Source organism: Streptosporangium jomthongense, assembly GCF_042650425.1.
In the GTDB taxonomy this organism is placed as follows: domain Bacteria; phylum Actinomycetota; class Actinomycetes; order Streptosporangiales; family Streptosporangiaceae; genus Streptosporangium.
Map to the genome: position 1 here is coordinate 436,805 of NZ_JBHSBC010000032.1, position 56,634 is coordinate 493,438.

At 71.7% G+C, this 56,634-nt stretch carries 52 protein-coding genes (2 of these 52 only partly in view); 19 read left to right on the plus strand and 33 right to left on the minus strand.

Annotated features, from left to right (window positions below; all coding sequences use genetic code 11):
- The 3 genes in view from ACFOYY_RS27520 to mtrA are tightly spaced (at most 27 nt apart) and all read right to left on the minus strand, a layout consistent with a single transcriptional unit that may run on beyond the window.
- Positions 1-571: the start of an LpqB family beta-propeller domain-containing protein gene (locus tag ACFOYY_RS27520; protein WP_386193337.1), read on the minus strand. It extends 1,193 nt beyond the left edge of the window; 571 of the gene's 1,764 nt are visible here — the first part of the coding sequence; its start codon is at positions 569-571; its stop codon lies off the left edge, out of view.
- Entirely contained in the window at positions 561-2,297 is a 1,737-nt protein-coding gene (gene mtrB / locus ACFOYY_RS27525) for an MtrAB system histidine kinase MtrB (protein ID WP_352009850.1), read from the minus strand. Before mtrB ends, ACFOYY_RS27520 begins: the two co-directional genes overlap by 11 nt.
- Before the next feature lie 27 nt (positions 2,298-2,324).
- Positions 2,325-3,002, minus strand: a complete 678-nt coding sequence (mtrA, locus tag ACFOYY_RS27530; protein ID WP_030907316.1) for an MtrAB system response regulator MtrA — start codon at positions 3,000-3,002, stop codon at positions 2,325-2,327.
- 360 nt (positions 3,003-3,362) lie between these two features.
- Here mtrA and ACFOYY_RS27535 point away from each other — a divergent pair, with 360 nt between their 5' ends.
- The 5 genes from ACFOYY_RS27535 (at position 3,363) to ACFOYY_RS27555 (ending at position 9,222) form a co-directional block, all read left to right on the plus strand.
- Positions 3,363-4,721, plus strand: coding sequence for a glycerophosphoryl diester phosphodiesterase membrane domain-containing protein (locus ACFOYY_RS27535; RefSeq protein WP_386193342.1), 1,359 nt, complete (start codon positions 3,363-3,365; stop codon positions 4,719-4,721).
- Positions 4,706-5,383 carry a DUF4129 domain-containing protein gene (locus tag ACFOYY_RS27540; protein WP_386193345.1) on the plus strand — a complete coding sequence of 226 codons (678 nt, stop codon included), beginning with the start codon at positions 4,706-4,708 and terminating at the stop codon, positions 5,381-5,383. Before ACFOYY_RS27535 ends, ACFOYY_RS27540 begins: the two co-directional genes overlap by 16 nt.
- Positions 5,380-6,573 carry a DUF4350 domain-containing protein gene (locus ACFOYY_RS27545; protein ID WP_386193348.1) on the plus strand — a complete coding sequence of 398 codons (1,194 nt, stop codon included), beginning with the start codon at positions 5,380-5,382 and terminating at the stop codon, positions 6,571-6,573. The genes ACFOYY_RS27540 and ACFOYY_RS27545 overlap by 4 nt, the downstream gene beginning before the upstream one ends.
- Before the next feature lie 218 nt (positions 6,574-6,791).
- Positions 6,792-7,799 carry an AAA family ATPase gene (locus tag ACFOYY_RS27550; RefSeq protein ID WP_386194077.1) on the plus strand — a complete coding sequence of 336 codons (1,008 nt, stop codon included), beginning with the start codon at positions 6,792-6,794 and terminating at the stop codon, positions 7,797-7,799.
- A 55-nt stretch (positions 7,800-7,854) separates the two neighbouring features.
- Complete coding sequence (locus tag ACFOYY_RS27555; protein ID WP_352009854.1) at positions 7,855-9,222, plus strand: DUF58 domain-containing protein; 1,368 nt, start codon at positions 7,855-7,857, stop codon at positions 9,220-9,222.
- Positions 9,223-9,238: 16 nt separating this feature from the next.
- Here the strand turns inward: ACFOYY_RS27555 and ACFOYY_RS27560 are convergent, their stop codons facing one another.
- The gene (locus ACFOYY_RS27560; protein ID WP_362772423.1) at positions 9,239-10,234 is read right to left on the minus strand and encodes a stage II sporulation protein M; all 996 of its coding nucleotides are present in this window, start codon (positions 10,232-10,234) and stop codon (positions 9,239-9,241) included.
- 105 nt (positions 10,235-10,339) lie between these two features.
- Here ACFOYY_RS27560 and ACFOYY_RS27565 point away from each other — a divergent pair, with 105 nt between their 5' ends.
- Together ACFOYY_RS27565 and ACFOYY_RS27570 are read left to right on the plus strand one after the other, a co-directional pair.
- Complete coding sequence (locus ACFOYY_RS27565; protein WP_386193352.1) at positions 10,340-11,176, plus strand: arylamine N-acetyltransferase family protein; 837 nt, start codon at positions 10,340-10,342, stop codon at positions 11,174-11,176.
- Positions 11,177-11,266: 90 nt separating this feature from the next.
- Complete coding sequence (locus ACFOYY_RS27570) at positions 11,267-11,959, plus strand: B3/B4 domain-containing protein (protein WP_352009857.1); 693 nt, start codon at positions 11,267-11,269, stop codon at positions 11,957-11,959.
- Here the strand turns inward: ACFOYY_RS27570 and ACFOYY_RS27575 are convergent.
- Complete coding sequence (locus ACFOYY_RS27575; protein ID WP_352009858.1) at positions 11,928-12,419, minus strand: winged helix-turn-helix transcriptional regulator; 492 nt, start codon at positions 12,417-12,419, stop codon at positions 11,928-11,930. The two genes, ACFOYY_RS27570 and ACFOYY_RS27575, sit on opposite strands and share 32 nt — an antisense overlap.
- Positions 12,420-12,519: 100 nt before the next feature.
- On the opposite strand from ACFOYY_RS27575, the gene ACFOYY_RS27580 reads away from it, so the two are divergent.
- Positions 12,520-13,044: a pyridoxamine 5'-phosphate oxidase family protein gene (locus tag ACFOYY_RS27580; protein ID WP_352009859.1), complete on the plus strand. Its 525-nt coding sequence runs from the start codon at positions 12,520-12,522 to the stop codon at positions 13,042-13,044.
- 48 nt (positions 13,045-13,092) lie between these two features.
- The gene (locus tag ACFOYY_RS27585) at positions 13,093-14,040 is read left to right on the plus strand and encodes an RDD family protein (RefSeq protein ID WP_386193357.1); all 948 of its coding nucleotides are present in this window, start codon (positions 13,093-13,095) and stop codon (positions 14,038-14,040) included.
- 52 nt (positions 14,041-14,092) lie between these two features.
- Here the strand turns inward: ACFOYY_RS27585 and ACFOYY_RS27590 are convergent, their stop codons facing one another.
- Complete coding sequence (locus tag ACFOYY_RS27590; protein WP_352009861.1) at positions 14,093-15,502, minus strand: LVIVD repeat-containing protein; 1,410 nt, start codon at positions 15,500-15,502, stop codon at positions 14,093-14,095.
- Positions 15,503-15,686: 184 nt separating this feature from the next.
- Between ACFOYY_RS27590 and ACFOYY_RS27595 the strand changes: the two genes are divergently transcribed.
- Positions 15,687-16,346 (plus strand): DUF305 domain-containing protein, encoded by a 660-nt coding sequence (locus tag ACFOYY_RS27595; protein ID WP_352009862.1) that lies wholly within the window; start codon positions 15,687-15,689, stop codon positions 16,344-16,346.
- 2 nt (positions 16,347-16,348) lie between these two features.
- Here ACFOYY_RS27595 and ACFOYY_RS27600 read toward each other — a convergent pair whose 3' ends face one another.
- On the minus strand, positions 16,349-17,590 hold the full coding sequence (locus tag ACFOYY_RS27600) for an adenosylhomocysteinase (protein ID WP_352009863.1): 1,242 nt from the start codon (positions 17,588-17,590) through the stop codon (positions 16,349-16,351).
- 63 nt (positions 17,591-17,653) lie between these two features.
- Positions 17,654-19,081 (minus strand): adenosylhomocysteinase, encoded by a 1,428-nt coding sequence (gene ahcY / locus ACFOYY_RS27605; protein ID WP_352009864.1) that lies wholly within the window; start codon positions 19,079-19,081, stop codon positions 17,654-17,656.
- Positions 19,082-19,282: 201 nt separating this feature from the next.
- Here ahcY and ACFOYY_RS27610 point away from each other — a divergent pair, with 201 nt between their 5' ends.
- From ACFOYY_RS27610 to ACFOYY_RS27620, 3 genes are all read left to right on the plus strand, one after another.
- Complete coding sequence (locus ACFOYY_RS27610; protein WP_352009865.1) at positions 19,283-19,618, plus strand: MerR family DNA-binding transcriptional regulator; 336 nt, start codon at positions 19,283-19,285, stop codon at positions 19,616-19,618.
- Positions 19,619-19,686: 68 nt separating this feature from the next.
- Positions 19,687-20,865, plus strand: a complete 1,179-nt coding sequence (locus tag ACFOYY_RS27615) for a sensor histidine kinase (RefSeq protein ID WP_386193363.1) — start codon at positions 19,687-19,689, stop codon at positions 20,863-20,865.
- Positions 20,862-21,638, plus strand: a complete 777-nt coding sequence (locus ACFOYY_RS27620) for a response regulator (RefSeq protein WP_386193366.1) — start codon at positions 20,862-20,864, stop codon at positions 21,636-21,638. The genes ACFOYY_RS27615 and ACFOYY_RS27620 overlap by 4 nt, the downstream gene beginning before the upstream one ends.
- A 10-nt stretch (positions 21,639-21,648) precedes the next feature.
- Here the strand turns inward: ACFOYY_RS27620 and ACFOYY_RS27625 are convergent, their stop codons facing one another.
- The 5 genes from ACFOYY_RS27625 to ACFOYY_RS27645 all read right to left on the minus strand — a co-directional run bounded on the left by ACFOYY_RS27625 (position 21,649) and on the right by ACFOYY_RS27645 (position 26,112).
- Complete coding sequence (locus ACFOYY_RS27625; RefSeq protein ID WP_386193369.1) at positions 21,649-22,608, minus strand: cation diffusion facilitator family transporter; 960 nt, start codon at positions 22,606-22,608, stop codon at positions 21,649-21,651.
- Between the two features lie 41 nt (positions 22,609-22,649).
- The gene (locus ACFOYY_RS27630; RefSeq protein WP_386193372.1) at positions 22,650-23,756 is read right to left on the minus strand and encodes a bifunctional phosphoglucose/phosphomannose isomerase; all 1,107 of its coding nucleotides are present in this window, start codon (positions 23,754-23,756) and stop codon (positions 22,650-22,652) included.
- Positions 23,753-23,926: a Trm112 family protein gene (locus ACFOYY_RS27635; RefSeq protein WP_184712993.1), complete on the minus strand. Its 174-nt coding sequence runs from the start codon at positions 23,924-23,926 to the stop codon at positions 23,753-23,755. The genes ACFOYY_RS27630 and ACFOYY_RS27635 overlap by 4 nt, the downstream gene beginning before the upstream one ends.
- A gap of 4 nt (positions 23,927-23,930) precedes the next feature.
- Positions 23,931-25,295, minus strand: coding sequence for a phosphomannomutase/phosphoglucomutase (locus ACFOYY_RS27640; protein WP_386193375.1), 1,365 nt, complete (start codon positions 25,293-25,295; stop codon positions 23,931-23,933).
- Between the two features lie 430 nt (positions 25,296-25,725).
- Entirely contained in the window at positions 25,726-26,112 is a 387-nt protein-coding gene (locus tag ACFOYY_RS27645) for a DUF3499 domain-containing protein (RefSeq protein WP_352009871.1), read from the minus strand.
- A 228-nt stretch (positions 26,113-26,340) separates the two neighbouring features.
- Between ACFOYY_RS27645 and ACFOYY_RS27650 the strand changes: the two genes are divergently transcribed.
- The gene (locus tag ACFOYY_RS27650) at positions 26,341-26,736 is read left to right on the plus strand and encodes a metallopeptidase family protein (protein ID WP_352009872.1); all 396 of its coding nucleotides are present in this window, start codon (positions 26,341-26,343) and stop codon (positions 26,734-26,736) included.
- A 585-nt stretch (positions 26,737-27,321) separates the two neighbouring features.
- Here the strand turns inward: ACFOYY_RS27650 and ACFOYY_RS27655 are convergent.
- From ACFOYY_RS27655 to ACFOYY_RS27670, 4 genes are all read right to left on the minus strand, one after another.
- The gene (locus tag ACFOYY_RS27655) at positions 27,322-28,734 is read right to left on the minus strand and encodes a DUF5719 family protein (protein ID WP_386193383.1); all 1,413 of its coding nucleotides are present in this window, start codon (positions 28,732-28,734) and stop codon (positions 27,322-27,324) included.
- On the minus strand, positions 28,731-31,592 hold the full coding sequence (locus ACFOYY_RS27660) for a glycosyltransferase family 2 protein (protein WP_386193386.1): 2,862 nt from the start codon (positions 31,590-31,592) through the stop codon (positions 28,731-28,733). The genes ACFOYY_RS27655 and ACFOYY_RS27660 overlap by 4 nt, the downstream gene beginning before the upstream one ends.
- A gap of 178 nt (positions 31,593-31,770) precedes the next feature.
- Complete coding sequence (locus tag ACFOYY_RS27665) at positions 31,771-32,031, minus strand: WhiB family transcriptional regulator (protein ID WP_012888122.1); 261 nt, start codon at positions 32,029-32,031, stop codon at positions 31,771-31,773.
- 229 nt (positions 32,032-32,260) lie between these two features.
- Positions 32,261-34,252, minus strand: coding sequence for a hypothetical protein (locus tag ACFOYY_RS27670; protein WP_386193390.1), 1,992 nt, complete (start codon positions 34,250-34,252; stop codon positions 32,261-32,263).
- A 261-nt stretch (positions 34,253-34,513) separates the two neighbouring features.
- Between ACFOYY_RS27670 and cofD the strand changes: the two genes are divergently transcribed.
- From cofD to ACFOYY_RS27685, 3 genes are all read left to right on the plus strand, one after another.
- Positions 34,514-35,479 carry a 2-phospho-L-lactate transferase gene (cofD, locus tag ACFOYY_RS27675; protein WP_352009876.1) on the plus strand — a complete coding sequence of 322 codons (966 nt, stop codon included), beginning with the start codon at positions 34,514-34,516 and terminating at the stop codon, positions 35,477-35,479.
- On the plus strand, positions 35,476-36,795 hold the full coding sequence (locus ACFOYY_RS27680; protein ID WP_386193394.1) for a coenzyme F420-0:L-glutamate ligase: 1,320 nt from the start codon (positions 35,476-35,478) through the stop codon (positions 36,793-36,795). The genes cofD and ACFOYY_RS27680 overlap by 4 nt, the downstream gene beginning before the upstream one ends.
- Positions 36,796-37,175: 380 nt before the next feature.
- Positions 37,176-38,114 (plus strand): sensor histidine kinase, encoded by a 939-nt coding sequence (locus tag ACFOYY_RS27685; RefSeq protein WP_386193397.1) that lies wholly within the window; start codon positions 37,176-37,178, stop codon positions 38,112-38,114.
- Here ACFOYY_RS27685 and ACFOYY_RS27690 read toward each other — a convergent pair.
- Complete coding sequence (locus tag ACFOYY_RS27690; RefSeq protein WP_352009879.1) at positions 38,079-38,687, minus strand: response regulator transcription factor; 609 nt, start codon at positions 38,685-38,687, stop codon at positions 38,079-38,081. The genes ACFOYY_RS27685 and ACFOYY_RS27690 overlap by 36 nt on opposite strands.
- A gap of 182 nt (positions 38,688-38,869) precedes the next feature.
- Here ACFOYY_RS27690 and ACFOYY_RS27695 point away from each other — a divergent pair, with 182 nt between their 5' ends.
- Positions 38,870-40,468, plus strand: a complete 1,599-nt coding sequence (locus tag ACFOYY_RS27695; protein WP_386193402.1) for an acyl-CoA carboxylase subunit beta — start codon at positions 38,870-38,872, stop codon at positions 40,466-40,468.
- An 8-nt stretch (positions 40,469-40,476) separates the two neighbouring features.
- On the plus strand, positions 40,477-40,719 hold the full coding sequence (locus tag ACFOYY_RS27700) for an acyl-CoA carboxylase epsilon subunit (protein WP_352009880.1): 243 nt from the start codon (positions 40,477-40,479) through the stop codon (positions 40,717-40,719).
- Positions 40,720-40,829: 110 nt separating this feature from the next.
- Here the strand turns inward: ACFOYY_RS27700 and ACFOYY_RS27705 are convergent, their stop codons facing one another.
- The 15 genes from ACFOYY_RS27705 to ACFOYY_RS27775 form a co-directional block, all read right to left on the minus strand.
- Positions 40,830-41,711, minus strand: coding sequence for a glutathione S-transferase C-terminal domain-containing protein (locus ACFOYY_RS27705; protein WP_352009881.1), 882 nt, complete (start codon positions 41,709-41,711; stop codon positions 40,830-40,832).
- Positions 41,708-43,375, minus strand: coding sequence for an ABC transporter ATP-binding protein (locus tag ACFOYY_RS27710; protein WP_352009882.1), 1,668 nt, complete (start codon positions 43,373-43,375; stop codon positions 41,708-41,710). Before ACFOYY_RS27710 ends, ACFOYY_RS27705 begins: the two co-directional genes overlap by 4 nt.
- On the minus strand, positions 43,372-44,217 hold the full coding sequence (locus tag ACFOYY_RS27715) for an ABC transporter permease (RefSeq protein ID WP_352009883.1): 846 nt from the start codon (positions 44,215-44,217) through the stop codon (positions 43,372-43,374). The genes ACFOYY_RS27710 and ACFOYY_RS27715 overlap by 4 nt, the downstream gene beginning before the upstream one ends.
- Positions 44,214-45,173: an ABC transporter permease gene (locus ACFOYY_RS27720; RefSeq protein ID WP_362772478.1), complete on the minus strand. Its 960-nt coding sequence runs from the start codon at positions 45,171-45,173 to the stop codon at positions 44,214-44,216. The genes ACFOYY_RS27715 and ACFOYY_RS27720 overlap by 4 nt, the downstream gene beginning before the upstream one ends.
- Positions 45,170-46,606 (minus strand): ABC transporter substrate-binding protein, encoded by a 1,437-nt coding sequence (locus tag ACFOYY_RS27725; RefSeq protein WP_362772481.1) that lies wholly within the window; start codon positions 46,604-46,606, stop codon positions 45,170-45,172. Before ACFOYY_RS27725 ends, ACFOYY_RS27720 begins: the two co-directional genes overlap by 4 nt.
- Positions 46,607-46,909: 303 nt before the next feature.
- Complete coding sequence (locus tag ACFOYY_RS27730) at positions 46,910-48,508, minus strand: MFS transporter (RefSeq protein ID WP_386193408.1); 1,599 nt, start codon at positions 48,506-48,508, stop codon at positions 46,910-46,912.
- 87 nt (positions 48,509-48,595) lie between these two features.
- Positions 48,596-49,453: an LLM class flavin-dependent oxidoreductase gene (locus ACFOYY_RS27735; RefSeq protein ID WP_352009887.1), complete on the minus strand. Its 858-nt coding sequence runs from the start codon at positions 49,451-49,453 to the stop codon at positions 48,596-48,598.
- A gap of 49 nt (positions 49,454-49,502) precedes the next feature.
- Complete coding sequence (locus tag ACFOYY_RS27740; protein WP_386193411.1) at positions 49,503-50,165, minus strand: DsbA family oxidoreductase; 663 nt, start codon at positions 50,163-50,165, stop codon at positions 49,503-49,505.
- A 91-nt stretch (positions 50,166-50,256) separates the two neighbouring features.
- Positions 50,257-51,291 (minus strand): quinone oxidoreductase family protein, encoded by a 1,035-nt coding sequence (locus ACFOYY_RS27745; protein ID WP_386193413.1) that lies wholly within the window; start codon positions 51,289-51,291, stop codon positions 50,257-50,259.
- Entirely contained in the window at positions 51,281-51,874 is a 594-nt protein-coding gene (locus ACFOYY_RS27750; protein WP_386193416.1) for an NADPH-dependent FMN reductase, read from the minus strand. The genes ACFOYY_RS27745 and ACFOYY_RS27750 overlap by 11 nt, the downstream gene beginning before the upstream one ends.
- An 8-nt stretch (positions 51,875-51,882) precedes the next feature.
- Positions 51,883-53,019 (minus strand): nucleotide disphospho-sugar-binding domain-containing protein, encoded by a 1,137-nt coding sequence (locus tag ACFOYY_RS27755; RefSeq protein WP_352009891.1) that lies wholly within the window; start codon positions 53,017-53,019, stop codon positions 51,883-51,885.
- Positions 53,016-54,122 carry a nucleotide disphospho-sugar-binding domain-containing protein gene (locus ACFOYY_RS27760; protein WP_386193419.1) on the minus strand — a complete coding sequence of 369 codons (1,107 nt, stop codon included), beginning with the start codon at positions 54,120-54,122 and terminating at the stop codon, positions 53,016-53,018. The genes ACFOYY_RS27755 and ACFOYY_RS27760 overlap by 4 nt, the downstream gene beginning before the upstream one ends.
- A 32-nt stretch (positions 54,123-54,154) precedes the next feature.
- Entirely contained in the window at positions 54,155-55,063 is a 909-nt protein-coding gene (locus tag ACFOYY_RS27765) for an MBL fold metallo-hydrolase (protein ID WP_352009893.1), read from the minus strand.
- Positions 55,064-55,100: 37 nt separating this feature from the next.
- Positions 55,101-56,231, minus strand: a complete 1,131-nt coding sequence (locus tag ACFOYY_RS27770) for an acyl-CoA dehydrogenase family protein (protein WP_352009894.1) — start codon at positions 56,229-56,231, stop codon at positions 55,101-55,103.
- Positions 56,232-56,237: 6 nt separating this feature from the next.
- Positions 56,238-56,634 carry the 3' portion of a hypothetical protein gene (locus ACFOYY_RS27775; protein ID WP_362910161.1) on the minus strand. The gene runs 281 nt beyond the window's last position, so 397 of the gene's 678 nt are visible here — the last part of the coding sequence; the start codon falls outside the window, past its right edge; the stop codon is at positions 56,238-56,240.

Consider the following 56,634-nt stretch of genomic DNA (forward strand, 5'->3'; position numbering starts at 1 on the left):
GGAAGTAGAGGTCGACCTTGAGGTAGGCGCGCTCGGCGTCGGCCTCCGACAGCAACAACCCCGGGGGCGCGCTGTCGATCCGCCAGCCGCCGGCCCCCTTGACCAGGACGAAGGGCTCGTTCAGCGGTCCGCCGCTCGGCCGGTAGCGGCCGTCCTGGTCGATGAGCGCCGTGACGGTCCCCTTGAGGGTCACCCGGGTGTCCTTCTCCCCCTCCCCGACCTGCACGACCGGGGGCTCGCCCTGCCGGTAGACCGTGACCCCGCTCTGCGGGTTCCAGGTCCTGGCGAAGGAGTCGGTGAGGTACTTGCGCGCCACCTCACGCCCGGGGTCGTCCACGCTCGCCATGGCGGCCTTGAACCCGTTGACGACGTCGGCCGCCGACCAGTCGGCGCTCGGCGCCACCGCGATCACCCGCGCGTACGGGTCGCCGAGCGGGTTGCCCTTGTGGCCGTTCTCCCCCACGGTCGAGTGCATCCCGACGGGGATGACCGAGCAGGAGGCCAGCCCGCAGGCCAGCGTGGCCACCAGGGCCGTCACCCCCGCGCGGGCCCTGAGAGTCCTAGTCGGCATCGCGTCCCCCGTCGGCCACCGCCGGAGAGAGCACCGGCGTCATCTGTCCCCGCCACGTGCGCCGCATCTCCACCTCCGGCGGCACCAGCGGCAGCGGTGAGCCCCGCAGCGGCGCCCCGGCGACCCTGGGCAGCGAGAGCCTGAACTGCGAGCCCTCCCCCGGTACTCCCCACGCCTGCAGCCAGCCGCCGTGCAGCATGGCGTCCTCGCGGGAGATCGCCAGGCCGAGGCCGGTGCCGCCGATGGTCCGCGCCCGGGAGGGGTCGGCCCGCCAGAACCGGTCGAAGACCATGTTCTCCTCCCCCGGTTTCAGGCCGACCCCGTGGTCCCGTACGGCCACCGCGACCGCGTCACGGTCGGCCCCGACGGAGACGACGATGTCGCGGCCCTCGCCGTGCTCGATCGCGTTGAACAGCAGGTTGCGCAGGATGCGCTCGACCCGGCGGCTGTCCATCTCGGCCATGCAGGGGTCACCGGGCAGCCGCAGGTCGAAGCGGGTCGAGTGGCGTTCGGCCAGCGCCTCGGAGTCGGCGACCGCGCGCAGCACCACGTCCCTGATGTCCACCGGCTCGATGTCCAGCTCGGCGGCGCCCGCGTCGTAGCGGCTGATCTCCAGCAGGTCGGCGAGCATCGACTCGAACCGGTTCAGCTGGTTCTGCATCAGCTCGGCCGAGCGCGCGGCCATCGGGTCGAAGTCCTCGCGGGCGTCGTAGAGCAGGTCGGCGGCCATCCGCACGGTGGTCAGCGGGGTGCGCAGCTCGTGCGAGACGTCGGAGACGAACTGCCGCTGGACGTGGGAGAGCTCCTCCAGCTGGTGGATCTTCAGCGCCAGGGTGGTGGCCATCTCGTTGAAGGAGGCGGCCAGGCGGGCCAGGTCGTCCTCCCCCCTGACCTTCAGGCGCTCGTCGAGGTGCCCGTTCGCCAGCCGTTCGGCCGCCTGGCGGGCCAGCCGTACGGGGGTGACGACCTGGCGGGTCACCAGTGAGGCGATGGCCGCGAGCAGCAGGACCAGGGCGACGCCGACCAGGATGAGCATCTGCCTGACCGAGGTGAGGTTCTTCTCCTCCTCCTCAAGCGGGATCAGGTGGTAGATCTCGTAGCCGTCGTCCAGGCCGGTGCCGTAGGTGTCGAGCCGGGTGCCGATCACCAGACCGCGCACCGGCTCGGGCCTGCCCATGTAGCGCAGGTTCCAGTACTGGGTGCTGTCCTCGTCCGCGGGCTTCCTGAGCACCTCCTCGCGCAGCTTGGGAGGGATGCTCGCCGGGTCGATGTTCGTGGTGCCGTAGAACTCGCCCGGCCGGTTCTCGTTGCGGACGATCACCGAATATCTCACCGCGGGTCCCGCCCGCGCCGCCAGCGCCGCCAGCGCCCGGCCGAGCGGGCTGTCCTCGCCCTGCTGCGCCCCCTGGCCGGGGTCGGTCGACTGCTTCGAGGCGTCGCCGTCCTGCTGGTTCAGGTAGACGAGCACCGCCTTGCGGTCGGCCTGCGCCTCGCTGCGCGCCGCACGGTCCCTGGCCCCCAGGATGGTCGCGCTGATCGACTGCATGAGGAAGACGCCGAGCACGGCGACGACCACGATGGAGATGACCATCGTGCTGGTGACCACGTGCAGTTGCAGGGAGCGCCGCCAGACCCTGCGCACGCCGCCCACCGCGCGCCGTGCCCTGCGCCGTCCCCCCCTGACGATCTGCGGGAGGGTACGGCGGCGCCTCTTCTGGGTGGGCATCTCGGGAGTCCCGGGGAGGCCGCAGGCCTAGGCCGGACCGGCCTTGTAGCCGACGCCGCGCACGGTCACCACGATCTCGGGGTGCTCGGGATCCTTCTCGATCTTGGCGCGGAGCCGCTGGACGTGCACGTTGACCAGGCGGGTGTCGGCCGCGTGACGGTAGCCCCAGACCTGTTCGAGCAGCACCTCCCTGGTGAAGACCTGGCGCGGCTTGCGGGCCAGGGCGACCAGCAGGTCGAACTCAAGCGGGGTGAGGTTGATGGTCTCCTCTTCGCGCTTGACCGAGTGACCGGCGACGTCGATGGTGATGTCGCCGATCTGCAGGATCTCCGGCGTCGGCTCGTCCGTGCGGCGCAGCCGCGCGCGGACCCTGGCGACCAGTTCCTTGGGCTTGAACGGCTTGACGATGTAGTCGTCGGCGCCGGACTCCAGGCCGAGGACGACGTCGATGGTGTCGCTCTTGGCCGTCAGCATGACGATCGGCACGCCGGACTCGGCGCGGATGCGCCGGCACACGTCGATGCCGTCGGCCCCGGGAAGCATCAGATCCAGCAGCACCAGATCCGGGCGGGTGTCACGGAACGCGTCCAGCGCCTTGTCCCCATCGGAGACGAAGGAAGGCTCGAAGCCCTCCCCGCGTAGCACGATGCCGAGCATCTCGGCGAGAGCGGCGTCGTCGTCGACGACCAGCACGCGTCCTTTCATGGCCCCTCATTCGTTTTACGCAGTTTGGGAGTTTTTGGGGTAAACGGCACGGCTGTCGAAGATTACCCTCGCCGGACCACCGGATGACACAGTCTGACCACCAGACATCCGAATGCCGAATTTTAGGCGCACACGACGTAAAGCGCGTAGTAGCACCCCCACGCGGCGTAAGCCCCCCACGTGGCCACCTCCGGCCACGGCGCCCTCGGGCACCGGATCGGCGACGGTCACGGTCCCAGTCTGAGGTAAACGACACCGTCTCGGCCATCCCTGGGACGGACCCGGCCACCCCGGGCGGTGAAACCTCGCCGTGATCTCCCGAGCAGCCCAAGCAGTGGGGCCACATGTCAGGATTGGGATATGTCAGACGGACACGGCTCCACTCCCGACACCCCACCCGGCTGGGCGTCCAACCAGCCCCCGCCGTACGGCGACGCCCAGGGAACGCCGTGGGCCGCGCCCGGATCGGGGCCCGGCGGACCGTCGCCGTCCCAGCCCCCGCCACAGTACGGGCAGCAGCACGGGCAGCAGCAGCCGCCCTCCTCCCCGCCTCCGCCGTACCAGCAGCACCCCGGGCATCACCCCGGGCAGCAGCCGTACCAGGGGCAGCCGTACCCGCCGGGACAGCCGCATCCGGGGCAGGGCTACCCCCCGCCTCCGTACGGCTACCAGCAGCCGCCCCCGGCGTTGCGGCCCGGGATCATCCCGCTGCGCCCCCTCGGCGTGGGCGACGTCATCGACGGCGCGATCAAGCTGATCCGCTCCAACCCCAAGGCCGTGCTCGGCCTGTCCGCGATCGCCGCCGCGCTCGGCGCCATCCCGGTCGCGATCGGCCAGGCCCTGACCTTCGGCAGGATCGGCGACGCCTTCAGGAACAACGACCCCACGGCGCTGGAGACCACGGGGCAGACCGACTTCCTCGCCGACTACGGCGGCTCCCTCATCTCCTACGCCGTGCAGTTCGTCGCGGTGACCCTGCTCAGCGGCGTGCTGACCCGCATCCTCGGCCGCGCCGTCTTCGGCGGGAAGATCACCACCGGTGAGGCGTGGCGGCTGACCAGGGGACGGGTGCCCACCCTGTTCGGGCTGGTCGCCATCGAGGCGGGCATCCTGCTGCTGCCGCTGGCCGCGGTCGTGGGACTGCTGTACGCGGCCGCCGTCTCCGGCATCGACCTCGGGGCGTTCGTACTGGTCATGGTGCTGGTGATGATCCTCTACATGGTCTACGCCGCCTTCATCACCACCCGGCTCGTGCTCGCGGCACCCGCCGCGGTGCTGGAGAAGACGGGCGTCATGGCCTCGCTGAGCAGGTCGTGGCGGCTGACCCAGGGCAGTTTCTGGCGGCTGTTCGGCATCCTGCTGCTCACGAGCATCCTCGCGGGCCTGGTCGGCCTGGTGATCTCCGTCCCGTTCTCCTTCGCCGCGGCCTTCGTCGGCATTCTCGTCTCGGGCGGGACGGGCGTGCAGATCCTCCTCGCGATCCTCCTCGCGATCGGCGGGACCGTCGGAGCGATGATCACCTACCCGTTCCAGGCCGGGGTGTACGGCCTGCTCTACGCCGACCGCAGGATGCGCGCAGAGGCCTTCGACCTGGTGCTGCAGACCGCGGCCATCGAGCAGCAGCGCCAGGGGTGGGTGCACGCCTCCGCCGACGACCTGTGGAGTTCCTCCGCCACCCCCGGGCAGCCGGGCCAGGGAGCCCCGTGGCCGGGCCGCTGACGGCGTCGGCGCTCACGGTCCCCGTCGACACCGATCGCGGGCGGGCGGCGGGTGAGGCGATCCGTGAGCTGCTCAAGGCCGAGTACGCCAAGGAGAACGTCGTCGACCGCGTCATGCGGGTCGTCAACCAGTTCCTCGGCGACCTGCTCGACCAGGAGGCGGCGGGCACCGTGGGCAGCGTGATCGCGTGGATCGTCCTGGGCGTGATCGTCCTGGCCGCGCTCACCGCGGTCTTCCTGGTCGCCCGCAGGACGGCCGGGCGCGGTTCCACCAGGCGGGAGGGCGTCTTCGGCGACGGCCGCCGCAGCGCGGCCGAGCACCGGCAGGCGGCCGAGCACCTGGCCGCGCGGGAGCAGTGGGCCGAGGCGATCCGCGAACGGCTCAGGGCCGTGGCCAGGGACCTGGAGGACCGCGTCGTCATCGACTCGATGCCCGGCCGTACCGCCGACGAGCTGGCCGTCGAGGCGGGGCGCGCGCTGCCCGGCCTGGCCGCCGACCTGGCCGCCGCCGCGCGGATCTTCGACGACGTGACCTACGGCGAGGTGCCGGGGACCGCCGCCGCCTACGAGGTCATGCGCGACCTCGACGAGCGCCTGCGCGCCGCCCGGCCCGTGTTCGCCCGGGAAACCTCCCCGGAAACCTCCAAGGTGGCCGTCCCGTGAGCTCCCAGACGGGCCTGGCCCCCGTGAACGCCCTCGGGCCGACGCCGACCTCGCCGACCGCGCGGAGCCTGTGGCGCGGCGGCAGGGGCGCCCTGTCGATCGCCCTCCTGGTCGTGCTGGTGGCCGTCGGCGGGGTGCTGCTCGGCGGCGGCCAGGGCGAGGGCAAGCCGCTCGACCCGGAGAGCACCTCGCTGTCCGGGGCGAGGGGCCTGGCGCAGCTGCTGCGGGCCGAGGGTGTCCGGGTCGTCAGGGTCACCTCCGTGACCGAGGCCGTCGAGGCCGCCGGGACCCCGAAGGCCCCCGGCGGCAGCATGCTGCTGCTCGGCGACACCTCCTTCCTCACCGAGGAGGAGGCCGACCAGCTGGCCTCGACGCCCGCGGACCGGCTGGTGGTCGGCGCCCAGCCGTACCTCGGCCGGCTGGCACCCGGTGTGAGCCCCGGCCCGGAGACACGGGCGCGCTCGCGCGAGCCGCGCTGCGCGCTGCCCGCCGCGGTCAGGGCGGGCAGCGTCTACCTGGGCGGGACGACCTTCACCGCCCCCTCGTGGGCGACCGGCTGCTACCCGGCGGACGGCTCCCCCTCCCTGGTCAGATACGAGGAGGCGGGCCGTACGATCACGGTCGTCGGCGACGGCCAGTTCATGAGCAACCTGCGCCTGGCCGAGGACGGCAACGCCGCGCTGGCGATGAACCTGGCCGGGACGCGGCCCACGCTGGTCTGGCTCGTCGCCCCGGAGACGCCGCCCACCGTGAGCGCCACGCCGCCGACCCTGTACGACCTCATCCCGTCCGCGGTTGTCTGGGCCGTCGTGCAGCTGGCCGTCGTGGTCCTCCTGCTCGCGCTCTGGCAGGGCCGCAGGCTCGGTCCCGTGGTGACCGAACGGCTTCCGGTCGTGGTCAGGGCGGCGGAGACCGTCGAGGGACGGGCCAGGCTCTACCGGGCGAGGCGGGCCCGTGACCGGGCCGTCTCCGCCCTCAGGACGGGCTTCGTCGACCGCGTGACCCCCAGGCTCGGACTGCCCGTGGGGGCGGGCCCCGAAGCCGTGGTCGGCGCGATCGCAGAAAGGACCGGTCAGCCCGCCGCCTATGTGGGCTCCGCCCTGTACGGCAGGGCGCCGGCGGACGAGGCCGGGCTGATAGCCGTGGCCGCATACCTTGACATGTTGGAAAGGCAGGTCAGAGAGTCGTGAGCGAGCGCAGCGAGCCGGGCGCCGGATACCCCGATCCCGGGACCGGCGGCGACCCCGCGGGCACGCCGCCGGACAACGGCGGTCAGGGCGGCACGCCGTCCCCGGGGCCCCAGACGCCCTTCCCCGGCGGCCAGGGCGGCTTCGCGGCGCCTCCCGCCCCGCCTCCCGGGCCGCCCGCCTCCTTCCCCGCCGGGCCCGCTGTGCCCCCAGGGCCCCCGATGCCCCCTGTGCCCCCTGTGCCCCCAGGGGCCCCTGTGCCTCCCGTCGCGGGGACCGACAGGGCGCGTGAGGCGCGTGAGGCCCTCAGCGCGCTGCGCGCCGAGGTCGCCAAGGCCGTGGTCGGGCAGGACGCGGTGGTGACCGGGCTGGTCATCGCCCTGCTCTGCCGGGGGCACGTGCTGCTCGAAGGCGTGCCGGGCGTCGCCAAGACCCTGCTCGTCAAGACGCTGTCCGCCGCGCTCTCCCTGGACTTCAAGCGGGTGCAGTTCACCCCGGACCTGATGCCCGGCGACGTCACCGGCTCCCTGATCTACGACGCGAAGACCTCGGAGTTCGAGTTCAGGCAGGGCCCGGTCTTCACCAACCTGCTGCTCGCCGACGAGATCAACCGCACGCCTCCGAAGACGCAGGCGGCCCTCCTGGAGGCGATGGAGGAGCGCCAGGTCAGCGTCGAGGGCAGGGCGCGCGCGCTGCCCGAGCCGTTCATCGTGGCCGCGACCCAGAACCCGGTCGAGTACGAGGGCACCTACCAGCTCCCCGAGGCGCAGCTCGACCGGTTCCTGCTCAAGCTGACCGTGCCGCTGCCCGCCCGCGACCAGGAGATCGCGGTGCTGGAACGGCACGCGCTCGGCTTCGACCCGCGCGACCTGTCCCACATCAGGGCGGTCGCCACCGTCGAGGACCTGGACGCGGGACGCGCGGCCGTCAGCCAGGTGCACGCCGGGCCCGAGGTGCTCGGCTACGTCGTGGACATCGCCAGGGCCACCCGCCAGTCGCCGTCCCTGCAACTCGGCGTCTCACCGCGTGGCGGCACCGCGCTGCTCGCCGGCGCCCGCGCCTGGGCGTGGCTCTCCGGCCGTTCCTACGTGACCCCTGACGACGTCAAGGCCCTGGCCAGGCCCGCGCTGCGGCACAGGATCCAGCTGCGTCCCGAGGCCGAGCTTGAGGGCGCGACCGCGGACGGCCTGATCGACGCCATCCTCGCCTCCGTCCCCGTCCCCCGCTGAGCGTGGCACCGATCGTGACGAGGACGCGCGAAGGAGAGGGCGAGGCGGTGCGGACATGGCACTGACGGGACGGGCCGCGCTGCTGGCCCTGCTGGGGACGCTGGTCGTGCTGTTCGCGCCCAGGCCCGGTCTGGCGGTCGCCGCCGTCGCGCTGCTGCTGGTCGCGCTGGTCGCGATCGACCTGGCGCTGGCCGCGGGCGTGCGACCGCTGCGCCTGAGCCGCGCGGGAGACCGCCTGGTACGGCTCGGCGAGACCGCGGCGGTCGAGCTGATCGTGGAGAACCCCGGCCCTCGCAGGGCTAAGGGACTGCTCAGGGACGCCTGGCCCCCGTCGGCGGGGGCGGCTCCGCGCCGTTTCGTCCTCGACGTCCCTCCCGGGGAGCGCCGCCGCCTGGTCACGACGCTCACCCCGTCCCGAAGAGGGGACCGGGAGGCGGTCACCGTCACCGTGCGGACGCTGGGCCCGCTGGGCATCGCGGGCCGCCAGGGCTCCCACAGCGTGCCGTGGTCGGTCCGGGTGCTGCCGCCGTTCCTCAGCCGCAAGCACCTGCCCGCCAAGCTGTCCAGGCTCAGGGAGCTTGAGGGCAGGCACCCCTCGATGATCAGGGGGCAGGGCACCGAGTTCGACTCGCTGCGCGAGTACGTGGTCGGTGACGACGTCCGTTCGATCGACTGGCGGGCGACCGCCCGCCGCCACGACGTGGTGGTCCGCACCTGGCGTCCCGAACGCGACCGCCGGGTGCTGATCGTCCTGGACACCGGGCGAACCTCGGCGGGACGGGTCGGCACCGCCCCGATCCCGCTCGCGGGTGAGCTTCCCCGCAACCGGGACATCCCTGGTGGAACCGGGGTGGCGCCCGGCTGGCCCCGCCTCGACTGGTCGATGGACGCGGCCCTGCTGCTGGCCGCGCTGGCCTCGCGGGCGGGCGACAGGGTCGACTTCATGGCCCACGACCGCGCGGTGCGGGCCTGGGTCTCCGGCGCGGGCCGTGGCGACCTGCTGTCCACCCTGGTCAACACCATGGCCCCGATCGAGGCCGAGCTGATCGAGGCCGACTCGGCGGACATGGTCTCGGCCGTGCTGTCCAGGGCGAAGCGGCGCTGCCTGGTCGTGGTGCTCACCGACCTGAACCCGGCCTCGCTTGAGGAGGGGCTGCTGCCCGTGCTCCCCCAGCTCTCCTCCCGGCACCTGGTACTGCTGGCCGCCGTCTCCGACCCTCAGGTCGCGGCGATGGAGGCCGGGCGCGGCACCGCCGAACTGGTCTACAACGCCGCGGCGGCCGAACGGCACAGCGCCGAGCGGCGCAGGATCACCGCCCGGCTCAGACGACACGGCGTCGAGGTGGTCGACGCCGCCCCCGAGCAGATCGCCCCCGCCCTCGCCGACGCCTACCTCGCCCTGAAGGCCGCGGGCCGCCTGTGACCCGGCCCCCGGGCTCCTATCCGGCGCTCGGGGCCAGGTCGGGCGCCCGCTCCAGGTCTCCGGTCTCCCCCGCGGCCACGGCACGGCGGCCGAAGAAGATCACGTAGGCCAGGAAGGCCGCCTCCGCGACGACCCCGATGCCGACGCGCGCCCAGGTCGGCAGGCCCGAGGGGGTGACCAGGCCCTCGATGAGCCCGGAGACCAGCAGGACGACGACCAGCCCGAGCGCCACGCTCACCACGGCTCTGCCCTGCTCGGCGAGGACCTCGCCCCGCCCGCGCGGCCCCGGGTTGACGACCGTCCAGCCCAGGCGCATGCCGACGGCGGCGGCCAGGAAGACGGCGGTCAGTTCGAGCAGGCCGTGCGGCGTGATGAGCCCGAAGAAGACGTCCAGCCTGTCGTGGGAGGCCATCAGACCTGCGGAGACGGCCACGTTGGCCGCGTTCTGCCACAGGATGTACGGGATCGGCAGGCCGAGCAGGATGGCCATCACGATGACCTGCATCGAGACCCAGGCGTTGTTGACCCAGACCTGGCCCGCGAACGAGGCCCCGGGGTGCTCCGAGTAGTAGTCGGCGAAGTCGTGCTCGACGAGCTGACGGATCTCCTCCGGCGTGCCGACCGCGGCCTGGACCGCGGGGTCGCGCGCGACCCAGACGGCCATGACCACCGAGACCAGCAGGAACGCCCCGGTCGTCGCGATCCACCACCAGCGGGCGCGGTAGGCGACCACGGGGAAGGAGACCGTGAAGAAGCGGACGAACTCCCGCCAGGCGGGAGTGTGCGCGCCGGTCACCGCGGAACGGGCCCTGGCCACCAGCGCGGAGAGCCGCCCGACCAGGAACGGGTCCGCCCGGCCTGAGCGCACGATGGACAGGTGCGTCGCGACCCTCTGGTAGAGCTCGACGAGTTCGTCGATCTCGGCGCCGTTCAGCGACCTGCGGCGCCGTACCAGCTCCTCAAGGCGGTCCCAGACGGGGCGGTGCGCGTTGACGAAGGCGTCGATGTCCACCAGGAAAGCCTAATGCCGCGCCCGGGGGCCCTTCTTGACCTCAAGGGGGATTGAGGTCCTAGGTTCGGAGGCCTGTGGAGTGGTCGAGCCGGACGGGGACGGGACATGAACCAGGCGGGGCGTGGCTGGGACGGCGAGACGCTGGATCTGGCGGCCTATCTGGCGCGGATCTCCTTCGAGGGAGACCTCGCGCCGACCGCGCGGACGCTGCGCGCCCTGCAGCGGGCGCACGCGGCCGCGATCCCCTTCGAGAACCTGGAGGTCGTGCTGGGCCGCCCGGTCCTCCTCGACCTCGAAGCCCTTCAGGACAAGATGGTGCGCGGGGCACGCGGCGGCTACTGCTACGAGCACACCCGGTTGTTCGCCGCGGCGCTCGAACGGCTGGGGTTCGGCGTGACCGGGCTCGCCGCACGGGTGCGGATGGGCTCCGACAGGCTGCGGGCCGCGACGCACGCGCTCCTGCTGGTCGAGGTGCCCGGGTCCCCGGAAAGCGGGTGGATCTGCGACGTCGGCTTCGGCGAGGGACCGACCGAGCCGATCGAGCTGGTCGAGGGCGCCGAGTCGGAGCAGGGCGGCCGGCGCTTCCGGCTGGAACGGGCAGGGCGGGAGTGGGTGCTGAACTCCCTGCGCAGCCCCGCGGACGGCTGGCTCGACCTGCACTCCTTCACTCTCGACCCGCGCTACCCCGTCGACTATGTCGTGATAAATCACTACATCTCAACTCATCCGAACTCGCCGTTCGTCAACCGTCTCGTGGTCAGGCGACCCGGCCCCGGGGTCCTGTACGGCCTGCTGGGGACCACGCTGACCGCCCACCACCCCGACGGCTCCGCCGAGGAGCGGCATCTCGAACCCGGCGAGGTGCCGAAGGTCCTTGAGGAGACCTTCGGCGTCCGGCTCGGCCCCGCCGACGCCGCCGCCCTCACCGCCCGCCTCTCCTGACCCGTCCCGGCCCGTTCCCGCGAGCCGTACCGGTGATCGACACCGGTTACGGTGTCCTCCTAGACACATGAACCCACGGGGAGCGGCCTCATGTACTTCCAGCACGCGGACGACATCTGGGCGGAGCACCCCGGCCTCGCCGCCGGAGTGGTCCTGGCCACCGGGATCACCCCGGAGGCGTCCGTCGAGGAGCGGATCACGGAGTTCGCCGCCGTCGCCGGGCGGCGGCTCGCGGCGGGCTCCGAGGCCGAGTTCCCCGAGATCCAGGCCTGGCGGCGGACCTTCTCCAAGATGGGCCTCAAGCCGACCCAGTACCGCTGCGCCTCCGAGGCGCTGCTGCGGCGCTTCAAGAAGGAGGGGGACCTTCCCCGGATCCACCCGCTGATCGACCTGTGCAACGCGGTCTCGATCGCGTTCGCGATCCCGATCGCCGTGTTCGACCTGGCCAACGTCTCCGGGGGCCTTGAGGTCAGGCACGCGACCGGCGAGGAGACCTACCTGACCTTCTCCGGGGAGACCGAGAACCCGGAGCCGCGCGAGGTGGTCTTCGCCGACGCCGAGGGCCGGGCGCACGCCCGCCGGTGGACGAACCGGCAGAGCGGGCTGTCCGCCGTACGACCGGGCACCGCCTCGGTCCTGATCGTCGCCGAGGCGCTGCACGACTCGGCGGCCGGGGACGTCGAGGAGCTCACGGCCACGGTCGCCGGGCAGCTCGGCGAGGTCTGGCCGGTCGCGCCCAAGGCCGTGACACTCAGCCGGTCGGCTCCGCGTCTGGAGTTCTGAGCGGCTCCCCGCCCGCTCCCGGGCCGGGCAGTACGTCCACGTCGGTGGCGCGCATCGGCTGCCCGCACGAGGAGCAGCACAGCTCGACGTGGCCGATCTCGCCGCAGGCGTGGTGGCGGTAGAGCACCGGCGGCCCCGCCTCGCCCGAGGTCCAGCGGTCACCCCAGCGCACCATCACCAGCAGCAGGTCGCACAGCTCCCTGCCCTTGGCGGTGAGCAGATACTCGTCGCGGGGTGGCCGCTCCGAGTACGCCCGTCGTTCGAGCACGCCGTTCTCGGTCAGCCATCTGAGCCGTTCGGCGAGCACCTTGCGGGAGATGCCCAGGTCCTGCTGGATCTGCTCGAAGCGGTTCATTCCAACGTAGACGTCCCGCAGGATCAACGGTGACCACGGCTCGCCCACGACGTCCAGCGTGCGGGCGATGGAACAGGCCATGTCACCGAACCGAGTGCGTTGCATCGGCCCAGTCTAGGTGAGTGGGTTCCCTCAGGGAATGGTCTCTGCTACGGTCGCCCTATGAGTTCCCTCAGGGAACTGACGAGGAGAGGACTGATCCGCGATGTCGAAGAACCCGGTGGCCGAGCTCCTGTTCAGCGAGGCCGACGCCACCCCCATCAGCACCGACCCGGCGACGGTGAAGTCCTGGGACCTGGCACGGACGTGCGTCGAGTCGGCGCACCGGGCGTGGCTGTCGACCGGACGGCCGGACGGCGGCCCGCACGCCGTGCCGCTGATGCCGGTCTGGGTCGACGGCGCGCCCTGCTTCACCAGCCGCCCCCACTCCCGCAAGAGCAGGAACCTCGCCGGCGACCCCCGCTGCGTCCTCACCGCCGCCGACGAGACACTCGACCTCGTCATCGAGGGCGAGGCCGTACGGATCACGGACGAGGACGGCATCAGGCGGGTCCTCGACGCGTTCGGGGCCAAGTACGGCTGGGGGCTGTCGGTGCGCGACGGTTCCGCCTTCGCCGACGACCTGCCCGGCTCCCCCGAGTACGGTGTCTACCGGATCATTCCGACCCGCGCCTTCGGCTACGGCGCCGACGGCTCGACGGCGACACGCTGGCGGTTCGAGGGAGAGTGACCAACTGCGTAGGGGAGTGGGATGGTCCGTCATAGGTAGGGTGCTGATGTGACCGATGTCGTAACCGGCGAGGCCGTCGTCGTCGAAGTCAGGATCGCCCAGCTACCGAGCCGGGCCCTGGCACTGCTGATCGACATGACGGTCCAGTTCGTGACGCTGTTCGGCGTTTCCCAGCTGATCGGCATCCTGGCCTGGAACGCCGACGAGGCACTGGTCGTGATGCTCTACATCGCCTTCACCGTGTCCGTGCTCGTCGGCTACCCCGTGGTCTTCGAGACCCTCAGCAGGGGCCGCAGCCTGGGCAAACTCGCCCTCGGGCTCAGGGTCGTCAGCGACGACGGCGGCCCGGAGCGGTTCCGGCAGGCACTGTTCCGCGGCCTGTCCGGAATGGTGGAGTTCTGGATGCTCGGCGGCGCCCCGGCGCTGATCGGCTCGCTGATCTCCGAGAAGGGCAAACGGCTCGGTGACGTCTTCGCGGGCACCGTCGTGATCGCCGAGCGCTCCCCCAGGCAGTACGGCCCGCCCCTGGAGATGCCCCCGCCGCTGGCCGCCTGGGCCGCGACGCTCGAACTGTCCCGGCTGCCCGAGGGGGTCGCCGCGACCGCCAGGCAGTACCTCATGCGCTGGCACGACCTCTCGCCCGCCGTGCAGCACGAGATGGGGGTGCGCATCGCCACCGAGATGTCGGCCTTCGTCTCACCGCCCCCGCCGTCCGGGGTGCCGCCGTTCGCCTACCTGACCGCCGTACTGGCCGAGCGCCGCAGGCGTGACCAGGTGCGGCTGGCGCAGCGGATCGGCGCTCCCCCGCCCGACCCCCGGTTCCAGGCCCCGTCCCAGGCTCCGTACCAGCCGTATCCGCAGCCGCCCGCCCCGCCGCCCGCGCCGTACGGCCCGCCCTTCGCTCCCCCCACGCAGGCCCCTCAGCCCCCTCGGCCCCCGCAGGTCCCGCAGGCGCCTCCCACGACCACCCCCGGCGGCTTCGTCCCGCCCGCCTGAACACCGACGTGCCCCGGCCATGGCGGACCGGGGCACCGGAGAAGGGGAACGGTCACTCCGCCCCGACGCCGAACCAGCCCCTGTAGGAGGTCTGGGTCTGCACGTTCAACCGGTCGAAGCGGACCCACCTCGCCGGGTCGGTGCGCCTGTCGCTGATGTTGAGGACGTCGAGCCCGAAGTTGAAGTCACTGCCGTAGACGTAGCCGTTGTAGTAGTAGGCCGACCAGATGCCGCCGGAGCCACCGCTGGGGTCGGGACCGCGCTCGAAGAAGCCGATCTCCTTCGGGTGGGCCGAGTCGGTGAAGTCGATGACGGAGACGCCGCCCTGGTACCACGCCTGGACCAGGATGTCGCGGCCCCTGACCGGGATCAGTGAGCCGTTGTGCGCGACGCAGTTCTCGGTCTCCCCCTGGTAGCGGGAGATCTTGAAGTAGCTCTTGAAGACCAGCCTGCCGCGCCTGATGTCGAAGATGGCGTCGGCTCCCCGGTTGGGTCCCGTCTCCTCGTTGCAGGTGGCCGCGCCGCCGCCGCCGAGTTCGTCGGTGAAGATGACCTTGGTGCCCTCGTTGTTGAACGTCGCCGAGTGCCAGAAGGCGAAGTTCGGGTCGGTCACCCGAGCCGTGACGACCGGGTTCTCCCGGTCGGAGATGTCCAGCAGCACGCCGTCACCCATGCAGGCCCCGGCCGCGATGTCCTTCTCCGCGTAGACGGTGATGTCGTGGCAGCCGGTGGTCGGCAGCAGCAGACCGGGCTGGGTCTCGTTGCCGCCGTCGGGGAAGACGACCGGCGTGGTGACGACCGCGGCGTCCACCGGCCTGTGCAGCGGCACCTTGATGACCGAGATCTTGTCATGCGGCGGCTGGCAGTCGGGGAAGGCCGCGTTGGGGCTGTAGGAGGAGACGTACAGGTAGACGTTCCTCCAGCGGTCCCTGCCCTTGCCCGGCACCTGGGTCAGGGTGTGGGAGCCGCAGTTCGTCTCGACCGACTTGATGTACTTCGGATGCGCCTTGTCGCTGATGTCGAAGATCCGGACGCCCTCCCACGACTCCTTGACCGACGCGCTCTGCGCGGTGCTGCTGCAGGAGTCGTTGTTGCGGGAGGAGTCGACCGCGGTGAACAGCAGGTTGTCGTGGACGGTGACGTCCATCTGGGAACCGGGGCATACGACACTGCTGACCACCTTGACGTGTTTCGGGTCGCGAATGTCGTAGATAGCGAAACCGCCGTAATTTCCGACGAACGCATAGTCACCCTGGAATGCGATGTCGGTGTTGATGGTCTTCTCCAGCCCGGCGGGCTTGGGAACATTCGTCACATGCGCCACATTCGCACTGGTGACCACCTGGCCGGGGGCCGGGAGATCGGAGGCCTGGGCCGGTACGGTGGCCAGGACCAGCGCCGCCGCGGCCGCGGCCGCGATCAGGAATCGGCCACCAAGGCCCTTCCTGAGAGGGGATAACACCGGTGATCCTCCTTGCCGCTTATGCCATAAAGCACAGATAAATAACTGAATTGTTTATCCGAACGGCAGACACCACAAGACCTGACCACGTCAGTAAATTTTCCCGTTCTGCGGCCTTTACTCCTTTCCCTCCCCGGGTTATCGTCCTTGCCCGGGGGAGTCGGGAGATCACGAAGGAGGCCGGGTGCGCGTCAGACTGGTGCTCGCCGTTCTCACGGCCCTGTCGGCCCTGTCGGCCACCGCCTGCTCGACCGGCGGGCGACCGGCGGCGCTGTCCGCCCCGCTGTCGGCCGCGCCGCCGACCGCGCCCGTCATCGCGCCCGGCAGGCCGGGCGAGGCCGCCAGGACGCTCGGGGCGGACGAGGCGGCGACGGCGGTGCCCACCCCGACGGCGAACGCGGCCGACGTGCGGTACGCGCAGGACATGATCGTCCACCACCGGCAGGCCCTGGAGATGGCGACCCTGGCCCTCACCCACGCGGGCGACCCGACGGTCCGCGCCCTGGCCTCCCGGATCAAAGACTCACAGGGGCCGGAGATCCAGGTCATGTCCCGGTGGCTGACCGAGCAGGGCATGCGGCTACCGGACCACCACACGAACCACGGCGTCATGCCCGGTATGGCCACCCCCGAGCAGCTCGGCACCCTGGCCGCCGCCTCGGGCCCGGAGTTCGACCGCCTCTTCCTGCGGCTGATGACGGCCCACCACCGGGGCGCGATCACGATGTCGGCGGAGGTCCTGACCAACGGCTCGCACCTGAGGATCGAGGAGATGGCCAACGAGATCGCCACGGTCCAGGCCGGGGAGATCCGCAGGATGGCCCGCCTCCTGGCCTCCCCCTGAGGTCAGGAGCCCAGGCGCCAGGAGCGCAGGTACTCCTCCTGCTGCGTGGTCAGGTGGTCGACCTCGATGCCCGCGGCGGCGAGCTTGAGCCTGGCCACCTCCACGTCGACCTCCTCGGGAACGTCGTAGACGCCGGGTTCGAGCCGGGCCCGCTCACGGGCCAGCCAGGCCACGGCGAGGGCCTGGGCGGAGAAGGACATGTCCATGACGGCGGCCGGGTGCCCCTCGGCGGCCGTGAGGTTCACCAGACGACCCTCGGCCAGCAGCAACAGCCTGCGCCCGTCGGCCAGGACGTACTCGTCGGTGTTCGGCCGCACCCCGGGCCGCACCTCGCGGGCCAGTTCCTCAAGGGCCCTGACGTCGATCTCGACGTCGAAGTGGCCGGCGTTGGCCAGGATCGCGCCGTCCTTCATCGCCGCCAGGTGCTCACCCCTGATGACGTCGCGGTTGCCGGTCACGGTGACGAACACGTCGCCGACCACCGCCGCGGCGGCCATGGTCCGCACGTCGTAACCCTGCAGCGAGGCGTCGAGCGCCTTGACCGGGTCGATCTCGGTGACGACGACCCGGGCGCCCAGGCCCCTGGCCCGCTCGGCCACCCCCCGGCCACAGAAGCCGAACCCGGCGACGACCACGACCTTGCCCGCCAGCAGCGTGTTGGTCGCGCGCATGATGCCGTCCAGGGTCGACTGGCCGGTGCCGTACCGGTTGTCGAACATCCGTTTGGTCCGGGTGTCGTTGACCGCGACGACGGGGAAGCGCAACGCCCGCTCCGCCGCCATCTGCCGGAGCCTGATGACCCCGGTCGTGGTCTCCTCGCAGCCGCCGGAGACCGTTTCGAGGAGTTCGGTCCGCTCGGTGTGCAGGATGTTGACCAGGTCACAGCCGTCGTCGAGAACCAGGTCGGGGACGATGTCCAGGGCCTGGTGGATGTGCCGGTAGTAGGTCTGCCGGTCGACCCCCGCCAGCGCGTGCACGCGCACGCCGTACGCGCCGAGGGCCTGGGCCACGTCGTCCTGGGTGGACAGCGGGTTGGAGGCGGCCAGCGCGATCTCGGCCCCGCCCGCCCGAAGGGCACCCATGAGGACGGCGGTCTCCGCCGTCACGTGCAGGCAGGCGGCGATCCGCAGCCCGTCGAACGGCTCGTCGGCCGCGAACCGTTCCCCGATCGCGGTGAGCACCGGCATCGCCCGCGCCGCCCACCCGATCCGCCGCTCCCCGGCGGCCGTCAGCGCGCTGTCCACGGTCCTCCCCAGATGGCCCGAAGGCCCCCGCGTGCCACGCGGGGGCCGGGTCTGACGGTTCGATCAGTAACGGTAGTGGTCGGCCTTGTAGGGGCCCTCGACGTCCACGCCGATGTACTCCGCCTGCTCCTTGGTGAGCTTGGTGAGCTTCACGCCGAGGGCGTCGAGGTGGAGGCGGGCGACCTTCTCGTCCAGGTGCTTGGGCAGCACGTAGACGCCGACCGGGTACTGCTCGGTCTTGGTGAACAGCTCGATCTGGGCGATCACCTGGTTGGTGAACGAGTTGGACATGACGAACGAGGGGTGGCCGGTGGCGCAGCCCAGGTTCATCAGACGGCCCTCGGCGAGCACGATGATCTGACGGCCGTCGGGGAAGGCCCAGGTGTGGACCTGCGGCTTGACCTCGGTCTTGACGATGCCCGGGATCTTGGCCAGGCCGGCCATGTCGATCTCGTTGTCGAAGTGCCCGATGTTGGACACGATCGCGTTGTGCTTCATCCGCGACATGTGGTCGGCGGTGATGATGTCGAAGTTGCCGGTCGTGGTGACGAAGATGTCGGCGATGCCGACGACGTCGTCGAGCGTGGTGACCTGGAAGCCGTCCATGGCCGCCTGGAGCGCGCAGATCGGGTCGATCTCGGTGACGATGACCCGGGCGCCCTGGCCCCTGAGGGCGTCGGCGCAGCCCTTGCCGACGTCGCCGTAACCGGCCACGACCGCGACCTTGCCGCCGATCAGCACGTCGGTGGCGCGGTTGAGGCCGTCGATGACCGAGTGGCGGCAGCCGTACTTGTTGTCGAACTTCGACTTGGTCACCGAGTCGTTGACGTTGATCGCCGGGAAGAGCAGCGAGCCCGCCTTGAACATCTCGTACAGGCGGTGGACACCGGTGGTGGTCTCCTCGGTGACGCCCTTGATGCGCGAGGCGATCTCGGTCCAGCGCTTGTCCGGCCCGACCGTACGGCGCAGCAGCTCCAGGATGACCTGCCACTCCTCGGAGTCGCCCTCGGAGGCGCCGGGGACGGCACCGGCCTTCTCGTACTCGACACCCTTGTGGACGAGCAGCGTCGCGTCGCCACCGTCGTCGAGGATCATGTTGGGGCCGTCACCGCCGGGCCAGACGAGCGCCTGCTCGGTGCACCACCAGTACTCCTCCAGGGTCTCGCCCTTCCAGGCGAAGACCGGAACGCCCTTGGGGTCCTCGACGGTGCCCTCGGGGCCGACGACCACGGCGGCGGCGGCGTGGTCCTGGGTGGAGAAGATGTTGCAGCTCACCCAGCGAACCTCGGCGCCGAGCGCGACCAGCGTCTCGATCAGTACGGCGGTCTGGATGGTCATGTGCAGCGAGCCCATGATCTTCGCGCCGGCCAGCGGCTGGGAGTCCGCGTACTCCTTGCGGACGGCCATCAGACCCGGCATCTCGTGCTCGGCGAGCTGGATCTCCCGACGCCCGAAAGCGGCCAGGGAAAGGTCGGCGACCTTGAAGTCCATGAATTAACCCCTCTGGTTGATGGTCTGGCGCCGCATGCCCCCGCCGGGCTCGCCGCGTGCGCGGCCCCGCTTCGCTTCCGGGCACGGCTCTCACTCCACCGGAAAGCAGACGAAGTGAGTGTAGGCGCCCGATACGGCTCCGCGCACCTTGTGAGGCGGTAACCTTACACAAGAATGTGAGGTTTCCAGGAAAGGCGCGATATGCGGATCACCGAGGCCGCGAAACGGCTGGGAATGTCCCCCAGAATGCTCCGCTACCGCGAGGCCCTGGGACTGCTCCCGCCCGTCAGGACCCAGGGGGCGCACCGCCGCTTCGGCCAGGAGGAACTGGCCGCCGTGGCGCAGGGCGTCGAGCTGGAGAAGCGCTTCGACGTCTCCCCCGCCGAGCTGGCGTTCGCGCTGCGGGTGCTGAGTGAGCCCGCCGTCGCGCAGGCCGTACGGGATCTCGGGCTGCGGATCGGCCGCCTCCAGGCCCCGCGCAGGGCGCTGGACTTCGAGAAGGAGAAGGCCCTGCGCCTGCTCCAGGGGCGCTCCTGACCGCCGGAGGGGAACGTCGCTCCCAGGAGTGACGACGCCGGACGGCCTCCGTCGCGACAATTCTCCCCATGAACGTCGCAACCGTATTGACCGAGGCCGAACGGAGGGTCGACGCCCTGAACCTCCGGCGGGTCATCGCCTCCCCCCTCACCGACGTCGCCGTCGGCGTCCTGCTCATGTTCCTCGCCCTGGCCCAGCTCGGCGGCCGGTCCTCCCTGACCATGCTGGCCGCCGTGCTCGCCACGCTGCCGCACGTCGTACGGCGCAGGCATCCCTGGGCGGTCGTCACTCTGGTCTCCTTCGGCGCGCTCTGCCTGCTCTACACCGGCGTACTGCCCGACTACCCCCCGTTCGGCGTAGTGCTGTCCGGCGCGCTCACCCTCTACACGATCGCGCGGATCGTCGGCCCGCTCGTCGTCGGGCTGGTCATCGGCGCCCTGACGATCCTGCTCCTGGCGGCCGTGTTCCTGCGGAACGGGAGGGAGCTGCTGTCCATCGCCACGCTCGACAGACAGGCGGTCTCCCCGCTCGTCGTCCTGTTCCTCGGAACCGTCCTGCTGCTCTTCCTCGCCCATGTACGGCGCAGCGCCAGCACGATCACGGAGATGCGCGCAGGCAACCTGGAGACGCTCAGGGAGCAGGCCGCGATGGCCGAGCGGGCCAGGATCGCCAGGGAGATGCACGACATCGTGGCCCACTCCGTCTCGAAGATCGCCGTGCAGGCCGAGACCGCCCCCTACACGCTCGACGGCCTCGACGAGCGGACCCTCCAGGAGTTCGCCGAGATCGCGACCTCCGCCCGGACCACCCTCACCGAGATGCGCCGCCTGCTCGGCGTGCTGCGCGCCGACGTCGTCACCGCCCCGGAGACCGCGCCACAACCGGGGCTGGCGCGGCTTCCCGAACTGGTCGGACGACACGAGGGCGAGGTCGACCTCGACGTGATCGGGGAGGAGGTCCCCCTGCCGCAGGCCGTGGACGTCTCCGCCTACCGGATCATCCAGGAGGCGCTGACCAACGTCCGCGTCCACGCGCCCGGCGCCCGGGTCTCGATCGAGCTGGCCTACCGCCCTGCCCTGCTGGCGCTGCGGATCACCGACAACGGCCCCGGCCCCTCCGGCGACACCGAGAACGGGCACGGCCTGGTCGGCATGCGCGAACGCGCCCTCGCCCTCGGCGGCTGGTTCAAGGCGGGCCCCGGCCCCTCCGGTGGCTTCCTCATCCAGGTGGGTCTCCCCCTCGAATGACCACCCCCGAACCTCCCGCCCCTGACGCCGAGGCTGTCACCGGCCCTCCGGCCGAAGCCCTCCCCGGTCCTCAAGCCGAGGCTCTCCCCGGGACGGCCTCCGGGGCTCCTCCCGGGACGGCCGTGGACGGCCGGATCCGGGTGCTGATCGCCGACGACCAGCCGGTCGTGCTGCGGGGCTTCGCCGCGGTGCTCAGGGCCCAGCCCGACATCACCGTCGTGGGAACCGCCCCCGACGGCGCCCAGGCCGTACGGCTGGCACGGCGGACCCGTCCCGACGTCGCGCTGCTGGACATCCGGATGCCGGAGATGAACGGCATCGAGGCGGCCCGCCGAATCCTGGAGACCGAGGCGACCAGGATCATCATGATCACCACGTTCGACCTCGACGACTACGTGTACGACGCGCTCACCGCGGGGGCGAGCGGGTTCCTGCTCAAGGACGTCAGGGCCGGAGATCTGGCGGAGGCCGTGCGGACGGTGGCCCGTGGGGACGCGCTGCTGGCCCCCAGGATCACCAGGCGACTGATCGCCGAGTTCTCCCGGCAGCGAAGGCCCGCCGCGGACGGCGGGCCGCTGACCCCACGTGAGGTCGAGGTGCTGCGGCTGATCGCCCAGGGGCTGTCGAACGCCGAGATCGCCTCCCGCCTCGTGGTCACCGAGCACACCGTCAAGACCCACGTGGCCAGGCTGCTGGCCAAGCTGAACCTGCGTGACCGCACGCAGGCCGTCATTCACGCCTACGAGACGGGACTGGTGATCCCCGGCGCGTGAACCTCCCGGGTCACACCCGGCCGTTGGCCGCGTGCGGCCCGGGGGTGATCCCGCCCGTCTTGGCCCGGTCGAGGTCGGGCTCCAGGTAGATGACGCGGGCGATCGGCACGGCGGAGCGGATGCGCTGCTCCGCCTCGTCGATGCCCCTGGCCACCTCGGCGGCCGTGTCGTCGTGGTCGACCGCGATCTTCGCGGCGACCAGAAGCTCCTCGGGGCCGAGGTGGAGGGTGCGCATGTGGATGACCCTGACCACCTCGGGGGCGCTCTCCAGGGCGGCGATGATCTGACCCTCGACCTCGGGGCCGGCGCTCTCGCCGATCAGCAGCGACTTGGTCTCGATGGCCAGCACGATCGCGATGACGGCCAGCAGCACGCCGATCGCCATCGTGCCGACGCCGTCCCAGACGCCGTCGCCGGTGATGACGGCGAGCGTCACACCGACCAGCGCCAGGATGAGGCCGACCAGGGCGCCCAGGTCCTCCAGGACGATGACCGGCAGCTCGGGCGACTTGGACCTGCGGATGAACTGGGTCCACGTCTGCTTGCCGCGCAGCGGGTTGGACTCCTTGATCGCGGTGCGGAAGGAGAAGCTCTCCGCGATGATCGCGAAGATCAGCACCGCGAAGGCCACGACCGGCGTCTCCACCGGCTTCGGTTCATGGATCTTGTGCCAGCCCTCGTAGAGGGAGAAGAGCGCGCCGATCGTGAACAGCACCACCGCGACCACGAAGGCGTAGAAGTAGCGTTCCCTGCCGTAGCCGAAGGGGTGCTCCGGGGTGCGCTTGCGCTCGGCCCGCTTCCCGCCGACCAGCAGCAACACCTGGTTCCCCGAGTCGGCGAGGGAGTGAATCGACTCGGCGAGCATGGACGACGAAGTCGTGACCAGGAAGGCGACGAACTTGGCCGCCGCGATCGCAAGGTTCGCGCTCAACGCCGCGATGATCGCCTTTGTACCGCCGCCCGCACTCACGACAGCCTCCGCTTACATAGTCCGAAAAAGACGAGAGGATACTATTGGGAAATTCTCGCCTTTAGTTCCGTGATGGCCGACACGGGGGTCGGATCGATCCCGTACCCCAGGGCGAGATAGGTACTCGCGTAGTCGCCCAGTCCGATCAGCGTCGCGAGCCGCTCAAGCGGATGAGCGCCCTCCGCGACGAGCTGGGTGGCCGGAACGCCCCTGTCCTCGGCCATCCGCACCGAGACCTCACGCCGCCGCGCCTCCTGCGGATGCTCCTCCGTGTCGCGCAGCATGAACAGCCGCAGCGACCGGCCCGCGTCGTCGGCGAAGATGTCCCGCTGCGCCAGCGGACCGTCGAAGGCCACCACCTGGTTGTGGTTGGCCTCCGGGATCTGTCCCCAGACGGCCGGGTACTTGCCGTTCTCGTTGAGCTGGCTGGCCCACCGGTAGGCGGCCACGGCCGAGAGCCGGGAGGAACCCCAGATCATCGGCACCGTCTCCGCCAGCTCCATGGCCAGCGTCTTGCCCGGGTTGATGAAGGACTCACTCACCGGACGGCAGCGGTGGGCGATCTCCTCAAGACGCTTGGCGACCTCCTCGATCACCCCGTCGTCCATCTGGAGCACGCCGAGTTCGGCGGCGACCACGAGCAACGGCACCGACAGCGCCCAGACCGCCGCCCGGGGCTGCCCGCCGGTGGTCACCGGCACGAACGGCGCGCCCGACTGCCTGGCGACCGCGTGCAGCGGAGAGTTCGCCGCGGCCAGCACCAGCAGGCGGCACCCCCTGCGGACGGCCTCCGTGGCCACCGCGAGTGTCTCCTCGGTCTTGCCCGAACACGACACGGCGACCACCAGGTCCGTCGCGCCGACCCAGCCGGGCAACTGGTAGGAACGCACCGTCACGATCGGCAACGGAGCCCCGTTGCCGCACACCGCGTCGAGGATGTCACCGGCGATGCCGGAACCGCCCATGCCCGCGACCACGATCGCCCTCGGCCTGCCCTCCCCGATCACCCGGGTGAGGTCGGCCTCACGGACACCCCGATGTGAGATGCGCACCTGCGCCGCCGAGGCGGCGACGGCGCGCAACATGCCTGAGGGGTCACCCTCGGTCAGCCATCCCTGGTCGTCGAGCCGATCCGACTCCCAGCTCACGACTTTCGAGCCTCGTCGACCAGCAGGACCGGAATGTCATCACGAACCGGATAGACCAGCCCGCACGAGGCCGAAGTGCACGACAGCTCGTCCACCTCCGGCTCCGCACGCAACGGAGACTTGCAGTTGGGGCAGGCCAGGATCTCCAGCAACCACTCGTCGATCTTCACGTGCTCAGCTCCTCACGACGGCGAGGACCTCGTCCCTGATCGCCGCCATCTGAATCTCGTCGGCCGCCTCGGCGTTCAGCCTGAGCAGCGGCTCGGTGTTGGACGGACGAAGATTGAACCACCATCCGGGGCCGGAGACGGTCAGACCGTCCAGGTCGTCGAAGGTGACGCCGTCCCTGCCCTCGAAGACCTGCCTGACCCGCGCCGTCGCGGCCCGCTGGTCGGCGACCGTACTGTTGATCTCCCCGGAGGCGGCGTAGCGGGCGTAACCCGCGAGGATCTCCGACAGCGGCCTGTCCTGCTCACCCAGCGCGGCCAGCACGTGCAGCGCGGCCAGCATGCCGGTGTCGGCGAACCAGAAGTCCTTGAAGTAGTAGTGCGCGGAGTGCTCACCGCCGAAGACCGCGCCGCTCCTGGCCATCTCGGCCTTGATGAAGGAGTGCCCGACCCGGGTCCTGACCGGGACCCCGCCGTGCTCGGCGACGATCTCGGGAACGCCCCGCGAGGTGATCAGGTTGTGGATGATCGTGGCGCCGGGCTGCTTGGCCAGCTCACGGGCGGCGACCAGCGCGGTGATCGTGGAGGGCGAGACCGACTCGCCGCGCTCGTCCACGACCCAGCAGCGGTCGGCGTCGCCGTCGAAGGCGAGGCCGATGTCCGCGCCCACGTCGAGCACGGCCTTCTGCAGGTCACGCAGGTTCTCCGGCTCGATCGGATTGGCCTCGTGGTTGGGGAAGTCGCCGTCGAGCTCGAAGTAGAGCGCGGTCAGCTCGACGGGAAGCCCCTCGAAGACCACCGGCACCGTGTGCCCCGCCATCCCGTTGCCCGCGTCGACCACGACCTTCAACGGCCGGACACCGGACAGGTCGACCAGCGTGCGCAGGTGGTCCGCGTAGCCCTGCAGCAGGTCACGCCGGGAGACCGTACCGCCACCCTCGCCGCCCTCGCCGCCCTCGCCGCCCGAGGCGAGCAGTTCGGCCGCCCGGTCGCGGATCTCGGTGAGCCCGGTCTCCCCACCGATCGGCACCGCGCCCGCACGGCACATCTTCATGCCGTTGTAACGGGCCGGATTGTGGCTGGCGGTGAACATCACCCCGGCCATGCCCAGACTGCCGCTGGCGTAGTAGAGCATGTCGGTCGAGCCGAGACCGGTGTCCACCACGTCGGCCCCACGTGAGACGGCCCCGCCGGCGAAGGCCGCGGCCAGCGGAGCCGATGAGGCACGCATGTCGTGCGTGACCACGACGGACCCGGCACCGGTGACCTCAACGAAGGCCGCGCCGACCGCCCACGCGGTCTCCTCGTCTAACTCGTCCGGCACGACGCCGCGCACGTCGTACGCCTTGAAGATCCTGGCGAGGTCGCCCACTCCAGCTCCGCCCCTTTGACTCGTCTCTGCCGTCCCCAAGCCTAGGGGGTCGGTGTCCCTTTGCGCCGCCTGCTGTGTCTCCTTGCTCCGCCTGACGGCGTCGCGGGCTTGGGCGCCCTGGGTCGGTGCTTTCCCTCGTCGCTCATCCGCTGCGCTCCTTCGCTCCTCAGTCCAAGCACCGACGCGCCCAAGCCGGACACTCCTCACACACGGGACCGGTAAAGCAAAGATCAAACTCCTCACACTTGGCGCCGGTAAGGCACATGCGAAACTCTTCACTCGCCGCGCCGAAGGAGGCCGTTCTGGGTGGACTCTCCACTGCGGGCACCGTTGTCGGGGGCGCAAGGTGGGCGTCTCCGTGATGAGGTTCTTCTGAGCTGTGTCCCGGGTTCCGGAACCCTCGCCGCTCCGGGGGGTGGGGACGTACGGCTCAGCGGTCGCGCTGGGGCTGCGCGGGGTGGGGCTGTGGCTGGGCTGAGCGCAACACTCTCAGGTGTCCACGACGCCCGACCTCGACTCCCTGGCCCACGGGCTCGGTGCCCTTCGTCGCGGGCCTGGCCGCCTCCCGGACGGCGTTGGCGAGCGCTTCGAGGTCGTCGGTGCTCGGCGGCGCTCCGTCGCTCGGCAGCCGGACGACCTCCCAGCCCCGTGGGGCGGTGAGCCGCTCCGCATGCTCGGCGCACAGGTCGTAACAGTGCGGCTCGGCGTACGTCGCCAAGGGCCCGAGAACGGCGGTCGAGTCGGCGTAGACGTACGTGAGCGTGAATACGGCAGGCTGACTGCACGCGGTGCGGGAACAGCGGCGGACGGGGCTCACGGTGGGACCGTATCCGGTAAGCGTCCAGGGCGCCACTATCTGAGCGCTCTTAACGAGCGTGTCGCCACAATTCGGACACGTGTCCCGGCTTCCACCCGCCTGTACGGCTTGCACACCCTCCCGTCAACCCCTTTCCACCTTCCCACCAGGCATGTCTAAGCTTGGCCCGTGAGCCCGGCACCAGGTAGACCTCGCCCTCCTCGCAAACGCGACCGACACGGTCGTGGCATGCGGGGCCCGCTGGCACCCTCCCATGTGCCGATCGCCAAGTCGCGCAGCGAGCGCTTCGACGATCTCGTCCTGGACGCCGTGGACCGTCTCAAGCCACGCTGGGGCACCCAGCTCGCGTCCGTCGAGTTCGCGATCGAGGAGGTGCCGCCGCTGTCGGAGCTGGGCGACGGCCCGGGCCTGCTGTCCGGCGAGCCGATCCCGTTCGGCCGCTCGGAACCCGCCGTCGGCAAGCGCCCCGCCGTCGTGATCGTCTACCGGCGCCCCCTTGAGGCCAGGGCCCGCGACCGCGACCAGCTGGGAGCCCTGGTCCACGACACCGTGGTCGAACAGATCGCCGGTCTCCTGGGTCTGTCCCCCGAATCCGTAGACCCCGGCTACGAGGAAGACGACTAGCCCAATCGGGCTGCCTTACCTCACCGCCAGATCTCCCTTACCTCACCACTCCCCTCCACCACCCCCGCCCCACGCCACCCCAGATTCCCCCGAGTACGACCCCCCAGGGAACTCACCCCGGCGCCAAGAGCGGACTCCCCCAAAGAACCCGACCACTCCCGGCACCGCACACGAGGCTTTTGCCCTTGTGCCTTACCGCCCCCAAGTGTGAGGGTTTCGGCCCCCTGCCTTACCAGCTCCCGGTGTGAAGCTTTTGCCCTCGTGCCTTACCGGCGCCGTGTGTGAGGAGTGTCCGGCTTGGGCGCGTCGGTGCTTGGACTGAGGAGCGAAGGAGCGAAGCGGATGAGTGACGAGGGAAAGCACCGACTCGAAGCGCCCAAGCCCGCGACGCCGAAGGCGGAGCAAAAAGACACGGTTCGGGCGCGCCGACGCTTGGACTGAGGAGTGAGGGAGCGAAGCGGACGAACGACGAGGGAAAGCGTTGGCTCGAAGCGCCCGAACCCGCGACGCCGAAGGCGGAGCAAAAAGACACAACCCGCGACGCCGCCAGGCGGCGCAAAGAAACACAACAGGCGGAGCAAAGCGTCACAACACCACCCCCATCGATTCCGTCGTAGGTGGCACCAGAGCCCACACTCGGGCCGCGGCGAGGGGTTGGACGGTCAGGGCCAGGCCCTTCTTGATTCGTTCGTCCATCACCCGCCCGCCGTACACGGGCCCCGATCCTTCCACCGGTAGCACCAGCACTCCGAAGGGGCCGTCGACCTTGGGGAGGCTCACCTGTTTGGTGCGGGCGGCGGGGATGTCCACCTCGAACGGTTCCGGTGCCTTTCCCTTGCGTGGCAGGACCCGCACGCTCACCTTGCCTGCCGTCTCCGGCGCGCTCAGCACGAGCCTTGCACCCTTGTCCCCGCCGGTGTGGTTGTCGGCGACCACGCTGCCCAGGTCGATGGGGGCGGCTCCGGCGGTGAAGGCCACATCGGGTTTCTTGCCGGTCCCGGTGACCGTCACCCCGGCGAGGATGGGGGTCTCCGAGGTCAGCACGAGGGCGGCCGACCGGTCGTCCACGGCGTTCGACAGGTCCAGGGTCGCGACCGACTCGGCGGGCACTTCGAGCACCTCCTTGCCCTTGAGGGCGTAGGTCCCGTCCGAGGTGATCGCCTTGATCTCGACCAGGGTGTCGGTCTCGGCGGTCGAGGCGACCAGCAGCTGGCGGGTGCCGCCTCCGCCGGGGACGGCGGGGACCACGACGCGGGTCGCGGGAGGGGCCGAGGCGGGCAGCCAGTCCACGCCCTTTCCGCCGTGCATGATCGCCCGGGCCGCCGCGGTGACCCGGCCGGAGACGGTGCGTACCCCGACCGCCATGACGAGCGGTGAGGGCGCGACGTCCTTGAGGTCGATCGCCCTGGTCTCGCCCGGCTTCATGGTGATCACGTCGCCCGAGTCGGAGACCACCGGCCCCTCCCCCGCGTAGACCGTGAGCTCGACGGTCGCCTGGGCGAGTCCCGGGTTGGCGAGGTAGAGCGTGACGTCGGCCGCCGCGGGCCCGGGGCCGACCAGCCAGGTGTCGGCGGCGGGCTCGACGCACCGCACTCCGGCCAGCCCGCGGTGCCTGCCCGAGGTCTCCCTGCGGGTCTGGGAGGCCTCAAGGCCCGCCGCCATGTTCGCCTTGGCGGTCACGACGAGCGGGGCCGACTTGGCGGGGATCTTCTCGTGCCAGAGGGTGCCGGGGGTCCGCAGGGCCGTGACCGTGTTGTCCCCGGTGACGAGTGTGGCGGTTCCCGCGTCCTGGCCGCCCGGCGGGGTGACGACGGCGGCGTCGGTGTCACCGGGGTCGGGGCAGACGACCGTCACCGAGGCGACGGGGACCCGCCTGAGGCCCTTGGCCGGTTCGGCCTCGGGAGCGGGCCTGGTCGCGGAGGCGACGCCGTACAGGGCCAGCAGGGCGACCAGGACGAGCGCGAGGAGGCTGAACCGGTTCTCGATCAGGGACTTCATCGGCTGGACGGCTCCCTGCCTGGCTCGGGGACCTCGGTGCGAATCTGACTGTCGGCGCCGCGCGAGGCCGGGGCGGCCAGGACGGAGACGACCAGCAGCAGTACGGCCTGCGCCCACAGCCAGCGGCCGTGCCAGGGGTCGTCCTGCGGGGTGGGGGGCACGGTGACCGGCTGGGTCAGCTGCCACACGCCTATGGCACGCGACAGGCTCATCCTGGCCAGGGCGGGCTGGGAGTCGAGGGCGTGGCTGATCGTCTCGGTCACCGGCGGGACGACCACGACGAACCGTACGCCGTAGGAGGCGAGCACGTCGGCGTCGTCACCGCCCCTGCCCGAGGCCAGTCCTCCCGCGGCGACGGCGACCCGTTCCCTGGGGCCGGGCGGGGTGGGGATGTCGGCCTCGCCGACCAGCGGGGTACGGCCCCGCAGCACGGTGAAGGCCAGGGCGCCGTCCTTCTCGCGCAGCAGCAGGGTCCGTTCGCCGCCGCCGGAGTTGAGGGCGGCCAGCGCGGGCATCACGTCGCCGACGTCACCGCCGAGGGGGCCGCCCGCCCCCCTGGTGATCCACATTCCGGCCGCGAGGACCGGGGTCGAGAACGCGACGGCGACGACGGCGACCGCCACGGCTCTGCGCGGCCCGCCCGCCTTCCTGAGGTCGGCGATGCGGTTGGCGGTGAGCGCGGCGACGACGAGCATGCCGATCGCGGCGAGGGCGAGCGGCACGCCGGGCCAGGCGGGGGCCCGGGTGTCGGCGTTCAGCGAGGTGACCGGGGTTCTGCTGACCAGGATCGCGACCAGCGTGCCGAAGAGCGCGACGCCCCAGCCGACGGCGACGACCGTCCGGTCGCGGCGCATCAGCAGCGCGGCCAGGCAGGCGGCGATGAGGCCGCCCGTCACCCACAGCGGCGGCATCCCCGGGCCGCCGGGGCTGAGCAGCAGCAGCGAGGAGGCGGGCAGCGCGGCGTCGACCAGCTCGGGCCGGTGCAGGCCCGCTTCGAGCAGCAGCAGGCCGGGGGTGGAGACCACCTGGACCAGCCAGGGCAGCAGCAGCGCCACCGGGACGCCGAAGGCGATGACGACCGAGCCGGTCAGTCCCCTGCGGGGGAAGGCCAGCGCGGCCAGCGCGCCCAGGACCAGCGTGAGCGGGTAGATCAGCGGGGCGAAGGCCGTACCGACGGCCAGCAGCAGGCCGAGTCCCCAGGCGGCGCGGCGCGCCCGGCGCGGGTCGGCGGTCAGCATCCTGGTGGCCAGCGCCGCGTAGCAGGGCAGCAGCGTGAAGACCACGGCGGTGCCGAGTCTCCCGGCCGCGATCGCCCCGGTGGCGACGGGCAGCAGCGCGTAGGAGGCGCCGAGCCAGACGCGGGTCCAGCGGCCCGGGATCATCGCCCTGGTCGCGGTGTAGGCCGAGAGCCCGGCCAGCGGCACGCAGCCGAGCAGCAGCACGGTCACGGCGAGCCAGGGTTTGCCGAACAGCACCGTGGACAGCCCGGCGAGCACCGCCACGTACGGCGGCGCCCACCCGTCACCGCCGAGTCCCGCCTGACGGTAGCCCTCGGTGTAGAGGTCCCACAGGTCGGAGGCGCCGCCGATCACGGGGACGAGCGCGCCGCCGCCCAGCCGGGAGCCGCCGAGCAGGCCGCGTTCCGCGACCAGCGTGACGACGGCCAGGACCAGGAACAGCGCCATGCCCGGGCTGCCGAACAGGCGCCGGGTCGCCCCGACGTCGTCGGTGAGCAGCTCTTCCCCGTCCTCCTGGACGGGGGTCGCGGCGTGGTGGCGTCCCGCCGACTCGACGAGGCCGTTGCCCGCCAGGTAGCCCTGGAACCGGTCGGCCAGCCGACGGTAGCCCGCGCCCGGCGGGGTGAGCAGCCTGGCCGCCGCGGCGCCGCCGCGTCTCCTGCCCGCGGCGCGGACGCGTCTGGCCCTGACGAGCCTGCCCGGGTGCCTGAGGATCGAGCCGAGCGCGAGCGCCTCGTCCAGCGCGTCGGCGGGCTGTTTGGCCAGCAGGAACAGCAGTGTGCTGACCATCGAGCCGAAGAGGTTGCGCAGCAGCGCCCACGGCAGCGACCGCGCGGGCAGGTTCGCCATGACCACGAACATGGCGTTGCGGCGGTCGAGGCGGCGGGGGTGGTCGCCGCTGACGGTGATGCGGCGGCGGCGCCTGCCGGCCGCCTCCGCGTGCCAGGCGACGGCCTGGGTGACGTTGCGGACCCGGTATCCGGCGCTCCTGATCCGCCAGCACAGGTCGAGGTCGTCACGGAACAACGGCAGGAAGGGGTCGAGGCCGCCGACCTCCTCCCAGACGTCCCTGCGGACCAGCATCCCGGCCGTGGAGACCGAGAGCACGTCCCTGGCGCCGCTGTACTGGCCCTGGTCGAACTCGCGGGGTTCGATGCCGGTGTCCCTGCGTCCTCGCAGGTCCACGGTGACGCCGACCTCAAGCAGGAGCCGCCGGTCGAGCCAGTCGCGGAGCTTGGGGCCGAGTACGGCCGCGCCCGGGTCGTCGTCGGCGGCCTTCAGCAGGGCTTCGAGGGCGCCGTCGTCCGGCGCGCAGTCGTCGTGCAGCAGCCACAGCCACTCGTTTCCCTCAGAGGGCCCGAGCCGGTCGAGGACCTCGGCCACGGCCTGGCCGAAGCTCGTCGAGCGCGGCAGCGTGAGCACGGCGTTGCGGCCGAGGGTACCGGTCAGCAGCGCGGCGCTGCCGTCCTTGCTGCCGTTGTCGACCCCGACCGCCCGGTCGATGGGGCGGGTCTGCCGCAGCAGCGCGGCGAGGGTCTCCCCAAGCCAGCGTGCGCCGTCGTGGGCCACGACGATCGCGGTGACGGTGTGGTTGGGGCGGGGGGAGTCGGTGCTGGACATGCGTCCCGTGTTCAGGAAGGGCTGATGATCGGCGCGACCACGATACGGCACCCTCTGTTGAGGTATGCCTGATGCACCAAAAAAGGAGCATGTGGCCGGTCGGCCACATGCTCCGTCGATATATGATCAAGCACTCTCCGTGAACCCGTGGCCCCCGGTGAGCGCGTCAATCGTCCGCTCAGACCGCCTCGCGCTTGATCCTGCGGCGCTCCCTCTCGGAGAGCCCTCCCCAGATCCCGAACCGCTCGTCGTGCTCCAGAGCGTACTCAAGGCATTCGGCACGCACCTCGCACGAGCGGCAGACCTTTTTGGCCTCCCGAGTGGATCCCCCCTTCTCGGGGAAGAACGCCTCGGGGTCGGTTTGCGCGCACAGCGCGCGTTCCTGCCAACCAAGCTGCTCTTCAGCGATGCTGTCCTGTGCGATGACCAGGTCGGCCACTGCACACCTCCCTGCCGCCTGCCCGCAAATGGAGCCCCCCTATGAACGCCTCCCCTCTTACCCACCAGCGGGAAGGCGTAACAACACGTGTGTAATTACACGCGCGTGGCCTGTGTGACGTCAAGCGGCATGCCGGTATCCGGGGAAAGACCTGCTCTCCCCGGTAGTGGATCGTCCTACTGCCAAATACGGCGTTCACCCCGGTCTCCCGTGACGATCGCCTGGCTCTTCAGTGCTCTCGGCGGTCGGAACCGTACCAGGACATGTTCTGCTCCTGACCGGGACCCACCCTTTCTCTGTCCGGACTTTCCTCTCCCGTTACCTGGGTCGAGCGCTCCGGTTTGTAAATCGCGGTGGGGTCGATGGGGGGCTGCGAGTCCCACGAGCGCCCCGAGGGGCTCGGGCCGTTGAGCGGGTCGCCCTGGTATGCGGCGGGGTCGAACCTCAGCGTCGTCTCGGCCGGGGCCTCCCACTGGCCGCCGCCCTGCTGGTACGGCTGCGCCTGCGGGTACCCGAGGCTGTCGTAGTTTCCGCCCTGCTGGGGGGTCTGGGGGTTCGAGGTGTACTCGGGGACGCGCAGCTGCGGTTCCGGCGTGCCCGCCTGCGACTGCTGGTAGTTCTCCGCCTGCTGGTAGGCCTGCGCCATCTGCTGCGAGCGGGGGTCGACCGGGTCGGGCGCCGGGTAGTGCAGGTTCGGCTCGGTCTGGCGGACGTACTCGGAGCCGGAGTAGCCGGTGAACGGCTGGCCGTAGTTGTCCGGCGGCTGCGGGAAGGAGTGCTGCCCCTGCGCGTCGAACGTCAGCCGCGGCTCGCTGTCGGAGCCGTACGGCGAGGCCGCCTGCGGTTCGGGGCGGCCGCCGTAGGAGTCGGCTCCGTGGAACTGCCCGGCCTGTTGGCCGTACCCGGTGGCCTGGGGCTCGGCGGGCGGCGGGTAGGCGGACGGCTGGGGGTCGGCGTAGGCGTCGGTGTAGGACGGGGCCTGCGGCTGTGACGGTGGCTGCTGCTGTGGCTGCGGCTCCGTCCTCGGCCCGTAACCGGACTGGTCGTAGGCGGGCGGGTCGTAGGACGGCGCCGGAGGCTGGACGTCCGCCGGGACGTACGGCCCCGGGTTGTAGGACTCACCGTAGGAATCGTTGTAGGACTCCGCGGCGCCGTAGGAGGGGGCCGGGGAGGCGTGGGAGCCGGTCTGCGGGGTCAGCAGGTCCTGGCCGTACCTCTCGCCGTATCCCTCGGCGCCGTACGCCTCGGCGGCGGCGGCCGGGCCGGGGGGAAGGGCGGGCTGGCTGTGCGCGGGCCTGCTCGCGGGAGCGGGCGGAGCCTGCTGCGCGAACCCGTGGCTCCCCTGGTCCTGGACCGGGAAGCCGTGACCGCCCTGGTCCTGAGCCGCGAAACCATGGCCACCCTGATCCTGGGCCGGGAAGCCGTGACCGCCCTGATCCTGGACGGGGAAGCCGTGACCGCCCTGATCCTGGACCGGGAAGCCGTGCTGGGCCGCCTCCTGGGGGCGGGCCGCCTGCTCGTACTGCGGCGGGACCTGCTCGTGCGGCGGCCGGCCGTGCGCGGGGGGCTGTTCCTGGACGTTGACTCCCTGCGGCGCGCCCTGCTGGTCGTACGGCGGGAAGCCGTGCTGCTCCTGGGGCGGGAAGCCGTGCTGCGGGACCTGCTCCTGGGGGTGGGCCCCCGGGAAGGGCGCACCGGGCTGTGCGCCGGGCTGCGGAACGGAGTGCGCGCCGGGCTGCGGGGTGGGGAAGGTCTGGCCGTGGGAGAAGGCGGGTTCCTTCCGCGCGGGCCCGGCGGCGGCCATCCTGGGCAGGAGATAGGCCAGTGCGAGGCCGGTCAGCCCAAGGGTGGGGAGGCTGACGAGGAGGAACTCGACCTTCTCCATGAGGCCGGTCTCACCGGCGAACAGGCCGCCGAAGAGGCCGACCGTGCCGAACAGGGCGGCCAGGCCGAGCGTGCCGACCGCGATCTGTGTCATGAGCTTCAGCCGCGCGATCGCCGGGCCCGCGTTTGCCGCCAGCAGCACGGCGCCGACGAGCAGCGCGGTGGTCACCGGGGAGGTGAGTCCGCCCACCTGGCCGGCCGCGCGAAACGCGAAGGACCCTCCGAGCGATGTACCGAACAGCAGCCGCTCGACATCGACGAGAACGCCCGTGGACGCTACGGCGATCATGAGCCACGCGGCCGGCTCCCTGAGCCTGCCCGCTTCCGCATTGATCACGATTACTCCCAAAGGGTTCTCAGGTAAACCCGGGGCAAGTTTTGCACATGGCCGACTTAGGTGTCTGGAGTCCCAGCAAGCCCACTTATCCCATAAGTACTACATAGCATCCCATTCGGACATATTTCGGGCAGCCCTGAAGATCACGCTGCCAGCGAAGACGCCGTGCATAACGATCAAGACAAGTCGTCCCGCCCCCTTGACGAACGCTCCCATACCCCATCAGGGCGGTACCGGTACGGCAGTGGAACACTGGACCGCATGCGCATTGTGTCCCTCGCAGGTGGGATCGGCGGTGCCCGTTTCCTGCGCGGCCTCCGTTCCGCCGTCCCCGATTCAGAGATCACCGTCATCGGCAACACCGGTGACGACATCACCCTGTACGGCTTGCAGGTCTGCCCCGACCTGGACACCGTCATGTACACCCTGGGCGGCGGCATCGACGAGGAGCAGGGCTGGGGCAGGCAGAAGGAGAGCCACGTCGTCAAGGAGGAGCTGGCCGCCTACGGCGTCGAACCGCAGTGGTTCGGCCTGGGGGACCGCGACTTCGCCACGCACATCGTGCGCACCCAGATGCTCTCCGCCGGATACCCCCTGTCGGCCGTCACCGAGGCGCTGTGCGCCCGCTGGCAGCCCGGCGTGCGGCTGATCCCGATGACCGACGACAGGGCCGAGACCCACGTGGTCATCTCCGACGAGCGGGGCCGCAGGGCCGTCCACTTCCAGGAGTGGTGGGTACGGCTGCGCGCCTCGGTCCCCGCCGAGCGGATCATCCTCGTCGGCGCGGAGGAGGCCCGTCCCGCCCCCGGCGTGCTCCAGGCCGTCGCCGAGGCCGACGTGGTGATCCTGCCCCCGTCCAACCCCGTGGTGAGCATCGGCACGATCCTGCAGATCAAGGGCATCCGCGAGGCCCTTGAGGCCAAGACGGTCGTCGGCGTCTCCCCCATCGTCGGCGGCGCCCCCGTACGCGGCATGGCCGACGCCTGCCTGACCGCGATCGGCGTGGAGACCACCGCCCAGGCGGTCCTCGACCTGTACGGCTCGCCGCTGATCGACGGCTGGCTGGTCGCCGAGGAGGACGCCGGGGTCGCCCTCGACGGCGTGCGCGTCGAGGCCCGTCCCCTGATCATGCACGACGTCGAGGCCGCCGCCGACATCGCGCGGGCCGCCCTCGACCTTGCCGTCTCCCTGGCCGGGACCGGCGGCTCGGACGGGGAGGCCCGATGAGCAGGGTCCGCCGTACCAGGGACGGCTCCCAGGACGCCAGGCTGGAGATCTTCGCCGTCCCCGGCATCCCCGAGGTGAGGGAGGGCGACGACGTCGGCGAGCTGATCGCGGACGCCGTGCCCGACCTGCGTGACGGCGACATCCTCGTCGTCACCTCCAAGATCTCCAGCAAGGCCGAGGGGCGGGTCAGGCGAGGCATCACCCGGGCCGAGGCCATCACCGCCGAGACCACCCGGGTCGTGGCCCGCTGGGGCGAGACGGTGATCGCGCAGACCACGCACGGGTTCGTCATGGCCGCGGCCGGGGTCGACGCCTCCAACACCGAGACGGGCACCGTCGTGCTGCTGCCCGTCGACCCCGACGCCTCCGCCACCGCGGTGCGGGAGAGCATACGGCGCAGGCTCGGCGTCTCGGTCGGCGTCATCGTCTCCGACACCTTCGGCCGCCCGTGGCGCAACGGCCAGACGGACGTGGCGATCGGCGTGGCGGGGGTGACCCCCATCCTCGACTACCGGGGCATGTCCGACGACCACGGCAACGCTCTTGAGGTCACCCTGACCGCGGTCGCCGACGAGCTGGCCGCCGCGGGTGACCTGGTCAAGGGCAAGCTCGCCCAGACCCCGGTGGCGGTGATCAGGGGGATGGCCGAGTACACCACCCAGGAGGACGGCCCCGGCGTCCGCGAACTGGTCCGCCCGTCCGAGGAGGACATGTTCCGGTACGGCTCGCGGGACGTGCTCTTCGCCCGCAGGACCGTGCGTTCCTTCTCCGCCGAGCCCGTCGACGGCGCCAAGGTCCGCAGGGCCGTGGAGGCCGCGATCGCCGCCCCCGCCCCGCACCACACCACGCCGTGGCGGTTCGTCCTGCTTGAGTCGCCCGAGGTCAGGGCCAAGCTCCTGGACGCCATGCGGGAGGCGTGGATCACCGACCTCCGGGGGGACGGGTTCTCCGAGGAGGCGATCACCAGACGGGTCGCGCGCGGGGAGGTGCTGCGCGGCGCGCCGTACCTGGTGGTGCCCTGCCTGGTGACGGACGGCTCGCACACCTACCGCGACGAGCGGCGTAACGCGGCCGAGCGGGAGATGTTCGTGGTCGCGGCGGGTGCCGGGGTGCAGAACCTCCTGGTCCAGCTCGCGGTCGAGGGGCTCGGCTCGGCCTGGGTCTCCTCGACGATGTTCTGCCGCGACGTGGTCCGCGAGGTGCTCGGTCTGCCCGGCGACTGGGACCCGATGGGCGCCGTCGCCGTCGGCCGCCCCGCGGCCCCGCCCAGGGACCGCGCCCCGAGAAAGGCCGACGACTTCATCGTCGTCCGCTGAACCTTTCACCGTCCCCCGGTTTCCAGCCCCCTCCTGGGCACCCCCCGCCGGGGAACCCTCCGCGGACGACCGGGCCCGGCTCGCAGGCGGGCACGACGGCCCGCCCCGGTCGCGCGGGACCGGCCCGGTCTCCCCGTACGGCGGCGCCCTCGCGGGGTGGAGTTCACCCCCGGCGCCCGGCCCCACTCCTCCACGACGTCACTCCTGCGAGCGCGTCCCCGCCGCCCGGCGGCCCCGTGGCGGCGCGGAGCAGCCCCGGGCACGGCCCTCGTACAGTTGCTATGGACCGCTGATCTACGTATCCGTTGCAGTCGACGCCCCAGCATGTGCTTTGGAGTGTGACGATGGAAGAAATCGCAAGGTCAGATGCTCCGCGTCGGATGCCCGCACGGCTGCGTTCGCTCGCGACGGTCCTGATCGCCGCCCAGTGCGGTTTCTGGGGTGGCCGTGTCCTCGATGCGAGTTTCGGCGAGGACCTGCTGCTCGGCGGGGTCGTCGCGCTGGCCGTCGCCGGTGCGACCGGGATCGGTTTCCTCACCCTGAGGCGGCTGGGAGACGCCCTGGTCAGGTGGCGGGGGCACCGGACGGCCCTTGAGGCGGCCAGGGCGGAGCTGTTGTGCGCCGCCGCCATCGCGCAGGAGCGCGAGCGGATCGCCCGCGACCTGCACGACCTGCTCAGCCATGGGATCTCCACGATCGCCCTCAAGGGCGAGCTGGCCCGGCGGATCACCCCCGCGGAGTCCCCCCGGGTCAGGGAGGAGCTCTCGGAGATCATCGAGATCTCACGCAAGGCTCTGGCCGACGTCCGCGAGCTCTCGCACAACCACAGCAGGATGTCGTTGCGGGACGAACTGGACTCGGTGCTCTCGACGCTGTCCGGCCTGGGCATCAGGGTCGAGGCGGACATCTCCCCCGAGCCTCTCGACCCGGACACCGGGACCGTCCTGGCGATCGTGTTGCGCGAGGGCGTCACCAACCTCCTCAAACACGGCACCGGCCGGTGGTGCGAGGTCTCCGTCCGGTCCACGGGCGAGGCGGTCACGATGGTCCTGGCGAACGACTGTGCGCCGGGCAGCCCCTGGCGCCCGGCGAAGGACGGCAACGGGCTGGCCAACCTCGCGTCCCGGGTCGCCACGGTCAACGGCCGTTTCTCCGCGGCCCGTTCCGGCGGCCGGTTCGTCCTTGAGGTCGCGATCCCCAGGGACACCTTCTCCCCCGGCTCCCCGGGGTCCCCGAACTCCCTGGGCTCCTCCGGTGCCTCCGGCGTCCCGGCCGAGCGGGCGTCAGGAGAGCCACCCCGATTCCTGTGCGAGACGTAGCGCGTCGATGAGGTTGCGCGCGCGCAGTTTGCCGACGATGGCGGTGAGGTAGTTGCGCACGGTCCCCGGCGACAGCGACAGGCGGGCGGCGATCTCCCGCGCTCCCGCCCCCGACCCGGCCATCCTGAGCACCTCGGCCTCGCGCAGCGTGAGGGGGTTGGCCCCGTCGTTCCACGCGGCGAGCGCCAGCTTGGGGTCGAAGACGTGCTGCCCGTCGGCCACGGCCCGTACGGCGTGGGCGAGTTCCTCAGGCGGGGCGTCCTTCAGGACGTATCCGGAGACCTTCGCCTCGATGGCGCGGTGCAGCGTCCCCGGTCTTCCCAGGCCGGTGAGGATGAGGGTGCGGCATCCGGGCAGGGTCTCGCGCAGCCTGTTGGCGGCGCTGATGCCGTCGAGTCCCGGCAGGCCCACGTCGATCAGGGCCACGTCGGGCCGGTGCCGTACGGCCTCGGAGACGATCCGGTCGCCGTCGCCGACCTCGGCGACCACCTTGAGATCGTCTTCGAGTTCGAGCAGGGCCACCAGTGCGCCCCGGATCATGTTGACGTCCTCGGCTATCAGGACTCGGATCACTACGCCCCCTTGGCTGGTGTGCCGCTTTTCTGCGAAAAATCCACCTGTAGCGCTTTAAAAGCCGTCATATCCCACCAAATAGGTCGGGTGCGAGGCTGGTTCAAGTGTTCCTCGATCGGCTCCGGCCATGCTGGGACCCGGTCGAACGCACGCCGGAGGCCGAGCCGCCGAGGGGGATGTCGATGAGCACCGTCACGCACGAACCGCCCGAGCCCGTGACCACGGGCCCCGCCTCTCCGATGCGCGAGCGCGTCGCCGCGCTGACGTGGATGCGGGCCCGTGCCAGGGTGGGGCCCGGCGAGCAGGCCTCCCGGGCGCAGCACGCCAAGGGCAAGCTGACCGTCAGGGAACGGCTCAGGCTGCTGTTCGACGAGGGGACCTTCACCGAGATCGAGGCCTTCCGCAGACACCGCGCGACGGGCTTCGGCCTTGAGGACCGCAGGCCGTACACCGACGGCGTGGTGTGCGGGTGGGGGCGGGTGCACGGGCGCAAGGTCTTCGCCTACGCGCACGACTTCCGGATCTTCGGCGGCGCCCTCGGCGAGGCCCACGCCGAGAAGATCCACAAGGTGATGGACCTCGCGGAGACGACGGGCGCCCCGATCGTCGGGCTGTGCGACGGCGCGGGCGCGCGCATCCAGGAGGGGGTGACGGCGCTGGCGGGCTACGGCGGGATATTCCAGCGCAACGTCCGCGCCTCCGGGGTGATCCCGCAGATCAGCGTGGTGGTCGGCCCCTGCGCCGGGGGCGCGGCCTACTCCCCCGCGCTCACCGACTTCGTCTTCATGGTGCGCGGGGTGGCGCAGATGTTCATCACCGGCCCCGACGTGGTCCAGACGGTGACCGGAGAGAGCGTCACCCACGAGGAGCTCGGCGGCGCCGACGTGCACGCGCGCTCCGGCGTCGGCTCCTTCGTCTACGACGACGAGGAGACCTGCCTGGCGGACGTCAGGTACCTGCTGTCGCTGCTGCCGTCCAACAACCGGGAGTCCGCGCCCGTCCTCGCGCCCGCCGACCCGCCGGACCGGCGGGTGGAACGGCTGCTCGACCTGGTCCCGGTCGAGACCGGCCGCGCCTACGACATGCGGGCGGTGATCGAGGAGATCGTGGACGACGGCGAGATGCTGGAGCTGCACGAGCAGTGGGCGCCGAACGTCGTGTGCGCGCTGGTCAGGCTGGACGGGCAGGTCACCGGCATCGTCGCCAACCAGCCCGCCAGCCTCGCCGGGGTGCTCGACATCGACGCCTCGGAGAAGGCCGCCAGATTCGTCCAGTTCTGCGACGCCTTCAACATCCCGCTGGTGACGATGGTCGACACCCCGGGTTTCCTGCCCGGGACGGACCAGGAGCACGGCGGCGTCATCAGGCACGGCGCCAAGCTGCTCTACGCCTACTGCAACGCCACGGTCCCCCGCGTCCAGCTCGTCCTGCGCAAGGCGTACGGCGGCGCCTACATCGTGATGGACTCGCGCTCCATCGGGGCCGACCTGTCGCTGGCGTGGCCGACCAACGAGATCGCGGTGATGGGCGCCGAGGGCGCCGCGAACGTCATCTTCAGGCGGGAGATCGCCGCGGCCGAGGACCCGAAGGCGGTCTTCGACCTGCGGACCGAGCAGTACCGCCAGGAGCTGATGCACCCCTACCACGCGGCGGAACGCGGCCTCGTCGACGACGTCATCGACCCGGCCGACACCCGCTCCGCGCTGATCGGCGCCCTGGCGATGCTGCGCGGCAAGCACCGGGTGTTGCCCTCGCGCAAGCACGGAAACCAGCCACAGTGACAGCGACGATGACAGCGACGCCGATCCTGGTCGTCCGGGGCGAGGCGGGAGCCGAGGAGCTCGCCGCTCTCGCCGTCGTGCTGCTCGCGCTGGGCAGGCGGGGCACACCCGGCGCCACACCACCCGGCGAGGGCGCCTCACGGCCCGTCCCATGGTCGGAGGGGCTGGACGGCTACCGTCCGCCCGGCTCCTGGGCCTCCGGTGAGCACCCCTCCTGGGCGGGGCTTCCCCGGGAGTCCCGCCACCCGTAGGACCGAACCGTGGACGGCCCCGCCGAAGACACGCGGCGTGAACGGCCCGGCCGCGCCGTTCACAGGACCGGATCGCGGGCGGGCCCCGCCGAAGACGCGCGGCGTGCCGTTCACAGGACCGAGTCGCGGCCGTGTGGCAGCTCCCAGTCCGCCTCGACCGGTTCGACCTCGATCCGCGCCGGACCCGGCCTGCGGATCGAGGAGCGGTCCCTGCGGAAGGTCCCGAAGTCCGTGGTGTCGCGGAAGGCGGGCCGCTGGTACAGGTCGCGGGCGTAGGCCCACAGGTTCGGGAAGTCGCTCAGGCTCCGTTCGCTGATCTTCCCGAGCGGGTTGTCGAGGAGGTCGAAGCGGGCCAGGGTCGGCCACAGCCAGACGTCGGACTCGGTGATCGTGTCCCCGAACAGGAACCGGCGGGTGGCCAGGCGCCTCTCCATCCGGTCGAGGACGGCGACGACACGCCCGCGCGCCGCCTCGTACCCCTTCTGGGTGGTGGTCATCGCCACCTCCCAGGCGCCGCCGTTGAGGTCGGCGTGCAGGTAGGCGTTGAGCCTGTCGATCTCCGCGCGTAGCTCGGGCGGGTAGAGCCGGACCTCCGGGTCGCCCCACTCCTCGAACTGGGTGCCGAGGTCGACGGTGATGGCGGCGTAGTCGTTGCTGACGAGGCCGCCGGTCACCCGGTCCCACAGCGCGGGCACCGAGACCGGGCCGTCGTAGCCGGGCACGGTCGCCTCGTAGGCCTGCCTGAGGCGGCCGAAGCCGTTCACCGGGTCGGGGCCGCGCCGAGGGCCGAAGGTCCACCCCTCGGCGCCGAGGTCGTCCTCGACGTAGGACAGCGTGACGACCTCCCGCAGACCCTTGAGGTCGCGCACGATGGCCGTCCGCTGCGCCCAGGGACACGACCAGGCCAGATAGAGGTGGTAGCGGCCGGGCTCCGCGGGGTAACCGCTTGAGCCGTCGGCGGTGACACGTCCCTTCAGCGCGGAACCGTTCACTGGATTGCCTCCGTCGTTGGTCGGGGCCGGGCGGCCGGGACGAGGTGGGCCGTACCCGCCTGTTCGGACGGCCGGTCGAGTCTGGGGATCGCGGCCAGCAGTTCGCGGGTGTAGTCGGCCCGGGGCGCGGTGAAGATCTGGCCGACGTCGCCGGTCTCGACGACGCGGCCCTCCTTGAGCACCACGACCCGGTCGCTGACGTGGTGGACGACGCCCAGGTGGTGGGAGACGAACAGGTAGGCCATCCCCAGCTCCGCCTGCAGGTCGGCCAGCAGGTCGAGCACCTGCGCCTGCACCGAGACGTCCAGGGCGGAGACCGGCTCGTCGCAGACCAGCACCCGGGGCCGCGGGGCCAGGGCGCGGGCGATGGCGACCCGCTGCCGCTGGCCTCCCGACAGCTGCCGGGGGCGGCGTTCCAGCACGCCGCCGTCGAGCCCGACCTGGTCGAGCAGCAGCAGGGCCTGGTCGCGGCGTTCCGCGCGGGGCACCCCGCCGACCATGAGCGCCTCGTCGAGGATGCGCCTGACGTTGAAGCGGGGGTCGAAGGAGCTGAGCGGGTCCTGGTAGACCACCTGGACGTGACGGCGGGCCTCGCGGCGCTGCCGTGCCGTCATCTCCCCCCAGGTCCTGCCCTCGACCAGTGCCTGCCCGCCGTCGGATTCGAGGAGGCCGAGCACCAGTCTGGCGACGGTCGTCTTGCCCGACCCCGACTCGCCGACCAGTCCGAGCGTCTCACCCGCGCGCAGCTCGAAGGAGACCTCGTCGACGGCGCGCCGCCCACGGAAGTCCTTGACCAGGCCGCGCGCCTCGATCACCACCTCCCCCGGGGCACGGCGCGGCTCGGGCCGTACGTGCCCGGACGTCGCCGACAGGCGGGTGCCCCTGCTGTGCTCTCCCGGGATGGCGGCCAGCAGCGCCCGGGTGTAGGGGTGGGACGGGGCGGTGAGGACCCGGCCGGTCGGCCCCTCCTCGACCACCGTCCCGTCCTTCATGACCAGCACCCGGTCGGCCAGCCGCGCGACGACCGCCAGGTCGTGGCTGATCAGCAGCAGCGCGGTGCCCGCCCGCCGCCGTTCGTCGAGCAGCCGCAGGATCTGCGCCTGCACGGTCACGTCGAGCGCGGTCGTCGGCTCATCGGCGATGAGCAGCTCGGGGTCGCAGGCGATGGCCGAGGCGATCAGCGCCCGCTGGCGCAGGCCGCCGGACAGCTCGTGCGGGTACTGCCCGGCCCGCAGTTCGGGCTCGGGCACCCCGACCTCGCGCAGCAGCTCGATGACGCGCCCGTCGATCTCGGCGCGCGGCACCGCGCGGTGCAGCCTGAGCGTCTCGGCGATCTCCCTGCCGACCGGCCGCAGCGGGTCGAGGGAGACCAGCGCGTCCTGCAGGACGTAGCCGATCCCGGTGCCGCGCACCTGACGCCACTGCCGTTCGCCGAACGCCAGGGCGTCCTGCCCGCCGACGCGCAGCCGGGCGGCGCCGACGGTGGCGCCCTCTCCGGTGAGCCCGATGAGGCTGCGGGCGGTGACGCTCTTGCCCGAGCCGGACTCCCCGACGATCGCCACGCACTCGCCGGGGCTCACCGCCAGGGACACTCCCCGTACGGCCTCGATCGCCCCGAAGGACACGGTCAGGTCCTCGACCTCGACCAGCGGGTCACCGTTCATCGGTCCCTCCCCTCAAGGCGCCGCTGCAGGGCGCGTCCGACGACCGTGATCGACAGCACGGTGAGCGTGACGGCCGCGCCGGGGAAGACCGCGACCCACCACGCGACCGAGAAGTAGTCCCGCCCGCCGGCCAGCATCGCCCCCCACTCGGGGGCAGGCGGCCTGGCGCCCAGCCCGAGGAAGCTGAGCGAGGAGGCCGCGACCAGCGCGGTGCCGACCTCGATGGTGGCCAGTACCAGCAGCGGGGCGAAGGCGTTGGGCAGGATGTGACGCAGGACGATCCGGCTGCGGGTGAGGCCGAGCGAGGTCGCGGCCTCCACGTGGCCCGAGCGGCGGATCACCATCGTCTGCACCCTGACCAGCCGGGCGTAGCTGGGCATCGTGTACAGCGCGATGGCGTAGATCGAGTTGAGGGTGCCGGGGCCGGTGATCGTCAGGACGAGCAGGGCCAGCAGCAGGGTGGGCAGCGACAGCGTCACGTCCGTCAGCCGCATGATGATCTCGTCGGCGACCCGCCCGCCGAGCGCGGCCAGCAGCCCGAGCAGGGTGCCCGCGCCCACCGCGAGCACCGTGGCGCCGACCCCGGCCAGCAGTGACTGGCGGGCGCCGTACACGATGCGGGTGAAGACGTCCCTGCCGATGGCGTCGGTGCCGAACGGGTGACCCTCCCCCGGAGGTTGCAGCGCCATCAGCGCGTCCGACTCGTGGGGGGCGCCGTCGGTGAGCAGGCCGGGCGCCACGGCGGCCAGGACGATCAGGGAGAGCGCGATGCCCGCGGCCCAGACGCCCGGCCGGACGCCGGGTCGTTCACGGGTCGCGGCCCGCAGGGTGACGGCCGTCATGTGGCCTCCCTCAGCCTGGGGTCGATGACCAGGTAGAGCAGGTCGATCAGGGCGTTGACGACGACGTAGACGGTCGCGGTGAGCAGCGTGACGCCCATCACGACCGGCAGGTCCTTGCCGGTGACGGCGCCGAGCATGAGCGTGCCGAGTCCCTGTCTGGAGAAGACCTGCTCGATCACGACCATGGCGCCGAGCAGCAGCCCGAACAGCCATCCGGCCAGGGTGACGACCGGCAGCAGGGCGTGTCTGAGGGCGTGCCTGAGCCGTACGGCGGCGTCGGACATGCCGCGGGCGCGGGCGGTCAGCACGAACGGCTCGTCCAGCGCCCGTTCCAGTCCCTCCCGCATGACCTGGGCCAGCAGGGCCGTCACGGGCAGGGCCATGGAGATCGCGGGCAGGACCAGCCCCGCGAGGCCGTCACCGCCCGCCGCGGGGAACCAGCCGAGCTGGAAGGAGAAGACCGTCAGCAGCAGGATGCCCACCCAGAAGATCGGCACGGAGGTGCCGACGAGTTCGGCGCCGGAGGAGACCCCGCGGATCCAGCGGGAGCGCTTGGCGGTCAGCAGCGCCAGCACCGTCGCCAGCACCAGCGCCAGCCCCATCCCGGCGGCGGTGAGCTGGAGCGAGGCGCCCAGCTGCGACCAGATGGCCGTGCCGACCGACTCGTTGAGCTGGTAGGAGTGGCCGAGGTCGCCCCTGACGACCATGCCGAGGTAGGAGAGGTACTGCGTCAGAACGGGCCTGTCGAGCCCGTAGTCGGCGATGATCTGCGCCTTGACCTGCGGGGAGACGATCGAGGTCCCCACCAGTGCGTCGGCCACGCTGCCCGGGGTGAGCTGGAGGGCCGCGAAGGAGACCGTGGCCGCCCCCCAGATCACCAGGAGTGAGGTGGCCAGCCTGACCAGCACCGCGCGCAGGCGGCGCCGGTGGCGGAGGCCGGGGACGGTCCCGCTCATCGCGCGGCGACCCAGGCGTCGTAGAAGCTCGGGTAGGCCTGCGCCTCCCAGGTGACGCCGTGCACCCTCCTGGCGGCGCCGAGCACGTAGTTGAAGGTGTAGACGGGGAAGACCGCGGCGTCCTCGACGACCTTGCGCTGCACCTTGGCGTACAGCTCGGCGCGCTTGGCCGGGTCGACGGTGTCGAGGGTCTGGTCGAGCCAGGCGTCGACGTCCTTGTTCGAGTAGCGGGAGGCGTTGGCCCCCGAGCCGCCCTGGTCGTTGGGGATGTTGGCGGAGGCGAACAGGTCGCGCAGGGCGTCGGCGTCCACCCGCTGCCAGCTGTAGTCGGACAGGTCGTAGTCGCCCCGCAGGGCGATGGGCGCGTAGTTGCTCGGGGTGACGTCGAGGAACTGGACGTCGATGCCCGCCTTCCTGGCCTCGGCCTGCACCTGCTCGGACAGTACGGCGCGCTGCTCGCGGGCGATCATCTTGACGAACATCCACCGGACGGTCAGCCGTTCGCCGTTCTTCGTCCGGTAGCCCTGGGCGTCGCGGGCGGTCCACCCGGCCTCGTCGAGCAGCTTCGCCGCCGCCTGCGGGTCGTATCCACCGAGTTGTTCGGTGCCGGGGTCGTAGCCGAAGGTGCTGGGCGCGATGGGGCTCGCGGCGGGCTGGAAGACGCCGAAGTAGAGCTTGCCGATGATCGTCTTGAGGTCGATCGCCGCGCGGAAGGCCTGCCGTACGCGGACGTCGGAGAAGACGCCCTTGGCGGTGTTCGGGTAGTAGTTGTAGTTGCCGCCGGGGGCCTGACGGGTCTCAAGCCAGAGTCTGGAGTCGGCCTTGACCTGGCTGACGTTGACCGGGGGGACGCTTCCGATGGCGTCGACCTGGCCGCTGGTCAGCGCGCCGACCCGGACGGAGTCCTCCCGCAGGACCTTGAACTCCAGTTTGTCGAGGTAGGCGGGGCCGGTGTGCGCGGTGCCCCGCGGCGGCCAGGCGTACTTCGGGTTGCGGTGGTAGGTGATGCCCTGACGCGGGGTGAAGGCGTCGATCACGAACGGCCCCGAGCCCACGACCTTCCTGGCCAGGGCGTCGGCGCCGAGCTTCAGCGAGGCGGGCGACTGGATGCCGAGGTAGGGGGTGGACAGGGCCGACAGCAGCGGGGAGTGCGGCCGGGAGAGGTCGACGCGCACCGTGTGCGGGCCGATCACCTCGGTCCCCTTGTAGGGGGTGATGAGCCCGGCGGCGAGTTCGGACTTGGTCTTCGGGTCGACGACGTGGTCGAGGTTGGCCTTCACCGCCGCGGCGTCGAACGGCGTGCCGTCGCTGAAGGTGACGTCCTTGCGGAGCTCGAAGGTGTAGCTCTTCCCGTCCGGCGAGACCTGCCATGACGTCGCCAGCCAGGGGTGCACCCCGCCCTTGGGGTCCAGGGAGACCAGGGAGTCGAGCACGGGCCGAGTGAAAACGGCGGTTATGTCGGAGGGGCTCGCGTGCGGGTCGAGATTACTCGGTTCGGTATTGACCGCGTAGCGAAGAATTCCCCCGCTGACCGGTTTGGTGGATTTCGTGTCGCTTTCAGCGGCGGCGCCGCATGAGGAGAGGGCAAGGGCGGTGATGAGCAGCAACGCGGGAGGCGCGAATCTGCCGGTCAAGTACACTCCGTCAGCACCTTTACGGGTAGTGCGTGCCAGGAACCGGCCCGGGGCCGGCCGTCCATATTACATATCTTCCTGGTAGGAAATGTAGCCTTCTTTTCATGACATGTCAGGCGCTTCGGCGCGATGTTCTACTAATTCGGGCTTCTCCGATTTATCCGACTGCTCTGACCCATGGGCGTCCGCGGGCCGTACACCGCGCAGCAGCAGGACCACCGCGACCGCGAGCCCGAAGACGGTGACCATGCCGATGCCCGCCGCGAGCCGCAGCCCGTGGGTGAACGCCTGCCCCGCGGCCAGGCGCAGGCTCTCGCCCAGCTCACCGGGCAGCCGCGCCGCGGCGGAGAAGGCCGCCCCCACCGTGTCGTGGGCCGCGGCGACGGCCTGCGGGGGCAGGCCCCGGGGCAGGTTCCCGGCCACCTCTCCCCGGTAGACGGCCATCCCGGCGCTGCCGATGGCCGCGATGCCCAGGGCGAGACCCAGGTCGGAGCCGGTCTCCGAGATCGCCGAGGCCGCCCCCGCCTGCCGTACGGGGACCGAGCCGAGCACCAGGTCGCTGCCCAGCGCGAGCGTCGGCCCGAACCCCAGCGAGGTCATCACGGTGGCCGCGACCACGATCCCGACCCCGGCGTCCGCGCTGACCTGTGTCAGCACCCCCATGCCCAGGGCCGAGAGGGCCAGCCCGAACGCCATGAGGTAGGCCCTGGGGATCCGGCGGGCGAGCACCGGGGCGAGCATGGTGCCGGTGATGCTCGCCACCGCGCTGGGCACGACCACCAGGCCCGCCCGCAGCGGCGACAGCCCGAGCACCGTCTGCAGGTACTGGCTGATGAAGAACTGCATGCCGGCGGAGGCCGCGATGGCCAGGGCGGTCGTGCCCAGCGAGGCGGTGAAGGCCCGGTTGGCGAACAGCCTGGTGTCCAGCAGCGGGTCCCGCAGCACCCGCTGCCGCCGGACGAAGACCACGCCGACGGCCACCCCGGCGACCGTGACGGCCACGGCGGGCAGGCTCACCCCGGCCGCGGCGATCCGCTTGAGCCCGTAGACCACGGCCAGCACGGTCGCCAGCAGCAGCCCGGCGCTGAGGAAGTCCAGCGGTCCCGGCTCCGGGTCGCGCTGCTCGGGCAGCAGGATCGGGCCGAGCACGACCAGCAGCACGGCCACCGGTACGGCCAGCAGGAACACCGACCCCCACCAGAACCGTTCCAGCAGCGCCCCGCCGACGACCGGGCCGAGCACGGCGCCCGCGGTGAAGCTGGAGATCCAGACACTGACCGCGACCGCGCGCTGACGCGGGTCCTCGAAGATGGTGCGGATCAGCGACATCGTCGAGGGCATCAGGGTCGCCGCGGTGACGCCCATCAGCGCCCGCGCCAGGATCAGCAGCTCGGCGTTCGGGGCGAGGGCGGCGAACGCGCTGGCCAGGCCGAACGCGCCCGCCCCCCAGATGAGCAGCCTGCGGCGGCCGATGCGGTCGCCCACGTTGCCCATCGTGATCAGGAATCCGGAGATCACGAACCCGTAGACGTCGATGATCCACAGCAGCTGCGTGCTGTCGGGCCGCAGGTCGGCGCTCAGTTTGGGCACGGCCAGGTTCAGCACGGTCATGCTGATCGCGATCACGACCGTCGGCAGTGCCAGCACCGCCAGGCCGAGCCAGTCGCGCGTGGTTGCGCGCGCCGGTGCAGCGGCGACCATCGGTTGATCCCTTCGTCGAGTTCGTCCGGAAGGCCGCCGCGCCGCGACGGTCCGCGTGGGATGGGGGCTGTCCTCACGCCCCCGGGTTCACAGCCCGATCGTGTCGGCCAGCAGGTCGACCTGGGCGGGGTCGGGGTCGTTGCCCGCGAAGATCAGCTCGTCGACGCCGATCTCGGCGAACCCGGCGACCGCCGTCGTGATCTGCTCGGGCGTGGTGAGCGCCGCCGAGGCGCCGTAGGAGGCGTACTCCTCGCCGGCGAAGGCGTAGTAGGGCTCGATGGCGGCCGAGACCGCCCGGCGGGCGTCCGGCCCCAGGGCGAACATCACGGTCGCGACCACCCTCGGGGCGCCCGGCCTGCCCGCGTCCGCCCAGGCCTTGGCCAGGCCGGGGGTGAACTCCCGCACCCCCTCGACCGTCGCGTCGCCGGCGATCCACCCGGTGCCCCGGGTGGCGATGCGCCGCAGGGCCGCCTCCGAGTGCCCGCCGAACAGCAGCGGGATCCCGCCGTCCGTCGCGGCGCGGGGGCCGACCGGGTCCTCTCCCCGGGAGACCCCGGCCAGCCGGTCGAGCAGCCGGTCGAACTGCCGTCCCCGGGTGGCGTAGTCGACGCCGCCCTCGGTGAAGTCGTCGTCCCGCAGCCCGGGGGCGAGGCCGAGCTGGAGCCTGCCGGGACCGGCGAGCTGGTCGAGGGTGGTCACGGCCTTGGCGAACAGCGCGTGGTTGGCCCGCAGCGGCGCCAGCAGCACGCTGGTGAGCAGCCGGATGCGGGAGGTGGCCCCGGCCGCGGCGGCCAGCGTGATCAGGGGTTCGGGCGTCGTCCAGACCAGGCGGTCGCTGACGGAGAGCGTGGAGAAGCCGCGTTCCTCCGCCCGGCGCGCCCAGTCGACCAGGGCCCGGCCCTGTGTCCAGGGGGCGTGCCCGGGAAGCCCGATACCGATGTCCATGCGGGTGTGATTCCTCTCGTGCTGTCGTGTCGGTGAGGTGTCGAACCCGTCAGTCGCCCGCGACGGGCGCCGGGCGCAGCGCGTCCTGGAGCAGGCGGGTCAGGTCGGCGGGAGGCTGGATGCCGCTGACGGGCGGCCTGCCGTCGATGATGAGCATCGGCACGCCGTTGACGCCCCGCTCCTTCGCCCTGCGCTCGTCGGCGCGGACGTCCTTGGCGTAGGCGTCGCCGTCGAGCAGCGCGCGGACCTGCCCGGCGTCGAGACCGGCCTCGACACCGACGCGCTCCAGGACCTCGGGGTCGCTGACGTTGCCGCCCTCGCAGAGGTAGGCGCGCAGCAACCGCTCCATCACCTGGTCGGCCAGGCCGTGGTCGGCGGCCAGGTGACGCAGCCGGTGGGCGTCGAAGGTGTTGACGGGCCTGGCGAGGGTGAGGTCGATGTCCACGCCCTCCGCCCGGCCGAGGGTGTGGATCAGCTCGACCCTGGCGCTGCCCTGCTCGCCCCACCAGTCGCCCATCGCCTCGGCCGCCGTCCTGCCGGGAGTACGGCCCTCCTCCGGCGACAGCTCGTAGCTGCGCCAGACGATCTCAAGCCGCTCCCTGCCCTCCGTCCCGGCCAGGGCCGTCTCAAGACGCCTTTTGCCGATGTAGCTCCACGGGCACAACACGTCGGCGTAGACCTCGACGGTCCTGGTCTGGTTATCGGTAGACATGGGGAATCCTCCCGTCCCGCGGCCAGTGCGCGGCGAACTCGGAAAACGGGTTTCGACGCCTTCGATGCTGCAACCTCAAGCACGCTAGAGGTCAAGCCGGGAAGTGATTGTCGGCGTTTCGGCCAACCCTTAGGACGACCCTCCCGATATGGCGACGGCCCTCGATGATCTCGTGTGCCCTGGCCACCTGCCGGAGAGGGAGGACGGCGTGGACGACGTCCTTGACGCTGCCGTCCCTGAGATGGTCCACCAGCAATTTGTGGTCCGTCCGATAACGATCGGGACGGGCGGCCCGCCAGGCGGAAAGGGCAAATCCCGTCACATATTTAATCCCTATCAACTCCATGGGCGATATGTGAGGAATATCCAATCCACCGTGCGATGACCCGTAGAACACCAGTCGTCCGAACGGCGCCAGCAGACCGATCCCCTGCCGGAGCACCTGCCCCCCGACGCTGTCTAGGACGACGTCCACCCCGGCGCCGCCCGTCGCCTCCCGCACCCGCTCCGCCCAGTCGTCCTCGCCGTAGTCCACGACCAGGTCGGCGCCCAGATCCCGGACGAAGTCGCGCTTGGCCGCCGACCCCGCCGTCGCGATCACCTGCCCCGCCCCCGCCAGTACGGCCAGCTGCACGGCCAGGTGACCGATGCCGCCGGAGGCCGCGTGGACCAGCACCCGCTCCCCCGGCCGCAGGTCGGCCACGCCGAGCGTGCCCATCGCGATCGGCCCCGAGCCGGGCAGTACGGTCGCCCGCACGGCGTCCAGGTCCTCCGGCACCGGCACGAGCGAGGCGGCGTCGAGCACCGCGTACTCGGCGTAGGCGCCGTGCAGCGTGTAGGCGCCCACCCGGTCGCCGGGTCGTACGTCCTCGACGCCGGGGCCGGTCTCGACGACCACGCCGACGACGTCGCCGCCGAGCACGATGGGGAACGTCGGCCGCCACATCGGGGCGGGGAAGAGGTCACGCCGCATCTGGGTCTGCGCGAACCCCACGCTGACGGCCTCGACCTCGACCAGCACCTGCCCGGGTCCCGGCCTCGGCACCGGGACCTCCTCGGGACGCAGCACCTCGGGCGGGCCGTACTCGTGGACGCGGACGGCGAGCATCGTCCCCTCAGTCGGCATGGGGCCGCCGTCCGCGTCCCTCACGCAGGGTGCTCGCCAGCCATTCGAGCTCCCGCAGGACCTCCTTGGCCGTCGAGGCGTAGCCCTCGGGGTCCTTGGGCCTGCCGTCCTCGCCGAAGACCTCCCTGGGGAACTGGAAGGTGAGCACCTCGCGCACCGTGACCGCCTCAAGGGCGGCCAGGATCTGCCGGGTGTGCTCGGCCGCCCGTATGCCCCCCGAACGCCCGCCGTAGGAGACCAGCGCGACCGGCTTGGCCCGCCACTCGGCGTCGCTCCAGTCCAGCGCGTTCTTCAGCGAGGCGGGCAGGCTGTGGTTGTACTCGGGGGTGACCACGACGAAGGCGTCGGCGGCGGCGAGCCGTCCGGAGAGCCGGGCCGCGACGGCCGCGACCTCGGGGGCCGGGTCGCTCCCGAAGGCGGGCAGCACGACCGGCAACGGCAGCTCCGCCAGATCGACGACGTCCGTGGTGAACCGCCCGTACTGGGCGACCTGCTCGGCGAACCAGCTCGCCACGGTCGGCCCGAAACGGCCCTCACGCACGCTTCCCACGACCAGGGCCAGGTGCAGGGGTGTCTGTGTCATCGGGACTCCTATCGGGAGGTGTGGACCAGCCGCTCGACGGCGGCCAGCGCCTGGGAGGGGCCGGGAAGCAGGGACATCTCGTGGGCGACGTCGCGGGCGCGCTGCCGGTAGGAGGGGGTGCCCAGCACCTCCCGGCAGGCCTCGGCCACGTTCTCCGGGGAGTCGTCCTCGGGAGGCAGCATCCTGGCGGCGCCGTAGTCGGTGAGCCTTCTGGTGAAGCCGAGCGCGTAGGGCAGGTAGGGGATGAGCAGCTGGGGCACTCCGTAGTGCATGTTCCCCAGGACCGTGGTGCCTCCGGCGTGGCTGACCACCAGGTCGCAGGTCGGGGCCACCACGTCCAGCGGCAGCCAGCCGGCCCTGACGTTGTCCGGCAGGGGCCGCAGCGCCTCCGCCACGTCGGCGGGTGCCGCGACCAGCAGCTCCACGTCCAGCGCGCCCACCTTGGCGACCAGGCCGCTGAGGATCTCGAAGTCGCGGTCCGGGGTGACCCGGCTGCCCGCGGAGACCAGCACCCGGGGCCTGTCCCCCTTGGTGTACATCCAGGACTCGACGCGACCCTTGGTGGAGTAGGGGATGTATCTCATGATCTGGGCGGGCGGCGCGTCCGCCTCCCTGAGGCTGGGCGGGCAGATGTCGACGAACAGGTCGGAACGCGGCATCTCGTGGAAGCCGAGCCGCTTCAGCCAGGGCCCCAGCTCCGCGGCGGCGGCCAGGTCGATCGTGCGGGGCTCGCCCATGTCGACCGCCTGCTTGACGTACGGCACGCCCGCGTGGCGGGCGACCAGCGGCGCGGCGAAGACCAGCGTGCCCCCGACCACCACGTCGGGGCGCCAGCGGTCGGCGAAGTCGAGCAGCCCCTCAAGGCACCAGCCGGCGTAGCGCCCGAAGCAGCGCCCGTTGAAGATGTAGCGCTCGTGCAGGTCGGTCGGGATCGGACGGCGCTCGCCGTCGTCGTACAGCAGGGTGTCCAGCATTTTGCGCGAGGTGACCGCGACGGCCGTCAGCCCGGCCGAGGTGATGGTCGGCACCACGTTCTCCGGGGCCGCCATCACCACCTCGTGCCCGGCGTTACGCGCCGCCTGGGCCAGCGGGATGATCGAGAAGATCACCCCGGACGTCCCCCCGGCCACGAACAGGACTCTCACGCCACGACCTCCTCGGTCAGCAGGGGAACGAGGTCGGCGGGCAGCGGCATCTCGTGGATCTCGGCGCGCAGCCGGTGCGCCGCCTGCCCGTAGGCGGGATCGGCCAGCACCTCCCGGCAGGCCGCGACGACCTCCTCCGTCTCCACCGGAGCCCCCGGGACCGCCGAGTCCCCGACCTGTCTGGCCGCCCCGAGACGCGCCAGCCTGCCGGCGTGCTCGTCGAGGCCGGGGTCACCGGGCAGCAGGACCTGCGCCGCCGCCCGTGCCAGGCAGGTCAGGACGACGTCCGGGCGCCCCCGGTGGACCACGACGTCCCCGGGCCGTACGGCGACGCCGAGCGGGACCCGGCCTGCGCGCACGCCGGGCGGCACCGGCCCCTCCTCCTGGCCGGTCACCACGATCTCGGCCTCCAGCTCCCGCAGCCCCTCCAGCAGGTCCGGCCGCGTCTCACCGTGGTCGTGCACCAGGACACGCGGCCTGTCCTGTCCCGGGTGGACCCACGGCGGCAGGGCGCTCTGCGTCTCGTAGGGGATGTGCCGCAGCGGCAGGGCGGGGGCCGCGTCGGGGGCACGCAGGCTGGGCGGCGCCACGCTGACCGAGCGCCAGGGCGCGGGAAGCTCGTACAGGCCGAGTTTCTCCAGCTCCGGTCCCAGCTCGGCGACGGCCGCCAGCATGTGGACGACCGGCTCCGCCAGATCGGTCGCGAACCGGACGTACGGCATACCGCCGTCGTGCGCGGCCAGCGGCGCCGCGTAGGCCGTGGCGACCCCGACCACCCGGTCGGGACGCCAGTCCCGCACCAGGGCCAGCAGCCCGTCCAGGCCGTCGGCGGCGAAGCGGCCGAACACCCGGCCCACGGCCAGGTCGTGTTCGTGTCCCGGCTCGGGAAGCTCGACGGTCCGCCCCCTGCGGTCCACGAGGAAGTCGGACAGCGTCCTCGACGAGATCGCGACCCCGGGCAGGCCCGCGGCGGCGACGACGGGAAGGACGTCCTCGTGACCCGCGACGAAGACCTCGTGCCCGCCGAGCCGTACGGCCTGGGCCAGCGGGACGAGTGGATAGCAGGCCCCGGCCGTGTGGCCCGCCACGAAGAGAACTCTCATGCGCACGTCCCCGGTTTCTGTCGAGGGTTTGGTCAGGCGTGACAGGCGGGCAGGCCGCCGTTGAACTCGACGATCTCCCCGAACACGGCGGGCACGTCCAGCGGCAGGCCCGGCTCACCGCCCGGTTCGCCGAGTTCGAGCAGTGCCCGGTGCAGGTTGCCCACGAGCCGCTCGGGGTCGAGCAGCCCGCCGTACTCGCCGAGGGAGCACTCGCGGGCCGTGCCGAGGGCGTCGAGCCCGCGCCGTGCCCCGTCGGCCGCGACCCGCAGCAGCCAGCGCAGGTAGGCCTCGGTCTCGTCGAAGGCGTGCGGCCCGGCGACGGGGCCGTGGCCGCCGACGACGACCTCGGGGCGCAGCTCCCGCAGCAGGTCCAGGGTGGCCAGCGTCCCGCTGACCGTCCCCATCATCACGAACGGCGTACAGCCCGGCATGACGATGTCCCCGGCGAACAGGACGCGTTCCTCCGGCAGCCAGACCACGGTGTCGTGCCGGGTGTGCGCGGGACCCGCCGAGATGAGTTCGATCCGCCTGCCGCCCGCGTGCACCGTCAGCCGGTCGGTGTAGGTGACGCCGGGCGGCACGACCCCGACGTCCCCCCACTCCACGTCGGGCCACAGCCCGGTCAGCGCGAGCCCGGTCTCGGCGATCTCCTCGCGCGTGCCCGCGTGGCTCACCACGGTCGCCTCGGGGCCGAAGACCGCGTTGCCGAAGACGTGGTCGCCGTGGAAATGGGTGTTGACCACGAGCCTGCGCTCTCCCCCGGCGACCCCGTCGACGGCGTCCCGCAGCGCCAGGGCCCGGCGTTCGGTGGCCGCGGTGTCCACGACCACGGCCCCGTCGGGCGTGGTGATCACTCCGGCGTTGTTGAGGCACCAGCCCCCGTCCGGCTGGAGGTAGGCGTGGACGCCCTCGGCCACCTCGACCAGCTCAGGCGCGACCATGAGACGTTCCCCTTTCTGTGGTCGTTCCTGTGGCCGGTCACCCCGCCGACGGCAGGGCGGACCGGCTCACGAACGCGCCCGCCACGGCGGGCAACTGCAGCCCGGCGTGACCCGCGCCGGTGGTCACGTCGCGCCAGTGCCGTTGCAGCGGCTCGCTCTCCGACTGGCCCCTGCTCCCCGAACTGCGCAGCAGCCGGTCGGCGGCGGTCGCGAGCAGGTCGGCCGCCAGCGCGCAGTCACGCCCGTTGCGCGCGGTGAGCAGGGCGTCGACGGGCGCCTGGTCGGCGACCTCGGCGACCCGCCGCAGCAGCAGGGCCGCCGCGTCCACCTCGCCGTCCGCGCGGGCCAGGGTCAGCTCGTAGGAGCCCCTGCCGACCCCACCGGAGATCGCCCCGGCGGGCGCGAGCAGCTTGTCGCGCACCAGCTCCGACCAGCGCCGCAGCGCGCCGCGCGCGGCGCCGAGCAGCGGGGCGGTCAGGGTGAGCCCGTTGCCCGCCTTCATCGGCACCCGGTGGCAGACGGCCCGCGCGTCGGGGGCCTCACCGGCGAGCAGGTCGTCGAGCGCGACCGAGCGGGCCTCGGGGACCTCGGTCTCGTCGAGGATCAGGGTGTTGCTCCCGGTCGCCCGCATGCCGCTGTTGAACCAGGTGTCGGCGACGCCGTACGCGGCGCGGGGGACCGCGAAGAACCTGGCCCCCCGCTCCGTTCTCGCGCACAGCAGCGCCCAGTCCGAGTGGGCGATCCCGCTGACGTACGGCCACTGGCCGCGTACCCGCCAGCCGCCGGAGACCCGCTCGGCCGTACCGGCCTGGACGAGGCCCCCCACGATCACGGCGTGGGGGCCCTCGGCCCAGACCTCCCGCCGCCCCTCCTCGGGGAGGTAGGCGGCCAGTCTGCCGGTGCCCGCCGTCAGGGACGCGAACCAGGCGGCGGACGCACAGCCCTCCCCCACCTGTGTCACGGCGGACAGCAACTCGGCGAAGCCTCCCGCCGCGCCGCCGTACCCGGCGGGCACGAAGTGCCTGACGAAGCCCGCGTGGACGATCGCCTCGACCACGTCGGGGGTGAGCTGTCTGTTCGCCTCGGCCTCCGCGGCACGCTTGGCGGCCACGGCGGCGGTCTCCCTGACGGCGTCAGGGGACAGGGAGGCGGGGGTGGCTTCCGGCATGTCGGATCACCCGATGGTGGTCGTGGTGAAGGTCACGGGGCTCGCCGGGTCCACGTAGTTCTCGAACGGGTCCCACTGACCGCTGACGGTCTGCTCGCGGTACCAGTAGAAGGCCGGGTCGGCGAAGCTGGAACCGCCGGGCGAGGTCGTGACCGTGCCCGTGGCACCCGCCCGGACCTTGACCACCAGGTCGGGCACGTCGAACTCGACCCCGCCCTGGAAGGTGCCGTTGCTGCGCAGGACCAGGTCGGAGCCGTTCCGCTCGACCCAGAAGTGGGCGCCGCCGAGGTTGCTGCCCCCTTCGAGGCGGTAGCGCAGGATGGTGGCGTCGCCGGAGACCCGGTAGGCGATCCGCAGGTCGGTCAGCGTCTTGTTGTGCGCGGGCACCGCGAAGATCGGCGCC

Coding starts and splice junctions, on each gene's coding strand:
- mtrB (WP_352009850.1), bottom strand. CDS start 2,297: ATGCCCACCCAGAAGAGGCGCCGCCGTACCCTCCCGCAGATCGTCAGG.
- mtrA (WP_030907316.1), bottom strand. CDS start 3,002: ATGAAAGGACGCGTGCTGGTCGTCGACGACGACGCCGCTCTCGCCGAG.
- ACFOYY_RS27535 (WP_386193342.1), top strand. CDS start 3,363: ATGTCAGACGGACACGGCTCCACTCCCGACACCCCACCCGGCTGGGCG.
- ACFOYY_RS27550 (WP_386194077.1), top strand. CDS start 6,792: ATGCCCCCTGTGCCCCCTGTGCCCCCAGGGGCCCCTGTGCCTCCCGTC.
- ACFOYY_RS27555 (WP_352009854.1), top strand. CDS start 7,855: ATGGCACTGACGGGACGGGCCGCGCTGCTGGCCCTGCTGGGGACGCTG.
- ACFOYY_RS27565 (WP_386193352.1), top strand. CDS start 10,340: ATGAACCAGGCGGGGCGTGGCTGGGACGGCGAGACGCTGGATCTGGCG.
- ACFOYY_RS27570 (WP_352009857.1), top strand. CDS start 11,267: ATGTACTTCCAGCACGCGGACGACATCTGGGCGGAGCACCCCGGCCTC.
- ACFOYY_RS27575 (WP_352009858.1), bottom strand. CDS start 12,419: ATGCAACGCACTCGGTTCGGTGACATGGCCTGTTCCATCGCCCGCACG.
- ACFOYY_RS27580 (WP_352009859.1), top strand. CDS start 12,520: ATGTCGAAGAACCCGGTGGCCGAGCTCCTGTTCAGCGAGGCCGACGCC.
- ahcY (WP_352009864.1), bottom strand. CDS start 19,081: ATGGACTTCAAGGTCGCCGACCTTTCCCTGGCCGCTTTCGGGCGTCGG.
- ACFOYY_RS27610 (WP_352009865.1), top strand. CDS start 19,283: ATGCGGATCACCGAGGCCGCGAAACGGCTGGGAATGTCCCCCAGAATG.
- ACFOYY_RS27615 (WP_386193363.1), top strand. CDS start 19,687: ATGAACGTCGCAACCGTATTGACCGAGGCCGAACGGAGGGTCGACGCC.
- ACFOYY_RS27620 (WP_386193366.1), top strand. CDS start 20,862: ATGACCACCCCCGAACCTCCCGCCCCTGACGCCGAGGCTGTCACCGGC.
- ACFOYY_RS27650 (WP_352009872.1), top strand. CDS start 26,341: ATGCGGGGCCCGCTGGCACCCTCCCATGTGCCGATCGCCAAGTCGCGC.
- ACFOYY_RS27655 (WP_386193383.1), bottom strand. CDS start 28,734: ATGAAGTCCCTGATCGAGAACCGGTTCAGCCTCCTCGCGCTCGTCCTG.
- ACFOYY_RS27660 (WP_386193386.1), bottom strand. CDS start 31,592: ATGTCCAGCACCGACTCCCCCCGCCCCAACCACACCGTCACCGCGATC.
- cofD (WP_352009876.1), top strand. CDS start 34,514: ATGCGCATTGTGTCCCTCGCAGGTGGGATCGGCGGTGCCCGTTTCCTG.
- ACFOYY_RS27680 (WP_386193394.1), top strand. CDS start 35,476: ATGAGCAGGGTCCGCCGTACCAGGGACGGCTCCCAGGACGCCAGGCTG.
- ACFOYY_RS27685 (WP_386193397.1), top strand. CDS start 37,176: ATGCCCGCACGGCTGCGTTCGCTCGCGACGGTCCTGATCGCCGCCCAG.
- ACFOYY_RS27695 (WP_386193402.1), top strand. CDS start 38,870: ATGAGCACCGTCACGCACGAACCGCCCGAGCCCGTGACCACGGGCCCC.
- ACFOYY_RS27700 (WP_352009880.1), top strand. CDS start 40,477: ATGACAGCGACGCCGATCCTGGTCGTCCGGGGCGAGGCGGGAGCCGAG.
- ACFOYY_RS27710 (WP_352009882.1), bottom strand. CDS start 43,375: ATGAACGGTGACCCGCTGGTCGAGGTCGAGGACCTGACCGTGTCCTTC.
- ACFOYY_RS27715 (WP_352009883.1), bottom strand. CDS start 44,217: ATGACGGCCGTCACCCTGCGGGCCGCGACCCGTGAACGACCCGGCGTC.
- ACFOYY_RS27720 (WP_362772478.1), bottom strand. CDS start 45,173: ATGAGCGGGACCGTCCCCGGCCTCCGCCACCGGCGCCGCCTGCGCGCG.
- ACFOYY_RS27730 (WP_386193408.1), bottom strand. CDS start 48,508: ATGGTCGCCGCTGCACCGGCGCGCGCAACCACGCGCGACTGGCTCGGC.
- ACFOYY_RS27735 (WP_352009887.1), bottom strand. CDS start 49,453: ATGGACATCGGTATCGGGCTTCCCGGGCACGCCCCCTGGACACAGGGC.
- ACFOYY_RS27740 (WP_386193411.1), bottom strand. CDS start 50,165: ATGTCTACCGATAACCAGACCAGGACCGTCGAGGTCTACGCCGACGTG.
- ACFOYY_RS27745 (WP_386193413.1), bottom strand. CDS start 51,291: ATGCCGACTGAGGGGACGATGCTCGCCGTCCGCGTCCACGAGTACGGC.
- ACFOYY_RS27750 (WP_386193416.1), bottom strand. CDS start 51,874: ATGACACAGACACCCCTGCACCTGGCCCTGGTCGTGGGAAGCGTGCGT.
- ACFOYY_RS27760 (WP_386193419.1), bottom strand. CDS start 54,122: ATGAGAGTTCTCTTCGTGGCGGGCCACACGGCCGGGGCCTGCTATCCA.
- ACFOYY_RS27765 (WP_352009893.1), bottom strand. CDS start 55,063: ATGGTCGCGCCTGAGCTGGTCGAGGTGGCCGAGGGCGTCCACGCCTAC.
- ACFOYY_RS27770 (WP_352009894.1), bottom strand. CDS start 56,231: ATGCCGGAAGCCACCCCCGCCTCCCTGTCCCCTGACGCCGTCAGGGAG.